Source organism: Amycolatopsis sp. NPDC004378 (assembly GCF_053602455.1).
Genome location: NZ_JBSGDR010000020.1, coordinates 109,441 through 163,971, shown reverse-complemented (window position 1 = coordinate 163,971; position 54,531 = coordinate 109,441). Strand labels below are relative to the sequence as shown.

Annotated in this window: 58 protein-coding genes and 1 pseudogene (2 of these 59 cut by a window edge); 29 read left to right on the top strand and 30 right to left on the bottom strand. The window is 72.7% G+C overall.

From position 1 onward, the window contains the following. Positions 1-615, bottom strand: the 5' portion of a protein-coding gene (locus tag ACWEN0_RS39670) for an MFS transporter (RefSeq protein WP_451985345.1). Its footprint begins 555 nt before the window's first position; only the first 615 of its 1,170 coding nucleotides appear in the window; the start codon lies at positions 613-615; its stop codon lies off the left edge, out of view. A 66-nt stretch (positions 616-681) separates the two neighbouring features. On the opposite strand from ACWEN0_RS39670, the gene ACWEN0_RS39665 reads away from it, so the two are divergent. Continuing rightward, positions 682-1,653, top strand: coding sequence for a DUF5937 family protein (locus ACWEN0_RS39665; RefSeq protein WP_451985343.1), 972 nt, complete (start codon positions 682-684; stop codon positions 1,651-1,653). Here ACWEN0_RS39665 and ACWEN0_RS39660 read toward each other — a convergent pair. From ACWEN0_RS39660 to ACWEN0_RS39610, 11 genes and pseudogenes are all read right to left on the bottom strand, one after another. Then, on the bottom strand, positions 1,650-2,876 hold the full coding sequence (locus ACWEN0_RS39660; protein WP_451985341.1) for a hypothetical protein: 1,227 nt from the start codon (positions 2,874-2,876) through the stop codon (positions 1,650-1,652). The two genes, ACWEN0_RS39665 and ACWEN0_RS39660, sit on opposite strands and share 4 nt — an antisense overlap. A 48-nt stretch (positions 2,877-2,924) precedes the next feature. Beyond that, a complete protein-coding gene (locus ACWEN0_RS39655) occupies positions 2,925-3,740 on the bottom strand; it encodes an HpcH/HpaI aldolase/citrate lyase family protein (protein ID WP_451985339.1) in 816 nt (271 codons plus the stop codon). Further along, the gene (locus tag ACWEN0_RS39650) at positions 3,737-4,945 is read right to left on the bottom strand and encodes a CaiB/BaiF CoA transferase family protein (protein WP_451985337.1); all 1,209 of its coding nucleotides are present in this window, start codon (positions 4,943-4,945) and stop codon (positions 3,737-3,739) included. The genes ACWEN0_RS39655 and ACWEN0_RS39650 overlap by 4 nt, the downstream gene beginning before the upstream one ends. Next, positions 4,942-6,789 carry a formylglycine-generating enzyme family protein gene (locus tag ACWEN0_RS39645; RefSeq protein ID WP_451985335.1) on the bottom strand — a complete coding sequence of 616 codons (1,848 nt, stop codon included), beginning with the start codon at positions 6,787-6,789 and terminating at the stop codon, positions 4,942-4,944. Before ACWEN0_RS39645 ends, ACWEN0_RS39650 begins: the two co-directional genes overlap by 4 nt. Next, complete coding sequence (locus ACWEN0_RS39640; RefSeq protein WP_451985333.1) at positions 6,786-7,655, bottom strand: ribokinase; 870 nt, start codon at positions 7,653-7,655, stop codon at positions 6,786-6,788. The genes ACWEN0_RS39645 and ACWEN0_RS39640 overlap by 4 nt, the downstream gene beginning before the upstream one ends. Before the next feature lie 166 nt (positions 7,656-7,821). Then, positions 7,822-8,985, bottom strand: a pseudogene (locus tag ACWEN0_RS39635) (ADP-ribosylglycohydrolase family protein). A 125-nt stretch (positions 8,986-9,110) separates the two neighbouring features. Then, positions 9,111-10,265 carry an ADP-ribosylglycohydrolase family protein gene (locus ACWEN0_RS39630; RefSeq protein WP_451985331.1) on the bottom strand — a complete coding sequence of 385 codons (1,155 nt, stop codon included), beginning with the start codon at positions 10,263-10,265 and terminating at the stop codon, positions 9,111-9,113. Positions 10,266-10,278: 13 nt separating this feature from the next. Continuing rightward, the gene (locus ACWEN0_RS39625) at positions 10,279-11,559 is read right to left on the bottom strand and encodes an ABC transporter substrate-binding protein (RefSeq protein WP_451985329.1); all 1,281 of its coding nucleotides are present in this window, start codon (positions 11,557-11,559) and stop codon (positions 10,279-10,281) included. Positions 11,560-11,591: 32 nt separating this feature from the next. Continuing rightward, positions 11,592-12,419: a carbohydrate ABC transporter permease gene (locus ACWEN0_RS39620; RefSeq protein WP_451985327.1), complete on the bottom strand. Its 828-nt coding sequence runs from the start codon at positions 12,417-12,419 to the stop codon at positions 11,592-11,594. Next, entirely contained in the window at positions 12,419-13,363 is a 945-nt protein-coding gene (locus ACWEN0_RS39615; RefSeq protein WP_451985325.1) for a carbohydrate ABC transporter permease, read from the bottom strand. Before ACWEN0_RS39615 ends, ACWEN0_RS39620 begins: the two co-directional genes overlap by 1 nt. After that, entirely contained in the window at positions 13,360-14,364 is a 1,005-nt protein-coding gene (locus ACWEN0_RS39610; RefSeq protein ID WP_451985323.1) for a LacI family DNA-binding transcriptional regulator, read from the bottom strand. The genes ACWEN0_RS39615 and ACWEN0_RS39610 overlap by 4 nt, the downstream gene beginning before the upstream one ends. 316 nt (positions 14,365-14,680) lie before the next feature. Here ACWEN0_RS39610 and ACWEN0_RS39605 point away from each other — a divergent pair, with 316 nt between their 5' ends. Then, a complete protein-coding gene (locus ACWEN0_RS39605; RefSeq protein WP_451985321.1) occupies positions 14,681-15,520 on the top strand; it encodes an alpha/beta hydrolase fold domain-containing protein in 840 nt (279 codons plus the stop codon). Between the two features lie 101 nt (positions 15,521-15,621). Beyond that, entirely contained in the window at positions 15,622-16,005 is a 384-nt protein-coding gene (locus ACWEN0_RS39600; protein WP_451985319.1) for a hypothetical protein, read from the top strand. Between the two features lie 7 nt (positions 16,006-16,012). On the opposite strand, the gene ACWEN0_RS39595 is transcribed toward ACWEN0_RS39600, so the two are convergent. The 6 genes from ACWEN0_RS39595 to ACWEN0_RS39570 form a co-directional block, all read right to left on the bottom strand. Then, positions 16,013-16,831 carry a hypothetical protein gene (locus ACWEN0_RS39595; RefSeq protein ID WP_451985317.1) on the bottom strand — a complete coding sequence of 273 codons (819 nt, stop codon included), beginning with the start codon at positions 16,829-16,831 and terminating at the stop codon, positions 16,013-16,015. 170 nt (positions 16,832-17,001) lie between these two features. After that, positions 17,002-19,236, bottom strand: coding sequence for an FtsX-like permease family protein (locus ACWEN0_RS39590; protein WP_451985315.1), 2,235 nt, complete (start codon positions 19,234-19,236; stop codon positions 17,002-17,004). After that, positions 19,233-19,922, bottom strand: coding sequence for an ABC transporter ATP-binding protein (locus ACWEN0_RS39585; RefSeq protein ID WP_451985313.1), 690 nt, complete (start codon positions 19,920-19,922; stop codon positions 19,233-19,235). Before ACWEN0_RS39585 ends, ACWEN0_RS39590 begins: the two co-directional genes overlap by 4 nt. Continuing rightward, a complete protein-coding gene (locus ACWEN0_RS39580; RefSeq protein ID WP_451985311.1) occupies positions 19,919-20,440 on the bottom strand; it encodes a PadR family transcriptional regulator in 522 nt (173 codons plus the stop codon). Before ACWEN0_RS39580 ends, ACWEN0_RS39585 begins: the two co-directional genes overlap by 4 nt. A gap of 34 nt (positions 20,441-20,474) precedes the next feature. Continuing rightward, positions 20,475-21,341, bottom strand: a complete 867-nt coding sequence (locus ACWEN0_RS39575) for an NmrA family NAD(P)-binding protein (protein WP_451985309.1) — start codon at positions 21,339-21,341, stop codon at positions 20,475-20,477. Positions 21,342-21,568: 227 nt separating this feature from the next. Beyond that, on the bottom strand, positions 21,569-22,831 hold the full coding sequence (locus ACWEN0_RS39570; protein WP_451985307.1) for a sigma-70 family RNA polymerase sigma factor: 1,263 nt from the start codon (positions 22,829-22,831) through the stop codon (positions 21,569-21,571). Positions 22,832-23,167: 336 nt separating this feature from the next. Here ACWEN0_RS39570 and fadD8 point away from each other — a divergent pair, with 336 nt between their 5' ends. Beyond that, entirely contained in the window at positions 23,168-24,763 is a 1,596-nt protein-coding gene (gene fadD8 / locus ACWEN0_RS39565) for a fatty-acid--CoA ligase FadD8 (RefSeq protein ID WP_451985305.1), read from the top strand. A 4-nt stretch (positions 24,764-24,767) separates the two neighbouring features. On the opposite strand, the gene ACWEN0_RS39560 is transcribed toward fadD8, so the two are convergent. Continuing rightward, positions 24,768-25,634: an RNA polymerase sigma-70 factor gene (locus ACWEN0_RS39560; protein ID WP_451985303.1), complete on the bottom strand. Its 867-nt coding sequence runs from the start codon at positions 25,632-25,634 to the stop codon at positions 24,768-24,770. 136 nt (positions 25,635-25,770) lie between these two features. Here ACWEN0_RS39560 and ACWEN0_RS39555 point away from each other — a divergent pair, with 136 nt between their 5' ends. The 3 genes from ACWEN0_RS39555 (at position 25,771) to ACWEN0_RS39545 (ending at position 27,551) form a co-directional block, all read left to right on the top strand. Beyond that, on the top strand, positions 25,771-26,514 hold the full coding sequence (locus ACWEN0_RS39555; protein ID WP_451985301.1) for an SDR family oxidoreductase: 744 nt from the start codon (positions 25,771-25,773) through the stop codon (positions 26,512-26,514). 83 nt (positions 26,515-26,597) lie between these two features. Then, a complete protein-coding gene (locus tag ACWEN0_RS39550) occupies positions 26,598-26,987 on the top strand; it encodes a nuclear transport factor 2 family protein (protein WP_451985299.1) in 390 nt (129 codons plus the stop codon). Between the two features lie 6 nt (positions 26,988-26,993). Beyond that, complete coding sequence (locus ACWEN0_RS39545) at positions 26,994-27,551, top strand: PadR family transcriptional regulator (protein ID WP_451985297.1); 558 nt, start codon at positions 26,994-26,996, stop codon at positions 27,549-27,551. Here ACWEN0_RS39545 and ACWEN0_RS39540 read toward each other — a convergent pair. From ACWEN0_RS39540 to ACWEN0_RS39520, 5 genes are read right to left on the bottom strand one after another with little or no spacing between them, the layout of a single operon-like run. After that, positions 27,548-28,192 carry a response regulator gene (locus ACWEN0_RS39540; RefSeq protein ID WP_451985295.1) on the bottom strand — a complete coding sequence of 215 codons (645 nt, stop codon included), beginning with the start codon at positions 28,190-28,192 and terminating at the stop codon, positions 27,548-27,550. The two genes, ACWEN0_RS39545 and ACWEN0_RS39540, sit on opposite strands and share 4 nt — an antisense overlap. Then, on the bottom strand, positions 28,189-29,310 hold the full coding sequence (locus tag ACWEN0_RS39535) for a sensor histidine kinase (protein WP_451985293.1): 1,122 nt from the start codon (positions 29,308-29,310) through the stop codon (positions 28,189-28,191). Before ACWEN0_RS39535 ends, ACWEN0_RS39540 begins: the two co-directional genes overlap by 4 nt. A 25-nt stretch (positions 29,311-29,335) precedes the next feature. Beyond that, positions 29,336-30,019: a hypothetical protein gene (locus tag ACWEN0_RS39530; RefSeq protein WP_451985291.1), complete on the bottom strand. Its 684-nt coding sequence runs from the start codon at positions 30,017-30,019 to the stop codon at positions 29,336-29,338. Continuing rightward, entirely contained in the window at positions 30,016-30,921 is a 906-nt protein-coding gene (locus tag ACWEN0_RS39525) for an ABC transporter ATP-binding protein (protein WP_451985289.1), read from the bottom strand. Before ACWEN0_RS39525 ends, ACWEN0_RS39530 begins: the two co-directional genes overlap by 4 nt. Beyond that, complete coding sequence (locus tag ACWEN0_RS39520; protein WP_451985287.1) at positions 30,918-31,166, bottom strand: PLD nuclease N-terminal domain-containing protein; 249 nt, start codon at positions 31,164-31,166, stop codon at positions 30,918-30,920. The genes ACWEN0_RS39525 and ACWEN0_RS39520 overlap by 4 nt, the downstream gene beginning before the upstream one ends. Positions 31,167-31,346: 180 nt before the next feature. On the opposite strand from ACWEN0_RS39520, the gene ACWEN0_RS39515 reads away from it, so the two are divergent. The 5 genes from ACWEN0_RS39515 to ACWEN0_RS39495 all read left to right on the top strand — a co-directional run bounded on the left by ACWEN0_RS39515 (position 31,347) and on the right by ACWEN0_RS39495 (position 34,395). Next, positions 31,347-31,544 (top strand): hypothetical protein, encoded by a 198-nt coding sequence (locus ACWEN0_RS39515; RefSeq protein ID WP_451985285.1) that lies wholly within the window; start codon positions 31,347-31,349, stop codon positions 31,542-31,544. An 88-nt stretch (positions 31,545-31,632) separates the two neighbouring features. Further along, complete coding sequence (locus tag ACWEN0_RS39510) at positions 31,633-32,829, top strand: hypothetical protein (protein ID WP_451985283.1); 1,197 nt, start codon at positions 31,633-31,635, stop codon at positions 32,827-32,829. Positions 32,830-32,894: 65 nt separating this feature from the next. Continuing rightward, on the top strand, positions 32,895-33,188 hold the full coding sequence (locus tag ACWEN0_RS39505) for a hypothetical protein (protein ID WP_451985281.1): 294 nt from the start codon (positions 32,895-32,897) through the stop codon (positions 33,186-33,188). A 58-nt stretch (positions 33,189-33,246) separates the two neighbouring features. After that, positions 33,247-33,414 carry a hypothetical protein gene (locus ACWEN0_RS39500; protein ID WP_451985279.1) on the top strand — a complete coding sequence of 56 codons (168 nt, stop codon included), beginning with the start codon at positions 33,247-33,249 and terminating at the stop codon, positions 33,412-33,414. 189 nt (positions 33,415-33,603) lie between these two features. Continuing rightward, positions 33,604-34,395 carry an IclR family transcriptional regulator gene (locus tag ACWEN0_RS39495; protein ID WP_451985277.1) on the top strand — a complete coding sequence of 264 codons (792 nt, stop codon included), beginning with the start codon at positions 33,604-33,606 and terminating at the stop codon, positions 34,393-34,395. On the opposite strand, the gene ACWEN0_RS39490 is transcribed toward ACWEN0_RS39495, so the two are convergent. Together ACWEN0_RS39490 and ACWEN0_RS39485 are read right to left on the bottom strand one after the other, a co-directional pair. Continuing rightward, positions 34,362-35,369, bottom strand: a complete 1,008-nt coding sequence (locus tag ACWEN0_RS39490) for a hypothetical protein (RefSeq protein ID WP_451985275.1) — start codon at positions 35,367-35,369, stop codon at positions 34,362-34,364. The genes ACWEN0_RS39495 and ACWEN0_RS39490 overlap by 34 nt on opposite strands. Next, positions 35,370-36,731, bottom strand: coding sequence for an MFS transporter (locus tag ACWEN0_RS39485; RefSeq protein WP_451985273.1), 1,362 nt, complete (start codon positions 36,729-36,731; stop codon positions 35,370-35,372). A 162-nt stretch (positions 36,732-36,893) separates the two neighbouring features. On the opposite strand from ACWEN0_RS39485, the gene ACWEN0_RS39480 reads away from it, so the two are divergent. Genes ACWEN0_RS39480 through ACWEN0_RS39455 form a run of 6 tightly spaced genes read left to right on the top strand, consistent with a single transcriptional unit; the run spans position 36,894 to position 41,985 of the window. Next, positions 36,894-37,784, top strand: a complete 891-nt coding sequence (locus ACWEN0_RS39480) for a DUF6282 family protein (protein ID WP_451985271.1) — start codon at positions 36,894-36,896, stop codon at positions 37,782-37,784. 14 nt (positions 37,785-37,798) lie between these two features. Beyond that, on the top strand, positions 37,799-38,725 hold the full coding sequence (locus ACWEN0_RS39475) for a hypothetical protein (protein WP_451985269.1): 927 nt from the start codon (positions 37,799-37,801) through the stop codon (positions 38,723-38,725). Further along, a complete protein-coding gene (locus ACWEN0_RS39470; RefSeq protein WP_451985267.1) occupies positions 38,722-39,492 on the top strand; it encodes an HpcH/HpaI aldolase family protein in 771 nt (256 codons plus the stop codon). Before ACWEN0_RS39475 ends, ACWEN0_RS39470 begins: the two co-directional genes overlap by 4 nt. Then, positions 39,489-40,328, top strand: coding sequence for an LLM class flavin-dependent oxidoreductase (locus ACWEN0_RS39465; RefSeq protein WP_451985265.1), 840 nt, complete (start codon positions 39,489-39,491; stop codon positions 40,326-40,328). The genes ACWEN0_RS39470 and ACWEN0_RS39465 overlap by 4 nt, the downstream gene beginning before the upstream one ends. After that, positions 40,328-41,248, top strand: a complete 921-nt coding sequence (locus ACWEN0_RS39460) for a 3-keto-5-aminohexanoate cleavage protein (RefSeq protein ID WP_451985263.1) — start codon at positions 40,328-40,330, stop codon at positions 41,246-41,248. The genes ACWEN0_RS39465 and ACWEN0_RS39460 overlap by 1 nt, the downstream gene beginning before the upstream one ends. Then, complete coding sequence (locus tag ACWEN0_RS39455; protein ID WP_451985261.1) at positions 41,245-41,985, top strand: SDR family NAD(P)-dependent oxidoreductase; 741 nt, start codon at positions 41,245-41,247, stop codon at positions 41,983-41,985. The genes ACWEN0_RS39460 and ACWEN0_RS39455 overlap by 4 nt, the downstream gene beginning before the upstream one ends. 11 nt (positions 41,986-41,996) lie before the next feature. Here ACWEN0_RS39455 and ACWEN0_RS39450 read toward each other — a convergent pair whose 3' ends face one another. Further along, complete coding sequence (locus ACWEN0_RS39450; RefSeq protein ID WP_451985259.1) at positions 41,997-43,157, bottom strand: LLM class flavin-dependent oxidoreductase; 1,161 nt, start codon at positions 43,155-43,157, stop codon at positions 41,997-41,999. Positions 43,158-43,250: 93 nt separating this feature from the next. On the opposite strand from ACWEN0_RS39450, the gene ACWEN0_RS39445 reads away from it, so the two are divergent. The 4 genes from ACWEN0_RS39445 to ACWEN0_RS39430 all read left to right on the top strand — a co-directional run bounded on the left by ACWEN0_RS39445 (position 43,251) and on the right by ACWEN0_RS39430 (position 46,005). Beyond that, a complete protein-coding gene (locus tag ACWEN0_RS39445; protein WP_451985257.1) occupies positions 43,251-44,840 on the top strand; it encodes an HD domain-containing phosphohydrolase in 1,590 nt (529 codons plus the stop codon). Positions 44,841-44,905: 65 nt separating this feature from the next. Then, positions 44,906-45,271 carry a DsrE family protein gene (locus tag ACWEN0_RS39440; RefSeq protein ID WP_451985255.1) on the top strand — a complete coding sequence of 122 codons (366 nt, stop codon included), beginning with the start codon at positions 44,906-44,908 and terminating at the stop codon, positions 45,269-45,271. A gap of 4 nt (positions 45,272-45,275) precedes the next feature. Continuing rightward, positions 45,276-45,647, top strand: coding sequence for a hypothetical protein (locus tag ACWEN0_RS39435; protein ID WP_451985253.1), 372 nt, complete (start codon positions 45,276-45,278; stop codon positions 45,645-45,647). 91 nt (positions 45,648-45,738) lie between these two features. Beyond that, entirely contained in the window at positions 45,739-46,005 is a 267-nt protein-coding gene (locus ACWEN0_RS39430) for a GlsB/YeaQ/YmgE family stress response membrane protein (protein ID WP_451985251.1), read from the top strand. Here the strand turns inward: ACWEN0_RS39430 and ACWEN0_RS39425 are convergent. From ACWEN0_RS39425 to ACWEN0_RS39415, 3 genes are all read right to left on the bottom strand, one after another. Continuing rightward, the gene (locus ACWEN0_RS39425) at positions 46,002-47,093 is read right to left on the bottom strand and encodes a S1 family peptidase (protein WP_451985249.1); all 1,092 of its coding nucleotides are present in this window, start codon (positions 47,091-47,093) and stop codon (positions 46,002-46,004) included. The two genes, ACWEN0_RS39430 and ACWEN0_RS39425, sit on opposite strands and share 4 nt — an antisense overlap. Positions 47,094-47,282: 189 nt before the next feature. Next, entirely contained in the window at positions 47,283-47,753 is a 471-nt protein-coding gene (locus ACWEN0_RS39420) for a molybdopterin-binding protein (protein WP_451985247.1), read from the bottom strand. A 106-nt stretch (positions 47,754-47,859) separates the two neighbouring features. Next, a complete protein-coding gene (locus ACWEN0_RS39415) occupies positions 47,860-48,279 on the bottom strand; it encodes a TOBE domain-containing protein (RefSeq protein WP_451985245.1) in 420 nt (139 codons plus the stop codon). Between the two features lie 302 nt (positions 48,280-48,581). Here ACWEN0_RS39415 and ACWEN0_RS39410 point away from each other — a divergent pair, with 302 nt between their 5' ends. The 7 genes from ACWEN0_RS39410 to ACWEN0_RS39380 form a co-directional block, all read left to right on the top strand. Next, on the top strand, positions 48,582-48,929 hold the full coding sequence (locus ACWEN0_RS39410; protein ID WP_451985243.1) for an STAS domain-containing protein: 348 nt from the start codon (positions 48,582-48,584) through the stop codon (positions 48,927-48,929). A 131-nt stretch (positions 48,930-49,060) separates the two neighbouring features. Further along, positions 49,061-49,660, top strand: coding sequence for a helix-turn-helix domain-containing protein (locus tag ACWEN0_RS39405; RefSeq protein WP_451985241.1), 600 nt, complete (start codon positions 49,061-49,063; stop codon positions 49,658-49,660). A 71-nt stretch (positions 49,661-49,731) separates the two neighbouring features. After that, positions 49,732-51,027 carry an MFS transporter gene (locus ACWEN0_RS39400; RefSeq protein ID WP_451985239.1) on the top strand — a complete coding sequence of 432 codons (1,296 nt, stop codon included), beginning with the start codon at positions 49,732-49,734 and terminating at the stop codon, positions 51,025-51,027. 10 nt (positions 51,028-51,037) lie between these two features. Beyond that, positions 51,038-52,393, top strand: a complete 1,356-nt coding sequence (locus tag ACWEN0_RS39395; protein WP_451985237.1) for an FAD-dependent oxidoreductase — start codon at positions 51,038-51,040, stop codon at positions 52,391-52,393. After that, a complete protein-coding gene (locus tag ACWEN0_RS39390; RefSeq protein ID WP_451985235.1) occupies positions 52,393-53,574 on the top strand; it encodes a CaiB/BaiF CoA transferase family protein in 1,182 nt (393 codons plus the stop codon). The genes ACWEN0_RS39395 and ACWEN0_RS39390 overlap by 1 nt, the downstream gene beginning before the upstream one ends. After that, entirely contained in the window at positions 53,571-54,356 is a 786-nt protein-coding gene (locus ACWEN0_RS39385) for an enoyl-CoA hydratase-related protein (RefSeq protein WP_451985233.1), read from the top strand. Before ACWEN0_RS39390 ends, ACWEN0_RS39385 begins: the two co-directional genes overlap by 4 nt. Then, positions 54,353-54,531: the 5' end (the start) of a dihydrodipicolinate synthase family protein gene (locus ACWEN0_RS39380; protein ID WP_451985231.1), read on the top strand. 700 nt of this gene lie beyond the right edge of the window; 179 of the gene's 879 nt are visible here — the first part of the coding sequence; the start codon lies at positions 54,353-54,355; its stop codon lies beyond the right edge, outside the window. Before ACWEN0_RS39385 ends, ACWEN0_RS39380 begins: the two co-directional genes overlap by 4 nt.

The following is a 54,531-nucleotide window of genomic DNA, read 5'->3' as shown; positions in this document are numbered from 1 at the left end:
CCGCAGCAGCCACGCCAGCCCTTCGCGCACGGCGGAGCGGGCCCGCACACCGGGCTCTCGCCGGGGCAGCTTCGCGACGAGCACCGAGGACAGGGCGAACGAGACGGCGTCGAGCCCGAACGGCAGCGCCGCCGCCACGCCGAACAGCAGGCTGCCCAGCGGTGGCCCGGCGAACTGGACACCGATCGTCGTGATCGCCTGCTGGCGGCCGTTGGCCCGCGCCAGCAACGGCTTCGCGACCAGGTCCGGCAGGATCGCCTGCGCCGCGGTGCCGAACACGACGTCCCCGGCGCCCAGCCCGAACGCCGTGACGACGAGGAGCGGGATACCCGCGCGGCCGCACGCCACCAGCAGCGCGGTCGTCGCGACCAGCACCGCCTGGAACGCCTGCGCCCGCCACATCAGGCCCGCGCGGTCGTGCCGGTCGGCCAGTGCGCCGGCCGGGAGGCTCAGCAGCAGCCACGGCAGGTACGCCGCCGTCGAAACGAGCGACACGAGCCGCGGGTCCCGGGTGATCGTGACGGCGAGCAGCGGCACCGCCGCCGTGAACGCGCCGGTGCCGACGTTGTCGATGCCGGTCGCCCACCAGAGCCGCCGGAAGTCCCCCGAGATCATGCTCCGATCCTTCGGCCCCCGCGCCGAGGCGGACAGCATTTAGCCCGGTGCTCCATACTCGGCGGCATGGCCCTGACGATCGAACTGGGCGCCGACGAGCTGGCGACGACCCGGATCGCGATCTCCCCGCTCTCGGAGACCGTCGCGTGCCTCCGGCAGCTGGGCGGCATCGAACGGCAGGCCGCCACGCTGCCGTGGCTGCGCTGGGCCCAGGACGAACTGGCCCGCGAGCCGCTCGACCTCCCGTGGACCTGGCCGCTGCTCGTGCACGACCGGCCCGGCTGGCCGCAGTTCCTCGTCCCCGCACCGAAGGACTCCGGTCCGTCCATTGAGGACGACCTGGCCGCGCTCCGGGGCACGACCGCGCGTCAGGTCCGGGCCAGTCTCGGCCGGGTGTTCGGCGACGCCCTGAGCGGAACGGTCGCGGAGCTCGCCGCGCGGCCGGCGGCCGGGCTGACGGCGATCGCCACCGAACTGCGCCGCGCCCACGACCGGCTGGTCGCCCCGCACTGGCCGCGGATCCGCGCCGTCCTCGACGCCGACGTCGCCCACCGCGCCCGGACGCTCGCCGCGGGCGGCGCCGAACGGCTGTTCGCCGGGCTGCACCCCGACCTGCGCTGGCGGGACGGCCGGCTCTGGCACACCGGCGACCGCCCGCCCGTGCACCGGGGTCCGGGCGGGCTGGTCCTCATCCCCGTCGTGCTCGGCTCACCGCACGTGCTGATCAAGCGGAACACGTCCACCCAGACGACGGTCCGCTACCCGGCCCGCGGCCGCGGCGCCCTCTGGACGGCGGGCACGCGGCCGCCCGCAGCCGGCACCGTCCGGCTGCTCGGCCGGGCCCGGGCCGGGCTCCTCGAGACCCTCCGCTCCCCCGCCACCACGACCGAGCTGGTCCGCGCGCTCGGCGTGACGCCGGGCGCGGTGTCGCAGCACCTGGCCGTCCTGCGCGAAAACGGCCTGGTGAGCCGGGAACGTTCCGGGCGCCGGGTCCTCTACGTGACCACGGCGCTCGGAACGTCCCTGCTCGGCGGCTAGCCCAGCGAGCTCAGCGGCACCGCGAACACGGCCCGCCCGCAGACCTGGTTCTGCGCCGCGCAGTCCGCGGTCGACCACTCCGACTGCGACCACACCAGCCCCGTCGACCAGTCGTACGTCAGCGCCTCCGGGTGGACGGCCCAGCAGGCCGTCGTGGAGCCGCAGGTGGCCGACGTGCCGGCCGTCGTCGTCTGGGCCCAGAGCTGGCCGTTGAGCGTCGCCGAGCTGTGCGCGACGTACCACTTGCCGTTGTGGGACAGCACGCCCTGCATGTTGCCGACGGAGCTGCGGAACGCCTCCGTCGCGGTGCCGGTCAGCAGGTAGTCCGTGCCCATCGGGAAGCGGTAGAGGCGGCCGTGCAGGCTCTGGTCGGAGAAGTACTCCGTCGTGACGATCGACGCCGGGGTGGTGCTGCGGTCCAGCGAGAGCGACGAGAAGCACGGCACGCCCGTGTCGGAGGCCATGCTGCAGGTGCCGCCCGCGTAGGTGTAGTAGCCGATCTGCATCATCGCGTACTTGTAGGTGTACGCCGCATACCCGCCCGAGGTCCTGCCGATCGCGTTGGCCGTCGTGTCGGTCATCTGCAGGATGTGCTTGGTGCTGAACACCCGGATCGCGGTCGAGGTGTTGCCCACCGCGGTGACGTAGATCTTGTCGCCGTACCAGGCCATCCCGCCCATGTGCGCCTGCGCGGCGGAGAAGCTGCTGCCGGTGCTGTTCGGCACGGCCAGGTACACCATCCGGTGCGCGGCCGCGGCGGGGTCGTCGTAGTTGACCGCCTGGATCCGGGCGTCGTCGTAGCGGCCGAGCGCGTCGGTGCCGTGCCAGCCGGACAGGATGATCTTGTCCGCGCCCCACATGCCGTCGTCGTCGGCGTCGCCGGACGTCGTGATGCCCTGCGGGACCCAGGTGGTGCTGCCCGCGCGGTCGGCGTCCCAGCACAGCGACTTCGTCGCCGTCGGCGCCTTGGGCAGCGCGGCCTTCTCGGCGGTGGTGCAGCCGGTCATCGCGTAGCTGGGGTCGTTGACGACGGTGTTGAGGCTGACGTTGGGCAGCGCGGTGTCGAGCGCGGTCAACGCGGCGGCCGGCGTCGCGTGCCACACCAGGTTCTGCTTGGCCGTCGTCGTCAGCGGATCGCTGTAGGCGGCACTGGCCGTGCCGGGCAGGGCCAGTGCGCCGGCCACCACGGCCAGCACGAGGAGGAGCGCTTTCGGAATTCGCATGGGCGCCAGTGCGCCACACGCGGGTCCAAAATCCGTACAAGCCGCGTACTAGTCGGCCAGCGCGAGCACCGTCCGCGCCTGTTCCACCATGGCGACGTCGAGGAACGTCCCGTCCGGCAACGCGATCGCGCCGACGCCCGCCGAGGTCGCGTCCGCGACCCGCGCGATCACCTCGCGGGCCCGCGAGACCTCCTGTGGCGTCGGCAGGAACGCGGCCCGGATCGTCCCGAGCTGGCTCGGGTGGATCGCGGTCCGGCCGCGGAAGCCGAGCGCGCGGCCCGCCCGGCACGAGGCCGCCAGCCCGTCGAGGTCGCGGACGTTCGCGTACGCGGACATCGCGGGCGGCGCGAGCCGGGCCGCCCGCGCCGCGACGACCACCCGGCTGCGGGCCCACGTCAGCCCGGCGTCGTCGGCGACGCCGAGGTCCGAGCGCAGGTCCGCCTCGCCGAGCCCGATCGACGCGATCGCCGGCGACGCCGTCGCGATCGCCAGCGCCCGTTCGACCCCCAGCGCGGACTCGATCAGCGGGTGCAGGGCCCGGCCCGGCAGCACGGCGGCGACGGCGAGGATCTCTTCCGGCGTCTCGACCTTCGGCAACCGCGCGCCCACCTCGGGTGGCAGGCTCGCGACCGCGGCGAGGTCGGCGTCGTGCCACGGCGTGCTCGGGTGGTTGACCCGCACCTGCACCGGCCGGGTGACCGACGCGAGCAGCCGCCCGAGGTGGTCCCGGGCTTCGGCCTTGCGCGCCGGCGCGACAGCGTCCTCGAGGTCGACGAGCACGACGTCGGCCGCCGAGGCCAGGGCCTTGCGGACCCGGTCGGGGCGGTCGGCGGGCGTGTAGAGGAACGTCAGCGGCGGGGTCACACCGCACCCCGCTCGCGCAGTTCGGCCACTCGCTCGGGCGCGAACCCCAGCTCCGCCAGCACGGCGTCGGTGTCCGCGCCGTGCGGACGGCCGGTGAAGCCGATGACGCCGTCGTGGCCGGAGAGGCGGAACAGCGGGCCCTGCATGAGCATCGGGCCGAGGTCGGCGTCCTCGATTTCGTGGATCGTGCCGAGCGCGCGGAACTGCGGGTCGGCGACGATGTCGGCGCCGTCGTAGACCGGCGCGACCGCCGCCTGCGCCGCCTCGAACGCCGCGACGACCTCGTCGCGCGTGCGCTGCCCGATCCACTTCCCGACGGCTTCGTCGAGTTCGTCGGCGTGGCGCGCGCGGCCGGCCCCGCCGGCGAACCACGGCTCGTCCACGAGGTCCGGCCGGCCGACGAGGTGGACGACGCGTTCGGCGACCGACTGGGCCGAAGTGGACACGGCGACCCACTGGCCGTCGGCGGTGCGGTAGGTGTTGCGCGGCGCGTTGTTGGTGGAGCGGTTGCCGGTGCGCGGCTGGACGGTGCGCAGCTGGTCCCAGCGCGTGATCTGCGGGCCGAGCATGGCCAGCATCGGCTCGATGATCGCGGTGTCGACGACCTGCCCGCGCCCGGTGGTCGCGCGCGCCGCGAGCGCGACCATGATCGCGTACGCCGTGGCCAGGGACGCGACGCCGTCGGCGAGCCCGAACGGCGGCAGCGTCGGCGGCCCGTCCGGCTCCCCGGTGGCCGCCGCGAACCCGCTCATAGCTTCGGCGAGCGTCCCGAAGCCGGGCCGGGACCGGTAGGGACCGACCTGCCCGAACCCGGTGACGCGGGCGAGCACGAGCTCCGGGTTCCAGCTCGCGAGCTCGTCGTAGCCGAGGCCCCAGCGTTCGAGGGTGCCCGGCCGGAAGTTCTCGATCACGACGTCGGCGGTGGTGACCAGGGCGAGGAAGACCTCACGTCCGCCTTCGCTGCCGAGGTCGGCGGTGATGGTGCGCTTGTTCCGGCCCAAGGTCTTCCACCACAGGTTGACGCCGTCCTTCGCGGCGCCGTGCGTGCGTGACGGGTCGGGCTTGCGCGGGTGCTCGATCTTGACGACGTCGGCACCCATGTCGCCCAGGTGCATCGCGGCCATCGGGCCGGCGAAGAGCGTGGACGCGTCGACGACGCGCAGCCCGGCCAGCGCGCCGTCCGAGGGATCACGGGAGACCGTCACGCGGTCACCTCCCAGGCGCACCGGAAGCCGACGGTCGCGCTCCGCGCCAGGCCCAGGCCGGGCAGGAGCAGCTTCACGGTGTAATCCGGTTTCTGCACGCCGCCTTCGACGTACCATTCGGAGCCTTCGGCGCGGTAGTCGCTGCCGCCCTTGAGCATCACGAACCGCGTGCGGCCGTCGGAATGTTCGCTTTCGGTCCAGTTCCAGACGGCCGGAGTCTCGCGCCGCAGCCGCTCCCCCGCCAGCTGCCACTCGTCCTCGGTCGGCAGGCGGCCGCCGCGCCAGGCGCAGTACGCGCGGGCGTCGTCGAGGTCGACGTGGGTGACGGGAGCGTCGGGAGGGCCCGGACGTCTCGGCTCCTGGCCGGTGGCGGCGAGGAACTCGGCGTACTGGGCGTTGGTCACTTCGGTCGCCGCTACCGCCACGGCCGTGGTCAGTTCACCTTCACGCTGCAGCGTGCGGGCGTCGTGCAGCCGCGGCGGGAGGGGTTTCCATTCGTCCACGTAGGGCGCTCCCTGGTACATGCCGGTTTCTCGGGCGCGGTAGCGCACGGTCAGCACGTACGGTCCGGCTGGGACGACGACGGCGTCCGCGTCGGGGGCGCCGGTGGTCCTCGGTGGACTTTTGCGGGTCGCGATCCGGTGCGGGAACCGGGCGTCCGGGTCGTGCGGCAGCGGCGGGAGGTCCGGCAGCCACCCCGCCACGGCGGCACCGATGCCCCGGGCCGGGACCCCGCCGAAGAGGTCCGTGCCGGGCAGCGGGCCGTGGTAGTCGGTGCCGCCGCGGTTGACGAACGTCCACAGTGTCCGGTCGGCTCGCTGCCATTTCGACGCGTAGACCCCCGCGGCCTCCGCCTCGGGCGGGAGTTCGGCCAGGGGCGTCCACTCGCCGTCGAGGAGCAGGTCCGCCGCCGCGCGTTGGACCGTGACCATGCGGCGGACGGTGGCGGCGTCGCGCGGCGACCAGCCGACCCACACGCCGAAGACGACCTCCCACACCATGACGCCGACGCCGTTGAGCCAGGCCGACTGCAGCTCTTCGCTGTGGTCGCGGTGCCAGCGCCGGACGTGGTGCTGCATGTGGCGCCGCTCGTACCAGTGGGCGCGCAGGACGCCGGGCACCGGCGAGTCGGCGAAGAACTGCGCCCACGACGCCGCGTGGTCCTCGATCCGCTCGACCGGCAGCTTCGACTCGCCCTCGAGGACGATGCCGGGTCGCGCGGCTTCCAGCCGCTCGACGAAGTCCGGTTCGGCCTTCTTGAGGGTGTCGAGGAAGACACCGTCGGCCTGCAGGTCCTGCACGAGGGCGGCCAGCTCGGTCAAGTCGTCCTCGCCGCGGCGAGTGCCGACGTCCCAGGGGTTGTAGTCGACGAAGACGTGCAACCCGTGGCCGTGCAGGGTCTCGATCAGTTCGCCGAGGCCGGGGACGTCGCGGTAGAAGTCCCACTGGTTGCGGTCGTCGAGACCGATCACCGGGTAGGCGTGCCAGAGCACGACGGCGTCGAGGCCGCCGAAGCGGTCGCGCGCGTCGGCGAGGAACCGCTCGGGCGTGAACCGGCGGTCCTCGAAGGAGTACAGCAGTTCGTCCCAGAGCCACACCTGCGCGACGGCGAAGCAGGACGCCGCCCAAGTCGCTTGTGGACGTTCATAGGCGGCGCCGGTGTAGCCGTGGCGCTTTCGGGCGTCCTCACGCCACGCACGGAGTTCGGCGCGCCACGCGGGGCGGGCGGCGGGGTCCGCGGGCGCGGCGAAGATCTTCGCGTCGTCCAATTCGGACAGTGGCCCGCGCACCTCGGTGGGCCGGTCGATCGGCCGCGGGACGAGCGGGTCGAACTGGTGGGTCATGACGTCATCCCTGCGACCTCGGCTTCGGTGGGAACGGCGGCCTGGGCACCGGGCCGGGTGACGGCGAGCGCCCCGGCGGCCGACGCCCTTCCGGCGGCAACGGGAAGGTCGTCGCCCTGGGCGAGCGCGGCCGCGAGCACGCCGCAGAAGGTGTCCCCGGCGCCGGTGGTGTCGACGACGCCGACGGGGATGCCGGGGATGCGCACGGGTTCGCGGTCTCGCTGCAGGACGACGCAGCCTTCGCCGCCCAGGGTGACCACCAGAGCTGGTACCCGCTTCAGCAGCTTCTCGGGCTCACCGGCGAGGTCGGCGGCCTCGTGCTCGTTGACGACGAGCAGGTCGACCACTTCCCAAAGCGAGCCGGGCAGTTCCCGCGACGGCGCGGCGTTGAGGACCATCCGCGCGCCCCGCCGGGCCGCGGCAGCCGCGGCGACCACGTCGAGGGGGATCTCGAGCTGCGCGAGCACCACGTCGGCTTGGGCGATCCGCTCGGCCTGGGCAGCCCCGATCCGGACGTGGTCGTTCGCCCCGGGCGCGACGACGATGGCGTTCTCCCCGTCCGGTGACACGGTGACGAAGGCGGTCCCGGTGGGCGCGTCGGCCCGTTCGACGAGATCGGTCCGGACGCCGGCGCCCCCGAGGGAGACGAGGACGAGGTCGGCGGCTTCGTCCTCACCGAGCGCGCCGAGGAAGCTGGTATCGGCACCCCCGGCCACGGCGGCGGCGACGGCCTGGTTCGCCCCCTTGCCCCCGGGACTGCGGCGAAGACGCCCGCCGAGCACGGTTTCCCCGGCCTTGGGCGGCCGGGCCACGTCGACGGCGAGATCGACATTGGCCGAGCCGACGACGACCACCCGCCCCTTCACGAGAACACCCCCATCCGACGGGCAAGGCTCGCCCGGCTGAGCGCACTCCGGCGAACCACCCGGCAGGCGCAGCCGATCGCCGCGCACCGGCCGCCCACCCCGACCAAGCCCGTAGCCGCCCGACCGCCGACCCGGCAGGCGCAGCCGATCGCCGCACGTTGTCCGCTCATCGGCCCGCCTCCGCCAACGCCGCCGTCCGTGCCGCGAGGTCCGCGATCCGGCGGTCGCCGCCCGGCAACGACGTCGCGATGCGGCCGTCGAGGGGCTTGCTCCAGTACTCGTCCACCCCGTGCAGGGCGCCCACCACTCCGCCCACCGTCGCGGCGGCCGAGTCGGTGTCCCAGCCCGCCGTCACCGCGATCGACACGCTCCACCCGAACTCGCCGCCTCCGGCCGCGAGCGCGTAGGCGATCACCGCCGCGTTGTTCAGCACGTGCACCCAGTGCAAATCGCCGTAGGCCGCGTGCAAGCGGTCGAGTCCACTTCGGACGTCGCCCGACGACGCCGCCGAACGGCCGAGTGAGACCGCCGACGCCAGTGCGCTGCCCGGCGGGATCACCGTGGCCGCCGCGTCGAGGACCTCCGCCACCGTGTCTCACACCATGGCCGCCGAGGCGAGGGCCGCGGCCCACATCGCGCCGTACACGCCGTTGCGCGTGTGGCTCAGGCGGGCGTCCGTCCACGCCAGCCGGGCCGCCGCGCGAATGTCGCCCGGAGAGACCCAGCCGAACACGTCCGCGCGGATCAGCGCCCCGATCCACTCCCGGAACGGGTTCCGGTACGTCGCGGTGTCCGGGCGCGCGTCCAGGAGGTTCCGGTACGCCGCCCGCTCCGCCGTGAACACCCGCCCGGCCGGGAGGTTGTCCAGCCACAGCTGCGCGACGTCGTCCGTCGTGAACGACCGGCCGTGCGTCTCCAGGAGCGACAGCGCCAGCATCGGGTAGTTGAGGTCGTCGTCCTCGGGCATCCCGTCGATGTTCTCCTCGAGCGACGTCGGCGCCGAACGGCGGTTCCACGGCCACCGAGCCGCGACGTCGTCAGGCAGTCCCACCGCGGTGAACCACCCGCTCAACGGCCAGCGGCCGGTCGCCCGCAGGATTTCTTCGATGCCTTCGCGCGGGATCTTCTCCACGGGCTTGCCCAGCAGGCACCCGGCAGCCCGACCGGTCCACGCGGCGAGTTCACGCCCCCGCGAGCCGCGCGGCAGCGAAGGCGCCGGCGGCAGGTCCAGCGAGTCCCACGAAGGTTCGGCACCCGGCGCGTCCAGCTCGTCCAGCAGTTCCCGGGCCAACGGCCGCAACGCGGGCAACGCGGGACCAGCGCCGCTCACGGCCGGCGTGGGCGAACCACCCGCCGCGACCCACCGCGCCCGCACCGAAGCGACGTCGCGCCCCTCCGCGAGGGACTGCACCAGCTCGTGCGGGAGCAGGTCCTCGGGCTGGGCCCAGGTCAGCCTCACGCCGTCTCCTCGAGAAAGGCGACCCGGGCGAGCGCCCGCTCGCGGTCGGCCTTCAGGATGTCCGCGGCCGCCGAGGCCAGCAGGTGCCCGGTCTCCCGCAGGTCCATCCGGCTGGCGTCGCCGATCTCGTCGACCCACTCGGCGGGCACCGCGGCCGTCCCGCCGAGGCCGGCGCACAGCGCGCCCGCCATGACGGCGATCGAGTCGGCGTCCCGGCCGTAGTTGACGGCCGCCAGCACCGCGCCCCGGAACTCGCCCCGGTGCGCCAGCACGAACGCCAGCGCGGCGGGCAGCTCCTCGATCGCCTTCGTCCGCGAGGGACGCCGTGCGTCGAGGGACATCTCCCGGTAGTGCGGCCCCACCGAGTCGAACGGCGCGACGGTCTCGCGGACGAGCGCCGCCAGCGCGCGTTCTTCCCCGTCGGTGGCCGGGGGAACGGACCGGCCACCGAACGTCTCCACGACCGCGCGCAGAGCCGCCGCGGTCCCGTCATGGGCGACGTCCAACGCCGCCGCCACCACGTCGTCGAGCGTCGCACCCGGCGCCACCGAAGCCGCCACCATCGCGGCCAGCACGCCCGCCGCCTCGCGGCCGTAGCTCGACTGGTGCGCACCGGTGAGGTCGATCGCTTCGGCGTAGGCGGCGCGCGGGTCACCCGCGTTGACCACCCCGACCGGGGCGACGTACATCGCCGCACCGCAGTTGACCACGTTGCCCACGCCCGCTTCCCGCGGGTCGACGTGTCCATAGTGGAGTCTCGCGACGATCCACTTCTCGGCCAGGAAGACCCGCTGCAGCAGCAACGCCGTCGACTCCAGCTCCGGCACCCAGCGCGGCTCGCCGATCATCAGCGGCACCAGGTCCTCGGCCATCGCGTACGCGTCGAGGTGCGCGCGGCGCTTCGCGTACACCTCGACGAGCGCCCGCGTCATGAGGGTGTCGTCGGTGACGTGCCCGTCGCCCTTGTGGTACGGCGCGATCGGGCGCGCGGTCCGCCAATCCGGGTACCACGGCCCGACGACGCCGGTCACCCGGCCGCCGTGCCGTTCTTCGATCTGTTCGGGTGTCCACCCTTCGGTGGCGCCGCCGAGGGCGTCCCCGACGGCCGCGCCGGTGATCACCGCGACGGCCCGGTCTTCCAGCCAGGTCAAGAATCCGCTCCTGTCATTTGCTGACGCTCCGCCAGCCGTCCTCGAGCTGCTTCGCGAGGCCGGCCGCGTCGATCTTCTGCCCGAGGAACTGCTGGTACGCCGGGGTCGCGACGGTGTCCTTCCACTGCGCGTACTTGCCGGCGAACAGGTAGGGCGCCGAGGTCAGGTGGTCCCCCGAAGCCAGGATCGCGTCCCAGCCGTTCTTCCCGGCGAGCTTGGCGGCCAGCGCCTTGCGCGCGGACGTCGTCGGCGGGATCAGCGCGTCGGCCTCGTTCATCGCGACGAGGTTTTCGGTGCTGGTGAAGAAGTCGACGAACTCGGCGGCCTCCTTGACGTGCTGGGAGTCCTTGTTCACCGACAACGTCTGCGGGTTGGCCGCCTGCGCGGGCCCGGCCGAGCCGGCCAGCGGCGGCAGCACCACCCAGTCGAAGCCCTTCGGCGCGTCCTTCGCGATGTTGGCCGCCTGGTAGGACCCCTGGACGGTCATCGCGATCTGGCCGGCGTAGAACGGCGCGAGCGCCTTGGTACCCGACTGCGTCAGCGTCACGGGCAGGATCGAGTGGTCCTGGTGCGCCATCGCGTCGACGAGCTGCGGCAGTGCCTGCTCGCCCTGGCCGACGGTGAGCTTCGCGTCCTTGCCGGTGCCGTCGAAGTACTTGCCGCCGAAGCCGGGGGCCAGGGCGACGAACGCCGCCGTCGGGCTCGACAGGCCCCAGCCGAGGCCGAACCTGCCGTCCTTGGTGGTCGCCTTCGCGAGGTCACGCAGCTGGTCCCACGTCATCGAGGCGCCCGCCGGGATCGTGACGCCCGCCTGCTGCAGCTGGGTCTTGTTCGCGAAGACCACATAGGACTGCAGCTCGGTCGGGACGGCGATCACCTTCCCGTCGACCGTCACGGAGTCCAGGACGCCCTTCGGGATGTCCGCGCGCTTGGCCTCCGGCAGGTACTGCGTCAGGTCCGCGAGGTAGCCGTCGGTGGCGAAGGGCGCGATTCCCGCCGCCTCGTAGTGCACGATGTCCGGCGCGCTGCCGGCGTTGAACTGGGTGATCAGCTTGTCGTAGACGCCGTCCCAGCCCGCCTGGACGATCTTGACCTGGACGTCCGGGTGGGCCTTGTTCCAGTCGCCGACGATCTGCTGCGTGGCGGCGATGGCGGCGGGCTGGTCGGACAGGGACTGGAAGGTGAGGGTGACGGGCCCGCCCCCGCCGTCGCCGCTGCTGCCGCTCCCGCACGCGGCGAGCAGCAGGCCGGCGGCCGTCAAGGCGGTGGCGGCGAGCATGCGTCGTGTCTTCATCGACCGACCTTTCGAGTGATACCGGGTGGGGTTCATCCCTTCACCGCCCCGGCCATCAGGCCGCTGGTGAGCTTTCTCCGCAGGATGCCGAAGAAGACGATGCTGGGGATGGCGGCGAGCACGGCGCCCGCGGCGAGCGGGCCGAGGGCGACCTTGCCCTCCCCGCCGACGAACATGGTGAGCGTGATGGGCAGGGTGTAGTTCTCCGGCGACTGCAGGAGGACCAGGGCGAAGAAGAACTCGTTCCACGACGAGACGAAGCTGAACATCGCCGTCGCGACGACGCCGGGAGCGAGCAGCGGGAAGAGGATCGTGCGCAGCACGGTGAGCCGGCTCGCGCCGTCCATCGCGCCCGCTTCTTCGAGTTCCACCGGGATCGCGGCGACGTAGCCCTGCAGCATCCAGAGCGCGAACGGCAGCATGTACGTCGTGTGCACGAGCGTCAGGCCGACGAGGCTGTCGGCCAGGCCGAGCGTCCGCAGGATGAGGAACAGCGGCAGGATGATCAGCACGACCGGGAACACCTGGCTGACCAGGATCCAGCCGACGCCGGCCGCGCGCACCTTGCCCTTGAGCCGCGCGAGCACGTAGGCGGCAGGCACGGCGATCACGACCGACAGGGCGGTCGAAGCGAGCGCGACGATCAGGCTGTTGGCCGCGGACCGGACCAGGCCCTGCTTGTTCAGCGCTTCGGCGTAGTTGTCCCAGTGCCATTCGCCGGGCAGCAGGCTCACCGTGAGCGAATTCAGTTCCCCCGATGACTTGACCGACGCGGAAATCAGCCACAGCAGGGGGAAACCGAGGAACAGGATGTAGAGCGCGAGGGCCGCGTACTGGGCCGGGCGCACGAGAACCCGCATCAACGCCCCTTCCCGGCGGTGCGGTCGTCGCGGAACTGCGACCGCAGGTAGACCGCGAGGATCAGCACGACCACGACGACGAGCACCAGGCCCATCGCGGCGGCGTAGCCGATCTCGCGGTTCTTGAAGGCTTCGAGGTAGACGAACAGCACCGGGACCATGGTCTTTCCGCCCGGCCCGCCCGCGGTGAGGACGTAGACCAGCGAGAACGAGTTGAAGTTCCAGATGAAGTTCAGCGACGTGATCGACGTGACGATCGGGCGCAGGCTCGGCCACGTCACCGCGGTGAACCGCCGCCACGCGCCGGCACCGTCGACCGCCGCGGCTTCGTGCAGCTCGGCCGGGATCTGCTGCAGGCCGGCCAGCAACGTCACCGTCGTCTGCGGCATGCCGACCCAGACGCCGACGACGATCACCGCGGGCAGCGCGACCGAGAAGTCGCCGAGCCAGTTGGTGTCGTCCGGGAGGCCGACGCTGCCGAGGAAGGCGTTGAGCGGGCCGCCGTTGGCCGAGTAGATCATCTGCCACATGATCGCCACGACGACCGGCGGCATCGCCCACGGCACGAGCGCGAGCACCCGCGTCAGGCCCTGCAGCCGCAGGCCGGAGTTGAGCAGCAGCGCGAGTCCCATCGCGGCGGCGAGCTGCAGCAGCGTGACGCCGACGGTCCAGATCAGGCCGATCCGCAGCGAGTCCCAGAACAGGTCGTTGCCGACGAGCTTCGTGAAGTTGTCGACGCCGGCGAAGGCGTAGTCCGGGTGCCGGACCAGGCGCGCGTCGGTGAAGGCGAGGAAGATCCCGACGGCCAGCGGCGCGACGCTGAGCACGAGGATCGGGATCAGCGACGGGAGCACGAGCGCGATCGCCTCGCGCCGCCGCGTGCGGGCGAGGGCGGGCTTCCGGTTCGGCGCCGCGGGTGCGGGCCGCGTCAGGGTCGCGGTCACGCCACACCGCCGGTCGACTCGCGGACCATCAGCTCCGGCCCGACGGCCACCTGCTGTGCTTCGTGGTCCGGCTCGTCGGCGAGCTGCAGCATGATCCGGGCGGCGGCGCGCCCGCGTTCGGTCGAGCCGAGCGACACGCTGGTCAGGCTGGGCTGGAAGACGCGGCCGAGCTCGGTGTCGTCCATGCCCGTGATCGCGACGTCTTCGGGCACCGAGAGGCCGGCTTCGCGGACCGCGCGGATCGCGCCGATGGCCAGGAGGTCGTTCGCCGAGACCAGGGCGTCGACCGGCCCGCGGGCGAGCAGCGCCCGGGCGGCTTCGAGCCCGGCGGTGACGGTGAAGTCGCCGGCAACCTCCTGGTCGACCCGGTCGAAGGCGGTCTCCCGGGTGGCGGCGTCGAACCCGCGCTGGCGGGACGCGCCGGGCGTCGTGTCGAGCGGGCCGTTGAGGAAGCCGACCCGGCGGCGGCCGATCGCGTGCAGGTGGCGGACGGCTTCGCCGATGCCGCCGGCCGAGTCCGTCGAGACGGAGCTGATCCCCCGGTCGTCCAGCGCCCGGCCGATCACCACGACGGGGACCGGGGCCTGCTGGATCTCTTCGATCAGCCGGTCGTCGGTGCGCAGCGGGCTGACGATCATGCCGTCGACGAAACCGCTGTTGAGGCTCCGGACCAGCTCGGTCGTCGACGTCGCGGTGTCGCCGGTGCTCATCACGACGACGCGGTAGCCGTGCGGCGCGAGGACTTCGTGGATGGCCCGCATCATCTCGACGTAGACCGGGTTGCCGATGTCGGCGACCGCGAAAGCGACCTGGAAGGTCTTCTTCAGCCGCAGCGACCGGCCGATGGCGTCCGCGCTGTAGCCGAGCTCGGCGGCCGCGGCGCGGACCCGCTCGACCATCGCCGGGCTCGCCCCGGTGCCGTGCAGCGCGCGGGAGGTCGAGGCCAGCGAAACCCCGGCGCGCTCGGCGACCTGGAGCAGCGTGGCGCGTGTTGACGTCATCGTCGTCCTCGGTGTGCAGTCTTGGAAACGTTTCCAACCTCGGAAGCTGGTGCTGGAAACGTTTCCAATCGGATTAATCCTGATACTGGCACCCGCTCGGCGCGCGTGTCAACACGGCACGGAGCGCACCCGGACGGTCACTTCTTCGCCCCCTCGCGGGCCGGGGGAGGCACAGCGCCGAGCCGACGGCGGTGACCAGTGAGGCGGCGCTCGCGGGTCGATCGGCCTTGCCTCCCGGTGACCCGGCACGGCGGCCGCCCCTCCCGCATCCTGATACGGCTGGCCCCCCTCGCGCGTGCCACCCGATAGTAGTCGCGTGATTGCTTCGCGTGCCCCGCTCGTCCTGCCCCGGGCCGAACGGACCGAGACACGAGTGTCCTATCAGGACGCTCTGGTGGCGACCCTGGCCGGCTACCGGCCGCTGCTGCTGGACCTCGTCGTCCCGGCCGGGGCCGGGAGTCACCCGGTGGTGGTGTACCTGTACGGCGGCGCACCGGCGGCCGGCTCGCACAAGCACAGCCGGTTCGGCGACCGCGTCACGGACCGGTTGGTGGCGGCGGGGTTCGCCGTCGCGCGGGCCCAGTACCGGCACGGGCGCGAGGCGCCGTTTCCCGCGCAGGTCCACGACGTCAAGGCCGCGGTCCGCTGGGTGCGCCACCACGCCGGAGAACTGACCCTCGACGCCGGGCGCGTCGCGGCCTGGGGCCACTCCGCGGGCGGCTACCTGGCCGCGATGCTCGCCGTGACGGCGGAGGACCCCGGCTTCGAGGGCGACCTCGGCATCACGGGGCCGTCGAGCGGCGTCGGCGCGGCGGTCGCGTGGAGCCCGCCCACGGACTTCACGCACATCCCACCGCCGCCGCCGGGTTCTCCCCTGCACAGCAGCGGTCACGACCCGCACGACTGGTGTCCCGGCGCGACCGCCAGCCCGCTGCTCCACGTGTCGGCGACCGCCGCTCCCCTGCTGCTGGCGCACGGCACCGACGACGCGGGCATCCCCATCGCCCACAGCGAAGCGCTGGTGGCGGCATACTGGCGGGCCGGCGCGGACGCGGACCTCATCCGCCTGCACGGCGCCGGCCACTTCTACGGCGAGCGGAACCTGCAGCACGTCACGGACGCGGGCATCGCCTTCCTCCGCAACCACCTCGGCTGAGCGCCACTGCGCCGACCGGGTGACGTCCCCGGCCCGGCCCCAACCGGTTCGGCACCTCCGGAGTGAGGGGATCACACACCCCGGAGCCACCAGGAGGAACCGTGCCGAACCGCACCCTGCCCACCGTTGCCGCCGCGGCGTTCGTCGCCCTCGCCGGAACGGTCGCCTTCGCGCCCACGGCGTCGGCGCACGACGCCGTCGGCGAGGTCTACGGCTGCCTCTACCAGGGCCAGTTCCGCTGCGGCTACGGCGGCGTGACCACCAGCCACACCCGCGTCTACTCGTGCGACACCGCGAGCGACGGCTACGGCTTCCGCACGGAGTACCGGCTCCGCAACGGGAAGTCCGGGTACGTGGACGACGCGAACGGCAGCAGCTCCGGCTGCAGCGCGGTCACGCCGGGCACGTCGGCCAACCCGGTCGGCACCTTCCGCGCGTGCCAGAAGCAGAACGCGTGGTGGTGCACGGACTGGCTGACCGCCTGAGCCGCCTTCAGCCGACGACGTCGATGTCGAACTCCTCCGCGGCGCTGTATTCGAGGTCGGCCCACAACGCGCCCGGCAGGTCGAACCGGCGGTGGGACGTCAGGCGGTCGTCGTAGTGCGGGTCGGCCTTCGGGTTGTGGCCGATGCCCGTCTTGTCCGAGCCCCACGCGAAGATGTTGCCGACCCACATGGGCCTCGACAGGCCGTCGCCGTTGATCCGCGGGCGGACGATGACGGCGGCGCCGGCACTGCCGGACAGGTTCAGGCGGACCGTGTTCTCGTCGGCGTTGGGCGGCGTGACGGTGATGCGTTCCATGATTTCCACTTCCGGTTGGACGGACTGGGGTGACGCGGAATCCACGCCGGGCCAGAAGTCGGCGACGACGGAGATGTCGATGCCGGGCGCGACGTCGAGCAGGTACTGCGCGGCGATCGCGCCGTCGGGGATTTCGGCTCGCCCGGTGGCCGTGGCGATCCAGTAGAGCGGTGGCGCGACACCCTGTTCGGCGAACGCGGCCCGCACCTTCGGCCAGGTCGACCGGTTGCAGTAGACGACCGGGTGCGCGAACCCCGACTGCCGCCGCATCCGGGCCCAGCCCGGTGCCTGCGCGGGCGTGGCGTCGCCCACCTCCACGTCGAGGACGTGCCCGTCGTTGGTGGACGGCTTCTTGACTATCCGCACCTTCAGCGCGTCCGGGAAGAGGGCCCAGTCCGCGGCGCTCCACGGCGCCAGCTTGATCCGGTCGACGTATCCCGCCACCAGGGCGGGCCGCCGGTCCTTCTTGAGGATGTTGCCCGCGGTGACCGCGTCGTACATGATACGCATCGGATCGCCTCGAAATCGTGGATCGGCGAATATCGGCGTATTCACGATCTCCGAGAACGGAATTCGACGCAACGTCGAAGAGGGTGCCTTTTCGGGCGGAGTGGTTGTCCCGAAAGAACTTCGCGCGCGGTGGCGGATCCGGAAAAATCCGGACCCGCCACCGTTCCGGTTCATTCTTCCCGCAGATTCTCCAGGCTCGTGGTCCGCCACAACGCGGGCAGCGTCAACGCCGTCACGACCAGTACCGCGGCGATCGCGGTCACCGCCAGGACCGCGATGGCCGGGAGGTCCACGACCATCGGCCGGTGCACCACCAGCGTCAGCACCAGCCAGTCGAGGACGAGCCCGGCGGGCACGGCGACGAGCACCGCGACCGCCACCGGGATCGCCAGCTGCCACACCAGTGACCGGGCGAGCACCCCGCGCCCGACGCCGTTCGCCGTCAAGGTGGCCAGGCTGCGCCGCCGTTCGCGCAGCTGCTCCCACGCGGCGATCAGCAGGCTGCCCGCGACGAACAGCAGCACCAGCACCGAACCCACCGACAGCACGCGGGTGATCAGCGCGTACGTGCCGTCCCGCCCGGTGCCGAGCGAGAACGCGGTCCCGTTCCACCCCACCGCGTTCCGGACCCGTTCGACGAGGTCCGCGTCGGCGGCCGGGATGCTGACCGACTGGCTCAGCCCGACCCCCGACGCCGTCGCCAGCGCGGCCGGGGTGACGAGCAGCGTCGCCGGGCCGGCGCCGGGCACCCGGTGCACCGCCGGGACCGTCCACTGTGGAGGCACGCTCGGGTCGGCGCGCCGGGCGCCGGAGAACCACACGCTCTCCCCCGGCGCCGGCTGGTAGCCGTCGGTTCCCGCCGCGTAGACCTCGCCTTCGCGGCAGTCCTCGATCCCGGCCTCGGCGCGCAGTTCGGGGCAGGTCGCGACGACGACCGAGCTCCACTCGCCGGCGGCGTTTTCGACCAGGCCGGCGGTCCGCACCGGCAGGTCGTGCTGCCCGGGCAACGCGTGGAGCGCGGCGGTGAACGCCCGGCCGTCCGCGAGGCTGGTGGCGAAGTGGTTCGCGAGCACCTGGACGTCCCGCGCCGCGGGCTGTTCGCGCTCGGCGCGGTCGTAGACGCTCTGCAGCGCGATGGATCCCGCCAGCACCACCGCGACCCCGCTCACCAGACGCGCGGCCGTGGCGCTGTCCAGCTGGAGGCGGCGCACGGCGAGCAGCCAGGCGGGCGACCCGCCGCGCAGCAGGCCCGCGACCCGCTCGACCAGCCACGGCAGCAGCAGAGGCACGGCCACCAGGACGAGCACGACACCGGCGATCACCGCCGGATCCTGGACGTCGTGCTCGCCGGGGCGGACGGCCAGCACCGCGGCCCCGGCGACGGCCGGCAGCACGCGCCACCCCAGCTTCCGCCGCGTCCGCGTCCCGCGCCGCACGACGCCCAGCGGCTCGATGACGACCTGCCGCAGCGCGAACACCGCCGCCGCGCAGGCCAGTACCGGCAGCGCCAGCAAAGCGGGCACGCCGAGCCGCCAGTCGGGCACGATGTCGGCGCCGAAGATGCCGCCGCGGAAGGCGGACACGGTGATCATCGGGACCAGCACACGCACGAGCAGGAACAGGCCGACGCCGAGCAGCAGCCCGGCGAGCGAGCCGAGCAGGGCCTCGCCGGCGGCGATCCGGCGCACCTGGCCGCGGTCGGCGCCCACCAGGCGCAGCGCGGCGAGCCGCCGGTCCCGGGTCGCCGCCGACAGCCGCGTGCTGGTCACGACGAAGACGAACACCGGGACCAGGCACGTCGTCGCGCCCACGACGACCAGCAGCAGCTCGAGCGAGGACAGGCTCCGCCGCGCGGGCGCGGCCGCGAACCGGCTCACCGGCGCGGCGTCCGGTTGCCGCGCCACGGAGTCCGAGCCGACGTAGAAGTACAGCTCGTTCGGCCCGGTCAGCCCGGCGTCCCCGATCGACCCGGCCACGCGCTGCGGGAAGCGTCCGCGCAGCAGCTCGCCCTCCGGCGACCGGAGAAGCTCGGCCAGCGCCGGGGACAGGACCGCCTCCCCCGGCCCCGGCAGCCGCTCGACGCCCGGCACGACGGGCTGCCGCGGTCCGGTCGGCTGGACGAGGTAGCCCTGGACCCCGACGCCGCGGAACTCGTCCTGCCGGGCGAGGGCGAACACCGGGTCGACGCCGTCGACCACGGCGCCGGCGTCGGCCAGCCGTGCCGACGCCCGGTCGTCGCGGGCGCCGAGGATGTGCGGCACCGACGTGGCCGTGAGCAGGACGACGACGCCGAGACCGACGCCGACGGCGGTCAGCGCGAGGCGCAGCAAGGCCGTGCGCGCTCCCCCGCCGCCGAGGGCCAGGCGCATCCCGAGCCCGAGATCCGCCGTCCAGCGCCGGATCACCGGATCACCTCCAGCTCCCGCGTCCGGCCGTCGCGCACCACGACCTCGCGGTCGGAGTACGCGGCGACGCGGGGTTCGTGCGTCACCAGGACGATCGCCGTCGACCGCTCGCGGGCCACGGTGGTCAGCAGCTGCATCACCTGCTCGCCGTTGAGCGAGTCGAGCGCACCCGTCGGCTCGTCGGCGAAGACGACGCGCGGCCCGGTCACGAGCGCGCGGGCCACCGCCACCCGCTGGCCCTGGCCGCCGGAGACCTCACCGGGCCGCTTGCCGGCGACGCCCTCGAGGCCGAACTCGGCGAGCAGCTCCTTCGCGCGCCGCGCGGCGACCCGGCCGCGCTCGCCGTTCAGCCGCAGCGGCAGGGCCACGTTCTCCAGGCAGGTGAGCTCGGGGACGAGCTGGCCGAACTGGAAGACGAACCCGAAGTCCGTGCGGCGCAGGGCCGAGCGCGCGCGGTCGGTCAGGGCGGCCAGGTCGCCACCCCGGTACCGGACCGTCCCGGCGTCCGGCCGGACGATCCCGGCCAGGCAGTGCAGCAGCGTCGACTTCCCGGCGCCGGACGGGCCCATCAGGGCCACGACCTCGCCCGGGCGCACGCTCAGGCTCGCCGATGTCAGCGCCTCCGTGGGCCCGTAGGCCTTCCGCACGCCGTCGGCCACCAGCAGGACGTCCCCCGGCGTGCTCACGCGACCGCCTCCGCCAGCTGGTCGAGCCGGGCCGCGGTCAGCTCCAGCCACCGGAGGTCGGCCTCGAGGTGGAACAGCGCGTGGTCGCAGACCAGCTGGTCGACCAGGTCGCCCCCGGTCTTGCGGCGGGTCAGCTCGCGCATCGCGTCGAGGTGCGCCGTGCGCTGGACGTCGAGGACGTCGGCGGCCGGGCGGCCGGACAGCAACGCCAGCACGACCTTGGTGTAGAGCGTGTTGTGCAGGTACGCGTCCGGCTTCTCCGGGGTCGCCAGCCAGCTGCCGACATCGGCGACCCCGGCCTCGGTGATCGCGTAGCGCTTCCGCTCGGGACCGCCGCCCGCCTCGATGCCGTCCGCTTCGACGAGCCCCTGCTTGAGCAGCCGGGCCAGGGTCGAATAGACCTGGCCGTAGTGGACGCGCCGGTCGTGCCCGAACCGGTCGTCGTAGGCGCGCTTGAGGTCGTAGCCGTGGCGGGGGCCGTTTTCCAGCAGCCCGAGCAGCGTGTGTCCGATCGACATGCCCGCAACTGTACACAGGGTGTATAGCCGGGGTTTATACACCCCGTTCATAGTGCTCGGCGAGGACCGCCCGCAGCGGCGTCGCGGGCCGTCCGAGCAGGTCTTCCAGGTCCGGGCCGGTGACGGCGAACTCGCCCCGGCGGGCGGCCCGGAACATGCCGAGCAGCAACTCGGCCCGCGCGGCCGGGACGCCGTGCCCGACCAGGCCGGCCACCCAGTCGTCGTCGTCCGCGACGACCCGGCGGACGGTCCGGCCGGTCAGCTCGGTGACGATGCCCGCGACGTCGGCCAGGTCGAGCGCGACCGGCGCGGTCAGCGGCGGGGTCGGCCCGTCGAACCGGCCCTCGTCGGCGAGGACGACGGCTGCCGCTTCGGCGAGATCGGCGTGCGCGGTCCACGACACGGGCCCGTCGGCGGGCGCGACGAGTTCGCCGGTTTCGAGCGCCGGCCCCAGCAGCAGCGGGACTGTGCTCGCGTAGAAACCGTTGCGCAGCACGGTGACCGCCGTGCCCGCCGCGACCAGGTGGCGCTCGGTCGCGGCGTGGTCGGGCATCGGCGCGAAGAGCGAGTCTTCGGCGGCCGCCTGGTGGCTCGTGTAGAGGATCCGCTTCGCCCCGGCGTCTCGCGCGGCCTCGATCGCCGCGACGTGGTGCGCGATGGCCGCCTCGCCGGTCGCGTCGGTCGAGACGACGAGGACCTGGGCCGCCCCTTCGAACGCGTCCGCGAGCGACGCCGGGTCGGTGAAGTCGCCGCGCCGCACGCGGATCCCCCGGCCGGCCAGGTCGCTCGCGCGCCCGGGATCGCGGACGCTCACCCCGATCCGCTCGGCCGGCACCCGTCGCAGCAGCCGGTCGGCGACCTGCGCGCCGAGTTTGCCCGTTCCCCCGGTGATGACGATCATGCACTGCCCTTCCCGCGGCGTGTTATCGATGATATTTCCAACGCTAGCAGAAATCTGTTACCGTCGGAACCATCGGGCCGCTCGCCCGTCCCCGAAGATCGCGACGCGACACCCACGCGCGCGTTCTCCAACTGGGTGCGGACGCAGAACAGCGTCGCCCCGGCGACCGAGGCGACCTACCAGGCCGAGTACCGGCTCTGCCGGCTGCCGCAACCCTGCCGACCGGGTTACCCGGTCGGCTGCTGCGTCTTCTCCGCCTTCTTCGACTCTTTCGCCGCCTGCCTCGACTCCTTGGCGGCTTCCTTCGACGACTCTTTCGCGGCCTTGCTCGACTCCTTGGCCGCTTGCTTGTCGTTCGTGGCCGTGGCGGCGTTCTCCCCGGTGGCCGTCGGCTGCGCCGCGGCGCCCGCCGCGTCCGACGACGGCGCGGGCGCGTCCGACGTGAGGCCGGCGGCCGAGCCGGACGGCTCTTCCTGGCCGGCCGCCGGGGCCCGTGTGCCGGGCCGGGACGAGACCGGCTGCACCGTCGTGCCTTCCGCGCCCGGCGCCGTGGGCGGGGCGATGTCGGACGAGCTCGCCCCGATGGTCACCGTCGTGACGATCGCCGCGCTCGCGGCGGCGACCTTCGCCGCCGTGGCCCACGACAGGACCGACGCGCCCGTGCTCGTGGCGGCCCCGGACGAGGCGAGCGAGCCGGTCAGCCAGTGCGTCACGACCGGGACGCCCAGGATGAGCGGCGCGAGGGTGGCGGGCAGCTCTTCGTTGAGCTCCTTGAGGCCGGTGGCCAGCTTCCGGCAGTCCGGGCAGCGGTCCAGGTGGGTCGTGATCCGGTGCGCCTTGTGGTCCCCGACGCCGTCGCGCACCCAGCGGGCGAGCTGGCCGGAGACGATCCGGCAGGTGCGCCGCCGGGCCGCGGGGACGTGCTGGTCGAGGTAGGCCTGGCGGAGCCCTTCCCGGGCGCGGTAGGCGAGCGCGGCGACGCCGTTCGGTGTCATCCCGAGGTCCTGCGCGATCCGCGCCGGCGACTCGCCCTCGATTTCGGTGCGCCACAGCACGGTCTTCCACCGCTCGGGCAGGCTCGCGAACGCGTCCGCCGCGACGGTGGCGTGCATCCGGCTGCCGACGGGCTCGTCGCTGCCCTCGCCCGGCAGGACGTCCGGCACCTCGGCGACCAGCGAGAGCGCCGAGTCGCGCCGGCGCCAGCTGATCATCGTGTTCCGGATCGTCGTCAGCAGGTAGGGCCGGAGTTCTTCGTTGGGGCCTTCGCCCGACCGCAGGATCCGCAGCACGCGGAAGAACCCTTCGGCGATGAGGTCGTCCCGCTCGGCCTCGTCCGACGCGATCGCGGCCGCCACCCGCTTCGCGGCGACCAGGTGCCGGTCGTAGAGCCGGCCGTACGCGGCGATGTCCCCACCGCGGACCGCTTGGATCAGGACCGCGTCGCTCGGGCCGTCCGCCGCCTCGGCCACCGCCGGTGCCACCTCGGTCACCCTCACCCCCTTTGCCCGTGCGCTTGCACGTGCAGAACGCCCAGCGATCCTGGTGCACCCACGGGCGTCGCGCAAGGTTTCGCGGGCGAAAGCCCGGTTTCTTCCGCGCCGGGCGCCCCCGGCCGCGGCTTGTCAGGCGGGCGAGCGCTCCGGCACGGGTTCCATCCGTGTCCGATGTGGACAGTATGGCGACCACCCCGGTGAACACTGTTCAACCAGCGCGACCGGCAGTGAAACCTGTTCCACTGATCGCCGAGGTCACCAGGCATTGCGCAGTGGCGGTATAGTGCCAAGAACGAGAACGTGTTCTAGTATCACGCCGTCGAAGGGACCGGGATGGACGAGCAGGCGATGCGGTATCCGAACCACCTCGGGCATCTGGTCGTCTCCGCCCTCAAGCGCCACCGGGACGCGCCCGTGATGACGCTGGGCGAGACCACGATGACCGGCGGCCGGACCGCCGAGCAGGTCAGCCAGTACGCCCAGGCCTTCGAAGTGCTCGGCGCCGGCACGGGCGCGGCCGTGGCACTGCTGTCGCTGAACCGGCCCGAGGTCCTGCTCATCATCGCCGCCGGGCAGATGCAGGGGTCGCGGCGGACCGCGCTGCACCCCCTGGGCTCGCTCGACGACCACGCCTACATCCTCGGCGACGCCGGCATCACGACGCTGATCATCGACCCGGTGCCCGCCTTCGTCGAGCGCGCGCTCGGCCTGCTCGACAAGGTCCCCGGCCTCACCCAGGTGCTCACCATCGGGCCGGTGCCGGACGAGCTCGCCCACGTCGGCAAGGACCTGACCGCGACGGCCGCGACCTTCGAGCCGCGGCCGCTGGCGCCCGCCGAGCTGCCGCCGGACCAGGTCGTCTCGATCACCTACACCGGCGGGACGACCGGGAAGCCGAAGGGCGTCATGGGCACCGCGCAGGCGATGGCGACGATGACGCAGATCCAGCTCGCCGAATGGGAGTGGCCCGAGGCGCCGAAGTTCCTCATCTGCACGCCGCTTTCCCACGCCGGCGCGGCGTTCTTCGCGCCGACGCTGCTGAAGGGCGGCTCGCTGGTCGTCGTGCCGAAGTTCGACCCCGCCGGGGTCCTGCGGATCATCGAAGAGCAGCGGATCACGGCCACGATGCTGGTGCCGACCATGCTCTACGCCCTGATGGACCACCCCGACTCGCGCACGCGCGACCTGTCGTCGCTGCAGACGGTCTACTACGGCGCCGCGTCGATCAACCCGGTGCGGCTGAAGGAGGCGATCGACCGGTTCGGGCCGATCTTCGCGCAGTACTACGGCCAGTCCGAGGCCCCGATGGCGATCAGCTACCTCGCCAAGGCCGACCACGACGACGCGCGGCTGTCCTCGTGCGGGCGGCCGTCGGCGTTCCTGCGCACGGCGTTGCTCGACCAGGAGGGCAACCCGGTCGCGCCCGGCGAGCCCGGCGAGATCTGCGTGGCCGGCCCGCTGCTCGCCGGCGGCTACTGGAACCTCCCCGAGGTGACGGCCGAGACGTTCCGCGACGGCTGGCTGCACACCGGCGACGTCGCCCGCGAGGACGAGGACGGCTTCTGGTTCATCGTCGACCGCGTCAAGGACATGATCGTCACCGGCGGCTTCAACGTGTTCCCCCGCGAGGTCGAGGACGTCGTGGCCGAACACCCGGCCGTCGCGCAGGTCGGCGTGATCGGGACCGCGGACGACAAATGGGGCGAAGCCGTGACGGCGGTCGTCGTGCTGCGCTCGGACGCCGGCACCGGCGAGGCCGCGATCGAGCGGCTGACCGCCGAGATCCAGGCGGAAGTGCGCGAGCGCAAGGGACCGGTGCACGTGCCCAAGCAGGTGATCGTCGCCGAGTCGCTGCCGATGACCGGGCTGGGCAAGCCGGACAAGAAGGCCCTGCGCGCCCGGTACGCGGCGCAGAACGCCGCCGTGTAGGGCGTTATACGGCGGCGAGCTTGCCCGGGTTCATCATCCACAGCACCTGGTCGATGCCCTCGGCCGACGCCGTGACGGTGAGCACGGCGAACACCTCGCCGTCGCGGGAAAGCAGCACGGCGTGGGCGCCGTTGACCATCGCCGGGGTCACCGTGACGCCCACCCAGAAGCGGTCGTGGAACGCGCGGACGTACTTCGCCACGGTCGTCGCGCCGCGCACCGGGATCCGGGACGCGCGGGCGACGCCGCCACCGTCGGAGTAGCTGACCACGTCGGCCGCGAACAGCTTCTCCAGTGTCGACAAGTCGCCGGCCTGGGCCGCCGCGACGAAGGCGGTCAGGAGGCGGCGCTGCTCGGCCGGCCCGGCCGGTGCCCGCCGCTGCGCCGCGAGGTGCTTGCGAGCGCGGCTGACCAGCTGGCGGGCCGCGGCCTCGGTCGTCCGCACGACTTCGGCGATTTCGCGGTACGGGTAGTCGAACGCCTCGCGCAGCACGTAGGCCGCGCGCTCGGTCGGCGTCAGCTTCTCCAGCAGGAGCAGCACCGCGAACTCCAGCGCGGCGCCCCGTTCGGCGCCGAGCTGCGGGTCGGCCGAGGTGTCCACGGGCTCCGGCAGCCACGGGCCGACGTAGGTCTCGTGCCGCGCGTAGGCGGTCTTGGTCGCGTTGATCGCCAGCCGGGTGGCGGTCGTGGCGAGGTAGGCCGCGGGGGTGCGCACCGCGGCGCGGTCGCAGGCCTGCCAGCGCAGCCACACCTCCTGGAGGAGGTCCTCGGCGTCGGCGGCGCTGCCCAGCATCCGGTAGGCGATGCCGAACAGCCGCGGCCGCACCTCGGCGAAGACCGCCGCCGCCTCGTCGAGGCCGGTGTCCTCCATGCGTGCGGATCCTTCCGGCTGCGGGGTTCGGGTGGCAGCGTAGCGACCGGTCGTCACGAACGAGCCCGCTGTCTTGTCCTGGTGGTGTGCAGTCGTTCCGGACCGGCCGGGACGGCTCCGGACGGAGGGTGCGGACATGAAGGTCGTCGTCATCGGCGGAACGGGCCTGATCGGCACGAAAGTGGTCGCACGGCTGGCCGAACACGGCCACGACGCTGTCGCCGCGGCGCCGAGCACGGGCGTGAACACCGTGACCGGCGAAGGGGTGAAGGAGGTGTTGCTGGGCGCGGACGTCCTGATCGACGTGTCGAACTCGCCGTCGTTCGCCGACGACGACGTCATGGCGTTCTTCCGCACCTCGACCGGGAACCTCGTCGCCGCGGCGAAGGAAGCCGGCGCCGGGCACTACGTCGCGCTGTCGGTGGTGGGCACGGACCGGCAGCCCGGCGTCGGGTACTTCCGCGCCAAACTCGCGCAGGAGCGGCTGATCACCGAGTCGGGCCTGCCGTTCTCGATCGTGCGCGCGACGCAGTTCTTCGAGTTCGCCGCCGGCATCGCGGACACCTCGACCGTCGACGGCGTCGTCCACCTGCCGGGCGCGGGCGTGCAGCCGATGGCGGCCGCCGAGGTGTCGGCCGCCGTCGCGCGGACCGCGGGCGGCAAGCCGGTCGGCGGCATCACGGAGATCGCGGGCCCGGAGGTGTTCGGCCTCGACGAGTGGGTGCGCACGGTGCTGGCCGCGCGGGAAGACCCGCGCGAGGTCGTCACGGACGCGCGGGCACCGTACTTCGGCGCGGTGCCGGGCGCGGAAGACCTCCTGCCCGGGCCGGGCGCCCGGCTGGGCGAGACCAAGCTCGCCGGCTGGCTGGCCCGGTCGTGACCCGAGGCCGTGCGGGTGGCCCGGCGCCACCCGCGCGGCCACGGGTAGTCTCTACTCAACTATTTGAGTAGGTGAGGTGACGCATGAGCAGCTTCCGCAAGGCCGTCGAGGCGCGCGACCCCGACGCCATGGCCGCCGCGCTGGCCGAGAACGTCGTGTTCCGCAGCCCGGTGGCGTTCAAGCCCTACCCGGGCAAGGCGATCACGGCCGCCATCCTGCGCGGCGTGCTGCGCGTGTTCGAGGACTTCCGGTACGTCCGCGAGCTGAGCGGCGGCGAAGGCCGGGACCACGCGCTGGTCTTCGAGGCCCGGATCGGTGACACGCGCGTCGAGGGCTGCGACTTCCTGCACTTCGACGCCGACGGGCTGATCGACGAGTTCACGGTGATGGTCCGGCCGCTGTCGGCCGCGCAGGCGCTGTCGGAAGCGATGGCCGCGCAGTTCGACCGGATCCAGCGCGAAGCACTCAACTAGTTGAGCATGGCCCTGCGTCACGCGCTGATGGCGGCGCTCCTGGAAGGCGAGGCCTCCGGCTACGACCTGGCGAAGGGGTTCGACGCGTCGGTGGCGAACTTCTGGCCGGCGACCCCCCAGCAGCTCTACCGCGAACTCGACCGCATGGCGGCGGACGGCCTCGTCCGGGCCCGGCTCGTCCACCAGGAGAAGCGCCCGGACAAACGGCTGTTCTCCCTGACCGAAGCGGGCCGGCGGGCCCTGCACGAGTTCACGGCGGGCCCGCCGCGGCCGGGCGTCGTCCGCGACGAGCTGCTGATCCAGGTCCAAGCGGTCGACGTCGGCGACGCGGAAGCCGTCCGCCGCGCACTCGAGGACCGGATGACCCGGGCGGAGACGAAGATCGCCCGCTACGAGCGGCTGCGCGCGGGCCTGCTGGACGGCCGGTTCGAGGACGACTACCTCGCCGGGGCCGAGCGCGTCGGCCCGTACCTGACGCTGATGCGCGGGCTGGCGTTCGAACGGGAGAACCTCCGCTGGTGCGAGCAGTCGCTGAAGATCCTCGACCGCCGGGCCGCGCGCTAGCTCAAGCCCGCGTCGTGGACGAGGATGGCCACCTGGGTCCGGTTCGCCGCCTCCAGCTTGGCCATGATGTGCCCGATGTGGACCTTCACGGTCGACTCGCTGACCACCAGCGCCTTCGCGATCTCGGCGTTGCTGAGCCCGCGTCCGATGTGGACGGCCACGTCGTGTTCCCGCGGCGTCAACGCCGACAGCCGCGCCCGCGCTCGCGAAGTCCCGCCACCGGACGCGAAATCCGTCAACAGCCGCTTGGTGATCTTCGGCGACAGCATCGCCTCGCCGCGGGCCGCGACCCGGACCGCCGTCACCAGCTCGCGCGGGGGCGTGTCCTTCAGCAGGAACCCCGTCGCGCCGTGGCGCAGGGCCGCGTACACGTACTCGTCGACGTCGAACGTCGTCAGCACCACCACCGCCGGGGCGGCCGGGTGGGCGGCCAGCCGCTTGACCACCTCGATGCCGTCGACCTTCGGCATCTGGACGTCGGTGAGCACGACGTCCGGCCGGAAGCGGTCGGTCAGCTCGACCGCCCGCGCGCCGTTCGTGTCCTCCGCGACCACCTCGACGTCGTCGGCCGACTCGAGGATCATCCGGATGCCGCTGCGGACCAGTTCCTCGTCCTCCAGCAGCACGACCTTGACCGTCACTCGCCCTCCCCCACCGAAAAGCCCGCCAGCACCCGGAACCGGCCGTCGCCGGTCGGGCCGGTGCGCAGGTCGCCGCCGGCCAGTTCGACGCGTTCCCGCATGCCCACCAGGCCGTAGCCGGCGCCCGGGACGGCGCTGCCGTGCGGGGTCAGCCGGTTGGTCACCTCGACCGCCAGCCGGTCGCCCGAGACGGCCAGCCGGACGTCGACCGCCGCGTGCGGCGCGTGCTTCCCCGCGTTGGTCAACGACTCCTGCACCACCCGGTACACGGCCCGGCCGACCTGGTCCGGCACGGCGGGCAGCGGGTCCGGGAGCGTGAGCTCCACCCGCGCGCCGGTCGCCGCGACCTCCGCCACCAGGTCCTCGAGCGACGCGAGCACCCCGGGGCCGACGTCGCCGGCCGGAACGTCGTCGCGCAGCACGCGCAGGATGCCGCGCAGCTCGTCGAGGGCGGTCGCGCTGGTGGCGCGGATGGTTTCGGCCGCCTGCTCGGTCTTCTCGTCCGGAGCCCGCAGCGAAAGCGCACCGGCCTGCAGCGCGACGGCGGTCACGCGGTGCGCGACGACGTCGTGCATCTCGCGCGCGATCCGCCGCCGTTCGGCGAACACCGCCTGGTCGGCCAGCAGGGTCCGGGTGCGCTCGGCCTCGTCCGCGCGCTCGCGCAGGACGGCCAGCAGGGCCGCGCGCTGGTGCATCCACAGCCCGCCGAGCACCGGGCCCAGGACGAACAGCCCGAGCACGATCGTGACCATCATCAGGTCCGCGGGCTGGCGCAGCAGGCCGAAGGCGTTGCCGGTCAGCCCGGCCACGACGGCCGCCGCGCCGGTGGTCCAGCTCACGCCGTGGCGGGCCGCGACCGAGTACGTCGCGATGGTCACCGGCAGCAGCGTCACGTCGGCCAGCAGGCACACCGCCGCGAGCAGCAGCACGAGGAACGGCCACCGCCGCCGCGCCAGCAGCGCGAGCCCGGAGCCGACCACCGCCGGGACGTAGAGCGCCGGGTGCGGGTCGCGCGGGTCGCCGCCGAGCAGGCTGAACGCGATGGTGCCCGCCGCCACCGCGACGTCGAGCGCCAGCAGGACGACGCGGCCGTCCCACCAGCTCAGCCACCGCTTCATCCCGCTCAGGTTAGGGTGCGGCCCCTCAGCCGTCACGGCGAGCCAGGGTGAACGTCGTCGCGCCCAGGGCCAGTGCGACCAGGCCCGCGAACACCGAGGTCCCCGGCCAGGCGGACAACGCCGTGCCGCTGAAGGGCAGCGCCGCGACCGGGACGTCGGTGAGGGTGGCCAACGCCGTCTCCGCGACGAACGTCCACACCGCGAACACGCCGACGGCGAGTCCGGGGTGGCGCAAAAGCCCGCCCAGCGCCACCCCGGCGAGTCCGGAAAGGACGGTCAGCAGCACCACGGCACCGGCCGCCCTGCCCGCCGCCCCCGCGTCGGCGGGCAGGGCACCCCCTCCGGTGCGCACCCCGGCCGCGGTCAGCGCCACCATCAGCAGCCCCCCGAGCAGCCCGAGCCCGGCGGTGACCAGCGAGCGCGCGGCGACGATCCGGGCCGGCGAGCGCAGCACCAGCCGGGTGGTCGCCAGGGTGCCGTGCTGGTGGTCCAGCCCGAACGCGGCGACGCCGATCGCGGCGACCAGCAGCGCCCCGAGCCGGTCGACGAGGCCGAACGCCGAGGTGAACGCGTCGAGCGTGCCCAGGTCGCGCTTGAGCCCCCAGTAGAGGCCCGACGCGAACTGCAGGACGCCCGCGCCGGCCAGCAGCAGCCACGTCGACCGCAGCGAGCGGACGCGGACCCATTCGTAGGCCAGTGCGTGCTTCACGGCAGCTCCCCCCGGTGCCGGACGGCGGCGGCGGTCGCGGCGAGGAAGGCGTCCTCCAGCCCGCTCTGCCGCACGAACAGCTCGCGCACGCCGACGCCCGCGTGCCCGGCGACGGCGGCCACCCGCTCGGTGTCGGCGGTGGCGATCACCAGCTCGTCCTTGCCCTCTTGCCGCACGCGCAGCCCGGCTCGCGCCAGCGCGACCATGAGCACGCTGGGCTGGTCGGCGCGGACCACGACGTCGGCGTGCGCGTGCTGCCGGACGAAGCCGTCGAGCGACCCGGCCGAGACGAGCCGCCCGGCGCCGATGACGATCAGGTCGTCGGCCAGCAGTGACATCTCGGCCAGCAGGTGCGACGACGCGAGGATCGTGCGCCCCTCCCCCGCCAGGCGCCGCAGCAGGTCGCGGATCCACCGCACGCCTTCCGGGTCGAGCCCGGTGGCCGGTTCGTCGAGGATCAGGTACTCCGGGTCGCCGAGCAGGGCCGTGGCCAGCCCGAGCCGTTGCTTCATGCCGAGGCTGAACCGGCCGGCGGGCCGGCGGGCGACGGACTCCAGGCCGACGGTGGCGAGGACCTCCCGCACCCGCCGCACGGGCAGGCCGCCGCCCGCGGCGACCATCCGCAGGTGCGCGGCGGCCGGCCGCGCCGGGTGCACCGCGGCGGCGTCGGTGAGCACGCCCACCGTGCGCAGCGGGCCCGGGACGTCCGGGTAGGCCCGGCCGCCGAACGTCGTGCGGCCGCGGCCGCGGGTCAGGCCGAGCATCAGCCGGATGGTCGTCGACTTGCCCGCGCCGTTGGGGCCCAGGAAGCCGGTCACGACGCCGGGCCGCACGGTGAACGACAGGTCCTCGACGCCGGCCCCGCCGGGGTAGGCCTTCGCGAGCCCTTCCGCGACGATCACCGGCGCACCGCCAGGTACGCGTCACGGCGGCCGACCACGAACCACAGCAGGCTGCCCAGGAACGGCGCGCAGAACGCGAAGATCACCCAGACGAGCTTCATGCCGCCGGTCAGCCGCGAGCCGAGGATGCTGACCAGCGCGGCCAGGAACAACCCGGCGAAGGCGAGCATGACGGCGGCGGTCAGGCCGAGCAGGAGCCACGACCAGGTCTCTTCGTGGCCTTGGATCAGGGCGGCCGGGTGCATCGGTGTTCTCCTCACGGCAGGGCGATCTCTTGCTGCCAAGATCGCCCACCGCCCCGGGCGCGCACATCCGATCATCGGGGACTCCGGGATAGGCGGAAAGTACTAGGCCGCCCGCCGGGTTGTACGGCTCTTGTACGGCCGCCACCGACGATCGCCGGACGAACTCGTTCTGGAGGACCCGTGAGAACCACACTCAAGGCGGCGATCGCCCCGGCCGGCGCCGCGGTGTTCTTCACCAGCACCACCAGCGCCGGGCACATCATGCTCGCCCTCGGCGGCGGGGTCGCGATCAGCACGGGCCCGTCGGTGTACCAGACGAGCACGTACGCACAGCGTTCCGACTACCTCGGCTGGGCCTACGTCCCGTCGAGCTGGTAGCCCGCCGGTCGTTCGCCGGGAAGGCGTTGCCCATCCACCCAGCCCGGTTCCAGCGTGAACCGGCATCATCGGACTCCTGGGGGGTCTCATGTCAGTGCGCCACCGATTGACCCAAGCCGCCGTCGCGGCGGGTGTCCTCGCGGGCCTGGTCGCCGCACCGACCGCGGCGTCGGCCGCGGCCGGGCCGACCACCCTGCCCACGAGCGAGTACACCCTGAGCGCCACCTACAACCAATTCGACACGGTCGACAACGCTCTCGTTTCGGCTCTGGGCACCGCGGCCGTCCACACCGTCATGGACAACGCGAACCACGACCGCACCGCGCTGCCGTCGTCGTTCGGCGTCGCCGGGTTGTCGACCGGGTTCCGGTTCGACAGCGGCGACAACTCCGACTGCGCGAACTACCCGCAGGGCATCACCACCAGCCGCGACGCGGTCGGGACCGCCAACAGCGGCAACTACGACGGGCACCAGCTCGTCGTGGTCAGCTGGTACACCAAGGACGGCTGCGGCGGCGCCCAGGCCCGCAGCCGGATCACCCTGGTCGACTGGGACGCCACCTACCCCAACAAGTACCGGAAGGTCCTGCTCGTCGAGCCGACCGGCACGGCGGCGGCCCCGGACTTCAAGGACATCCCGATCCACGCCGGCGGCGTCTCCTGGTACGGCGACTACCTGTACGTCGCCGACACCGGGAAGGGCATGCGCGTGTTCGACATGCGCAAGATCCTCAAGACCGACAGCGGCGGCACGGCCGACCAGATCGGGCACCAGAGCGGCAGCACGTACTACGCCCACAACTACGCCTACGTCCTGCCGCAGGTGGGCACGATCACGTCGAAGACCACCTCCGGCACGAACCTCGCGTGGTCGTCGATCTCCCTCGACCGGGTGAGCAAGTCGATCGTCATGACGGAGTACACCTGCTCCTCCGGCTGCACGGACTACCCGAACCGCGCGCCGCGGGCGATCCGCTACCCGTTCGCGTCGTCCGGCACGTTCGCCGCGACGACGACGGCGAGCCAGGCCCTGCAGCTGCCCTGGTACAAGCTGAACGGCGTGGCGTCCCACAACGGGCGCTGGTGGTTCAATTCGTCCGGCTCGAAGCAGCTCTACTACTGGACGCCGACCGCCGGCCCGTCCACGTTCGCTTGGGTGGGCAGCGGCGAGAGCCTGTCCTACTGGGAGGACGACACCGCCGCCGACCTGCTGTGGTCGCTGCAGGAAGGCGCGGGCAGCCGCAACGTCTTCGCGGTCACCCAGGCGACCTACGGCGGTGGCTGAGGTAGCCTGACCGCATCGGACGATTCGGACAGCACGGCAACCCGGAGCGGCGCCACCGCCTCGGGTTGCTGCTCGCTGTCCTGCTGTTCTTCGGCGGGACGGCCGCGGTTCCTTCGTGGACACCGGGTCCCGACGGCCCGGTCGTGGCCGCCCCGCAGACGCACGACCTCGTCACGGGCCGGCAGGCCGCACCGCGCGCGCCGTCGACCGCCCCGGTCCCCTGGGCGCTGACCCCGGCCTCGCCGCTCACCTCCACGACCTCGTGGCGGACGCGGGTCGAGCGCACCGGCGAGGCACCTCCGGACGTCGCGCCGTCGACGTCGCGCTCCACCCGCGCACCGCCCTCCTTCGCGAGCTGAGACCGTTCGCGGCGCCGTTGCCCGGCGTCGTGCTCACTGCTGCGCGAAGGACCGGGAAGTGCCTGTTGTCGTATTGCTCTTGCTGCTGGCCACCGTCGTGGTGGCCGTCGGGTTGCTGGTGAAGATGGTCCGGGACGACGAGCCGCTGTTCGGCGGGCTCGGCATCTGCGTGCTCGTCGGGCCCGGCGCCGTGCTGGCGTTCCTGCACGTCGGCCTGGCCGGCTGACTCCCTTGTGCCACAACGGCTTCGGGGCGTACGGGTGCGTTGCGAGCCCCGTACGCCCCGGTGCCGGAGAGCCGCGGTCCGGGGGTTCCCCGACGCGCCGGTGATCCGGCGGGTCTGCGGGCCCGGCCACGTCCGGTAGCCTGTGTTCACGAAGTGAACAGCCGTTCCAGACTCCCGGCGGAGGCCACCGTGACCAAACCGACGCGGTCCCCGGACGCCCGCGCCGACCAGGCCGACATCCAGGCGGTGAGCCGGGTCAGCCAGATCCTGTCGCTGTTCGACCCGGCCACGCCGGAGGTGACGGCGGCCGAGGTCGCCGAGCGGCTCGGGCTCAACCGCACCACCGCGTACCGGTACTGCACGTCCCTGGTCGCGGCCGGGCTCCTCGAACGCAGCGCGGACGGCGGGTACGTGCCCGGCGGGCTGCTGCTGCAGCTCGGCGCGTTCGCCATCGGCCACCGCCGCGTCGTCAACCTCGCGCCGCGGCACATGCAGGCGCTCTCGCGCGCCACGCAGACCAGCGTCGTGCTCAGCCTGTGGGGGCTCACCGGCCCGGTGGTGTCGCGGGTCGAGGAAAACCCCTCGACGATCGTCATCGTGTCCGTGCGGGTCGGCAGCCACCTGCCGCTGGACACCGCGCAGAGCAAGGTCTTCCTCGCCTACCACGCCGACCAGCTGTCGATGGAACGCCTGATCGGCACCCTGTCCGGCACCGCGCGCGACGAGCTGCGCGCGGACGTCGACCGGGTCCGCGCGCTCGGTCACTGCTCGGCGATGAGCACGCCCGGCATCGTCGCGGTCGCCGCGCCGGTCTTCGACGAGTACGGCATCTGCGCGTCGATGGCGATCGTGGGCCCGGACAACACGTTGTCGATGGGCGACGACTCGCCCGAGGTGCGGGTCGTGGTCGACACCGCACGCGAGCTCACCCACGAGCTGGGCGGGCACTACCGGCCCGACGACGTCCAGCGCGCGGTGTAGGGCAGCCACGCCGGCGACGGCGGCGGTGGGACGTCGGCGTACTCGCGCGCGCCGGCCAGCGCACTGCCGACGAAGTCTTCGCCGACCCCGGAAACGCCGTCGACCAGTTCGCGCAGGACCGCCGGGCCGCCGAGCCACAACGCCGTGACGACTTCGACGGCCCGCGCGCCGGAGGCGAGGAACCGCAGGACGTCGTGCACCGTGCGGGCGCCGTTGGTGCCGATCAGGGGCACGTCGAGCTGCCGGAAAGCCTTGCTCACCCAGTAAAGGCTCATCGGGAGGCAGCCCGGTGAGCTCCACGCGCCCCACGAGCCGAGCACGGCGCCGCCGTCGAGGTCGGGTAGGAAGCCCGGGTAGCGGCCGACCAGCCCGACCGCGTCCGCCCCCGCCGAGCGGGCCGCCCGGGCCAGCGCGACGACGTCCGACGCCTGGCCCGGCAGCTTCACGAAGAGGGGGACGTCAACGGCCTCCCGCACCGCTCGGACCGCGTCGCGCACACCGTCCACTTCGGTCAGTTGCCGCACCGCACGTGCCTCACGGCCGTGGGGCGCCCCGATGTTCAGCTCGACCGCCGGGACGACCGACGCCAGCGCCCGCCCGATCCGCGCCGCCGCGGCCGGGTCGCCGAGGGTGATGCTGCCGAGCACCGGGCAGCCCCGGTCGCGGCCGTGCGCGACCCCGGCGGCCAGCACGGAAAGCCAGTCGTCGAGGTCCACGGCCGCGAGCCCGGAGCGGTTGAGCAGGCCGTCGCCCGGCGCACCCGAGCCCGGCGGCCGCACCCGGCCGTCGGCCGCGACGAACGCGTAGTCCGCGATGTCGAGCTGACGCCGGGCCGCGGCGCTCTCGTTGACCGACTTCGCCACCACGGCCCCGGCCCCCGCGTCGACGCACGCGACGATCCCTTCCAGGGTCATGGTCAGCTCGGACGAGCCGACCCACACCGGGTTCGCGGCCGCCAGCCCGCCGACGTCCATTCAGGACAGCGCCGGGATCGTGCTGTCGTCGGCCATGTCGACGTCCTTCGTCTCCGGGCCGAGGTACCCGCCGAGGCTGATCAGCAGGCCGGCCAGGACGATCAGGACGGCCGGCGCCAGGTGCGCGGGCAGGACGCCGTCGAAGCGCTGCAGGTAGAACTGGTAGAACGCGGGCGCGATCAGCGCGAGGCTGTAGCCGACGCCGTACCCGGTCGACCGGATGCTCGCCGGGAACCGCTCGGTGAGGTACGCGGCGATCGGGCCGAAGGTGCCGACGGTGAACACGCCGATCAGCACGCCGAAGCCGAGTGCCGCGCCGAAACCGCCGTTCGAAGCCATCAGCAGCGTGTACGAGCCCGCGCCGATCACGACCATCGAGAAGCCGTAGCCGATGTAGAACCGGCGGCGCCCGATCCGCTGCGACAGCACCCCGAACACCGGGTAGGACAGCGCGGCGGCCGCGTTGATCACGAGCATGGTCAGCGTGACCTCTTTGCTCGAGAGGTCCAGGTGGGCCTTGAGCTGCGCCGGTGTCACGGCGGCTTCCATGTTGGTCGCGAGCCACGTGCCGGTCATCAGGACGAACACCTGGCCGAGCGCCCGAGGGTACTTCTTCAGCAGGCGGAGGAACGGCAGCTTGTGCTTCTCCCCGGTCAGCTCGGCCGGGGGCTCGTGGACCTGCTTGAGGTAGTAGCGGAACAGCACCGCGGCCAGCAGCGCGCCGACGAAGAACGGGATCCGCCAGCCCCACTGGACGTACGCGCTGTGCAGGCCGGCCGAAGGCAGCAGCTGCAGCATCAGCAGGGTGATCGCGGCGATCACCGCGTACGCGGCGGGCGAGGTCGACGTGATGATCGAGGCGTACAGACCGCGTTTGTGCTTCGGGCTCCACTCCATCGCTAGTGGCACCGCGGTCGTGTACTCGCCGCCGAGGAAGATCCCGTCGACGAACCGCAGGGCGATGAGGATGCCGACCGACCACGTCCCGATCGTCTCGTGCCCGGGCAGGCACGCGGTCAGCAGCGTGATGACCCCGAAGCCGCCGACCGCGACCAGCGTCGTGCGCTTGCGCCCGACGGTGTCGGCGAAGTGGCCGAAGACGATCGCGCCGAGCGGGCGGCCGATCAGCGTGGAGGCGAACACCAGGGACGCCAGCACCGCGGTCGTGCTCGCGCTGAGGTTCGCCGCCTGGAAGTACACCGTCGCCGGCGCCAGCACGACGATCGGCAGGTAGATGTCGAACTGGTCGACGAAGTAGGCGAGGGTCCCCCCGCGGACCGCGGCCCGGACCTTGGCCATGTCCGGGCCGTGCGGGGTGCCGGGACGAGCGGACGCCTCTGCGGCGCTGGGCGGTGTGGACATCGGCGTCCTCCGGAGTTGGCTCAGCCTCTTCGAACTGAATGTTCACCAAGTGAACAGACGCCACTCTAAATAGGGCTACCCGGATGCACAAGAGCGGTCACAGGGTTGACACGCGGTCCTATAGTGAACTTTGACTTCATAATGTGAACGGAAAGGCTGCTCATGAGCCCGCGCCCCGCGATCGCCACCGTCCTGGACGGCTTGGCCGACATGCACGTCCACTCCGGCCCGAGCCCGTTCCCCCGGCGCTTCGACCACGTCGAAGCCGCGCAGGACGGCGCCCGCATCGGGATGCGCGCCATGGTCGCGAAGTCCCACCACCACAACACCCAGATGGACATCCTCGCGATGAAGGGCCGTCTCGCGGACGTCAAGGCGCAGGCCTTCGGCGGCATCGCGCTGAACAGCACGGTCGGCGGGCTGAACGTGCACGCCGTGCGCATGTGCCTGCGCATGGGCGGCAAGGTCGTCTGGTTCCCGACCATCTCCTCCGGCCGGCACATCGACTGCCACCCCGAGGACGGCGCGTTCCCGACCACCACCGTGCCCCTGACCCTGGAGCGCATCGACATCGTCGACGAGAACGGGAACCTCAAGCCCGAGGTCGGCGAGATCCTCGACGAGATCAAGGAGCAGGGGGCCGTCGTCAACGGCGGGCACATGTACCCCGAGTACATCCGCACGCTGTTCCAGGCGGCCAAGGAGCGCGGCATCACGCGGATGGCCGTCAGCCACCCGGACTTCGTCATCGGCGCCGACCCGGCGCTGTGCCGCGAACTGATCGAGCTCGGCGCGTTCGTCGAGCACGAGGTCGGCATGTACGACCCCGAAGGCACGCAGAAGTGGGACCCGAAGCAGCTGCTGACCTGGATCGAGACCCTCGGGCCGGAGCACACCGTGCTGGCGTCTGACTTCGGTCAGAAGGCCAACCCCAAGCCGGTCGACGCGTGGCTGCGCGTCGGCGAAGCGCTGCTCGACCTCGGCCTGCCGGAGAAGGACCTGCGGCGGATGGTCCGCGACAACCCCGGCTACCTGCTGAACCTCGACGACTGAAAGGACGCCTCCCCGTGTACGAAAAGGACGACCCCCGCTCGTCGCTGGCCACCGCGGCGCGCCCCGACAGCGGCGACGGCATCGCCGCCGCCCAGTACCTGGACCTGCGCGAAAACCCGGTGGTCCGGGCGCAGAACGTCATCCTGATCCACACCGACGCCCGCGACGGCGACGACCTCGACGACGGCACCCTCGACGGCGAGCTGGCGATCATCGTCACCGACGCCTCCCCCGCCTTCACCGTGCTGACCGGCGACGGGGCGACCAAAGTGGACTCGCCGGGGCTCGTCGTCGTCCCGCCCGGCGCTTCGCGGATCAGCGTCCACGGCGACGGCCCGCTCGTGCGGCTCGTCGAGGCGACCGAAGCCGCGTGGCGGGACAAGGTGACGAACGCGGACGCCTACGCGCAGGACCACCCGCGCGTCGCGCTGCTGCAACGCTGGCCCGCGCCCGCCGAAGAACGTGTCCGGTGCTACCCGCTCGCCGACGTCCCGCAGGACCCGAAGCGGTTCGGGCGAATCTTCCGGACCCGGTCGTTCATGGTGAACTTCCTGCCCCTGCAGGACGGTCCGCGCGACCCGCGCAAGCTCTCGCCGCACCACCACGACGACTTCGAACAGCTTTCCCTTGCCGTGCGGGGAGAGTACGTCCACCACATCCGCACGCCGTGGCTGCCCGACAGCACCACCTGGCGCGAGGACGAGCACGTCCGGATCGGCAGCCCGTCGGTGACGGTCATCCCGCCGCCGACCGTGCACACGTCCGCGGCGAGCGATCCCGGCGTGAACCAGCTGATCGACATCTTCAGCCCGCCGCGGGTGGACTTCTCGGAGAAGCCCGGCTGGGTCCTGAACGCCGGCGACTACCCGATGCCGCCTTCCGGGGGCCCCGGGTGGCAGGGCCCCCGGCCCGGGGCGGAGCCACCGGTGGCACAGCCGTGAGCGGGCGGACCGGAGGCGGGCTGTTCACCCGCGAAGCCACGCCCGTGGGCACCTGGCTGAAGATCGCCTCGACCGAGCCCGCCGAGATCATGGCCTTCGCCGGGTTCGACTTCGTCGTCGTCGACCTCGAGCACGCGCCCCTCGACCTGGTGACGGCGTACCGGCTGATCACCACCGCCGCCGCGCTCGGCATGACGCCGATCGTGCGGGTGCCCGACAAGACGCCGTCGACGATCCAGAAGATCCTCGACGCCGGGGCCATGGGCATCCTCGTACCGCACGTCGACACCGTCGAGGAGGCGGCCGCGGTCGGGCGGGCGTGCCGGTTCCCGCCGCACGGCGTCCGCGGCGCCGGCGGCACCAGCCGCGCGGGTGCCTGGGGCCTGCGCCCGAACGCCGCCTACCTGGCGACGGGCAACGACGACGTCCTCTGCATCCCGCAGCTGGAAAGCGTCGAGGCGATCAAGGCGGCACCGGAGATGCTGGCCCTGGACACCGTGGACGCGGTGTTCGTCGGGGCGGCGGACCTGTCGATGTCGATGGGCAGCACGCCGGCGTCGCCCGAGGTGCTCGACCTGATCGCGTCGGCCGTGGCCGCGGCGCACGACGCCGGGAAGCGCTGCGGGCTCGCGTTCGGCGGCGTGCCGGACCGGGCTGCCCAGGCCGTGCGGGACGGCTGCGACTTCGTCCTGCTCAGCAACGACACGACGATGCTGGCCGAAGCCGCGCGCGGCCTGGTTCGGGCGTTCCGGGACGCGACGGCATGACGCTTTCCCTGCCCCGCACCGCGTTGTCGATCGGCGAGCTGGACCAGCTCGACCACGACCGCGCGGTGCGGTTCGTGCGCTCACTGGAGGAGTTCGGCCACCGCATGGTCTGGATCCCCGAGGTCAACGGCAGAGAGGCGTTCACCACCGCCGCGCTGGTCCTGGCGGCCACGGACCGGATCATCGTCGGGAACGGCGTCGCGCGGGCCCTCGAGCGTGTGCCGAAGTCGGCGGGGTCGGCGGCGCGGGACCTGGCCGCCGGCTACCCCGGCCGGTACGTGCTGGGGCTCGGGGTCAGCGGCGCGGTCCGCGAACGCGGGGTCGGGCCGCTGCCGTTCCTGCGCGACTACCTCGACGGCGTGGACAAGGTGGCACCCGGGGTGCCGCGGGTGCTCGGCGCGTACTCGGCCGGGATCACGAAGCTGGCGGCCGAGCGCGCCGACGGGCTGATCACGTTCCTCGTCACGCCGGAGCACACGCGCTGGGCCCGCGAAACGATCGGGGACCTGGTCCTCTCGGTCGTCCAGTGGGCGGTCGTGGGCCGGGACCGGGCGTCGGCACGCGACGTGGCCCGGGAGCGGCTCGCCTACTACCTGACCCTCCCCCACCAGATCGCGAAGCTGAAGCGGCTCGGGTTCACCGACGCCGACCTCGCGCCGCCGGGGTCCGACCGCCTGCTCGACGCACTCGTCGCGTGCGGCACGCCTTCGCAAGTCCGCGAAGCCGTGCAAGCGCAGTACGACGCCGGCGCCACGCAGGTGGCGTTGACGCTGGTCGGCCCGCTCGACGACGCGAAGCTCGACGCCTACCGGGCGCTCGCACCACAGGAGGATTGATGCGCACGGCCGAGAAAGTCATCATCACCACCGCCATCACGGGCTCGGTGAACATCCCGTCCCAGAGCCCGTACCTGCCGCTGTCCGCCGACGAAGTCGCCGACGCGGCGTTGGAGGCCATCGCAGCCGGGTCGGCCATCGTCCACCTCCACGCCCGCGAACCGGACGGGCGGCCGACACCCGACCCGGAGGTGTTCGAGAAGATCGTCGGGCGGATCACCGCCGAGGCCGACGCCGTCATCAACATCACCACCGGCGGCGCGTCGTCGATGACGATGGACGAACGGCTCGCCGCGGCGTACCGGCTGCGGCCCGAGCTCGCCTCGCTGAACATGGGCTCGATGAACTTCGTCTACTCCGGCATCGCGGACAAGGTGACGGAGTGGCGGCACGACTGGGAAAAGCCGTACGTGCTCAACACCTACTCGAAGCCGTTCGTGAACACCTTCGACAAGATCGAGCACACGCTGCGGACGCTCGGTGAGGCCGGGACGCGGTTCGAATACGAGTGCTACGACATCGGGCACCTGTACTCCCTGGCGTACTTCGCCGAGCTCGGGCTGGCGAAACCGCCGTTGCTGATCCAGGGCGTGTTCGGCGTCCTGGGCGGGATCGGCGCCGACCACGCGAACCTGGAGCACATGGTGCGGATCGCGGACAAGCTGTTCGGTGACGACTACGCGTTCTCGGCGTTCGCCGCCGGCCGCGACCAGATGAGCTTCGGCACGCACAGCGCGTGGCTCGGCGGGCACGTCCGGGTGGGCCTCGAGGACAGCCTGTGGCTCGGGAAGGGCCGTCTGGCGGAGACGAACGCGCAGCAGGTCCGGAAGATCCGGGCCGTGGTGGAGGATCTGGGCAAGCCGATCGCGACCCCGGCCGAGGCCCGGGCGATGCTGGGCCTGCGGGGAGGAAAGGCATGAGTCTGCTGACCGGCAAGGTGGTCCTGGTCGTCGGGGCCAGTTCGGGGATCGGGGCCGACGCGGCGCGGGTGTTCGCCGCGGACGGCGCGTCGGTGATGCTGGTGGCCCGGCACGAAGAGCCCTTGGCGAAGCTGGCCGCCGAGCTGTCCGGCCACGACGTCGCCTACACGACCGGCGACGTCGCCTCGGCGTCCGATGTGGACGCGTTCGTGGCGGCGACGGTCGCCCGCTTCGGCCGCCTGGACGGCGCGTTCAACAACGCGGCGATGGGTGGCAGCGGCCGGCTCGACTCGGTGTCCGAAGCGGACTTCGACCGGATCATGGCGGTGAACGTGAAGGGCACGTGGCTGTGCCTGCGCGCCGAGGTCCGCGCGATGACGGGCCCCGGGTCGATCGTGAACGTGAGCAGCATCGGCGGCGTGCGCGGCAGTTCGGGAATGGGCGCGTACCAGGCGACGAAGCACGCGGTGATCGGCTTGACGCGTACCGCCGCCCACGACTTCGGCCCGCAGGGGATCCGGGTGAACGTGATCGCCCCGGGCCCGACGGAGACACCGATGCTGGACGAGCTGCGCCGCACCATCCCGGGCGGCGTGGAAGCCCGGATCGCGGCAACGCCGTTGCGCAAAGCGGGCACGGGCGAGGAAGTCGGCTCGGCGGCGGCGTTCCTGCTGAGCGACCGGGCCGGCCACCTGACCGGAGTGGTCCTCCCCGTGGACGGCGGCTTCACCGCGTGACTCGAGCGGGATCACGCCAGGTCGGGGATCAGCTCCCCGATCAGGCGGATGCTCTTCAGCACCTTTTCGTGCGGGATGCCGCCGATCTGCTGGAGGCACATCATCCGGTCGATGCCCAGGTTCGCGTACGCGCGCAGCTTCTTGCGGCACGTCTCCGGGCTGCCCACGATCAGGGAGTCCTGCGCGCTCAGCACCTCGAACACCTCGTCGTCCGCGACCTGCTCGCCCTGCAGGACGCGGGCGATGAGGAGGTTCGCCTCCGACGGTGTGTTCGAGGCCTCGCCGCGCAGGAAGTCGCCCGTGAGGCCCGGCGCCCGCTTCAGCTCCTCGTTGCGGGCGTTGACGCGGACGAACTCCGTCGCCGCTTCGAAGAACGTCAGGGCCGTCACCGTGTACCAGGCCGCGGCCGCTGCGGCGCCGTTGCGCATCGCTTCCTCGTCGGTGTCCGCGCAGTGGACGAACGTGAAGAACCCCACCTGGTTGTTCACGAACGCCCCGACCGGTGACGTGCACTGCCCGGCCGCGGCCCGGTACAGCTCGACCAGCCGCCCGGCGCGCTCCAGCGACTCCCACATCGTCGTGCCCAGCACGCCGACCCCGCGGCGGCCGGCCTCTTCGAACGACGCCGGGCTCGCGGCCGCCTGCCACAGCGGCGGGTGCGGCTTCTGCAGCGGCTTCGGCCCGATCGGGACGCCGTCGACGCGGTAGGCGTCGCTCTCGTAGGAGAACGCCTCGGCCGTCCACATCTTCGGCACCATTTCGAACGCCTGCTGCGTCTGGGCCCTGGCCTCGTCGGGCTGGATGCCGAACAGCCGCCACTCGGGGATGGTCGACCGCGTCAGGCCCAGCTCCACCCGGCCACCACTGAGGTGGTCGAGCGTCGCGGCCCGCTCGGCGACGCGGATCGGGTGGTTGAACCGCCCCGGCGCGAGCACCGCGGCGTGCCCGAGCCGGATCCGGCTGGTCCGCTGGGAAAGCGCGGCCAGCATCAGCTCGGGCGCGGACGACAGGCTGAACTCCCCCGCGCCGTGGTGCTCGACCTGCCACCAGCACCCGTAGCCGAGCTCGTCGGCGAGGACGGCCTGTTCGATCGCCTGCCGGAACCGGACCTGCTCGTGCCCTTCGGGCCAGGGCCGCGGGTTCTGGATCTCGTTAAACAGGTCGACCTTCATCCACGGCCTCCGCTTCGTCGGGGTAACCGTGAAGTCAGTCCCCGAGAGCTACCGCGCCGTTACCGATGGTCGCCCGGAAGGAGCAGTCGTAGAGTGACGCGCAGGGGCGCGCGAGAGGCGGTGACCATGGCCGTCGAGCCGGGTGGGCCGCGGCGGGCCGAGGTGCTGGCCGCGCTGTCGCTCGCCATCGATCTCGGACTCGGGCAGCCGATGGAGCACATGCTGCGCTCCGCGGTGATCGCGACGCGGCTCGCCGGGCGGCTCGGCCTCGACGAACGGCAGCGCGGGACGACCTACTACGCCACCCTCGTCGCCTGGATCGGCTGCCACGCCGACTCCCACGAGCTGGCCGCGTGGTTCGGGGACGACCTCGCGTTCCGCGCCGCCACCTACCGCGTCGACTGGACCGGCCTGCCCTTCCTGCGCCTGCTCGCCTCGCACGCCGGGCGTGACCGGGGGCCCGTCGCCCGTGGGGTGGTGGCCGCCGCGTTCCTCGCCAGGGCCCGTGGCCGCATGGCCGAGCTGATCCACTCCCACTGCGCCTCGGCCGGGCAGCTCGCCCACCGGCTGGGGCTGGACGCGGCCGTCGGCACCGCGCTCGCCGGCACCTTCGAACGCTGGGACGGCAGCGGCCTGCCCGCCGGAGTCCGCGGCGACCGGCTGCCGATCGAGGTGCGCGTGGTGCACCTCGCCGAAGTCGCCGAGGTGTACCTGCGGCGCGGCGGGAGCGGCGCCGCCGTCGCGATGGCCGAAGCCCGCAGTGGCAGCCGGTTCGACCCCGCCGTCGTGGCCGCTTTCGCCGGTGCCGCACCGGAAATCCTCGACGGCCTGCTCGAGGCCGACGTCTGGACGGCCGCCCTCGAGCAGGCCCCCGACCGCGACCGGACGCTCACCGGGTCCGAACTGGACGACCTGCTCACCGCGATCGGCGACTTCGCCGACCTCAAGTGCCCGTTCGCCCTCGGGCACTCGCGCGGGGTCGCGGACCTCGCCGCCGAGGCAGCGCGTCACGCCGGGCTGCCCGAGCCGGACGTCCGGCTCGTCCGGCGGGCCGGGCTGGTGCACGACCTCGGCCGGATGGGCGTGCCCAACACCATCTGGGAAAAGCCCGGCCCGCTGTCCGAAGCCGAATGGGAACGCGTGCGCCTGCACCCCTACCTGACCGGCCGGATCCTGCGCCGGGTAAGCGGTCTGGAGCAGGTCGCCGTCGTCGCGGCGGCGCACCACGAGCGGCTCGACGGCTCCGGCTACCCGCTCGGCGCGGCAGGCGCGGCGCTGGCCCCGCACGCCCGGCTGCTCGCCGCCGCCGACGTCTACCACGCGCTGCGCGAACCACGGCCGCACCGCCCGGCCCGCGACGCCGTCGACGCCGCCGAGATCCTCCGGCAGCAGGCGCGGGAGTCCCGGTTGGACGCCGAGGCCGTCGACGCCGTCCTGCTCGCCGCCGGGCACGCGCGCCGCCGCACCGCCTACCCCGCCGGGCTGACCGGCCGCGAGGTCGAGGTCCTGCGCCTGCTGGCGGGCGGCGGTTCGAACCGGGAGATCGCGCGGTCGCTGTCGATCAGCGAGAAGACCGTCCGCAACCACGTCGAGCACATCTACGCCAAGGCCGGGGTGTCCAACCGGACCGGTGCCGGGCTGTTCGCCCTCGAGCACGGCATCACCGGCCTGCCCGGAAGATGAGGCATCCGCCCCATGCGCGGGCGGCCGGGCCGGGCGAGGCTGACTCCGGCCGAAAGGAGCCCGCCATGCCCACCCGCGCCGTCGTCAGCCTCACCACCGGACTCGAAGACCCGGAAAAGGTCACCGTCGCGTTCCTCGTCGCGGTCGGTGCCGCCGAACAGCACCGCGCGACCCTGATGTTCCTCACCAAGGAGGCCGTCCGGCTCGCGCTCGACGGCTTCGCCCAGGCCACGGCGTGCGAAGGCTGCCCGCCCCTGGCCGAACTGGTCAAGCGCTACGAAGCCGCGGGCGGGCGCTTCCTCGTCTGCCCGATCTGCTTCACCGCCCGCCACCTCGCCGACGACGGCCTGGTCGCGAACGCCTCCCTCGGCGGCACGGTGCCGATGTGGGAGTGGATCGGCGACGAGCCCGTCACGACGTTCAGCTACTGAAGCCATGACCACCGAAGGCGAACGGTTCGCCCGCGCGCTCGCCGTCCGGGACGCCGCCGCGCTGAAGGCGGTGCTGGCCGGCGACGTCGACTTCGCCGCCCTCACCCCGGGCCGGCACTGGACGGCCTCGGACCCCGCGGAGATCGTCGACGACATCGTCCTCGGCCAGTGGTTCGGCCCAGGCCGCCGGATCGTCGAGCTGTGCTCGGTGCGCACCGGCCGGGTGGCGGGCTGCCGGCACGTCGCCTACCGGCTGCGGGTCCGCCGCGACGACGTGGACCACCTGGTCGAGCAGCAGGCCTACTACACCGCGCGGGACGGCGAGATCGTCTGGCTGCGCGTCCTCTGCTCGGGCTACCGGTCGCTCCGCGGCTGAGAATCCGGTCACGTCGGCGTGGCTCGGCGCGCCGAGCGGCCGTCCGCCTGCCATCCTCTTGCGGTCGGGAAGACAGGCGGACGGAGGCACCGTGGGCGTCATCAGCTGGATCGTGCTCGGGCTCATCGCGGGCTTGATCGCGAAGGCCCTCATGCCGGGCAAGGACCCGGGTGGCTGCATCATCACGATCCTGCTCGGGATCGGCGGCGCCTTTGTCGGCGGCTGGGTCGGCAAGACCCTGTTCCACACCGACCTCGGCACCTTCTTCGACCTGCGCACCTGGGGTCTGGCGGTCCTCGGCGCACTGATCATCCTGGTGATCTACCGGATGGCGTTCGGCCGCGGCCGCCGCGACTAGGTCAAGCTGACGCCGTACGCGCTCAGCGCCTCGCCGACCGGCTGGAAGAACGACGTCCCGCTGCCCTTGCCGGACGTGATGCCCAGCCCGACGCTGCCCGCGAACAGGCAGCCGCCCGAGTCGCCGGGGTTGACCAGCGCGTCGGTCTGGATCAGCTGGGACACCGAGCCTTCGGCGTAGTTCACGGTCACGTTCGTCCGCGTGACCGAGCCCGAGGTGAGGTGCGTGGTGCTGCCGCTCTTGCTGATCCGCTGGCCGACCGTCGCGGTGCCGGCGGAGCTGATCCGCTGCGTCGAGCCGTTCCACAGGGTGACCGCCCCGGGCGCGCTGCCGGTGGTGTTGCGGATCAGCCCGTAGTCGTTGCCCGGGAAGCTCGAACCCTGCGACGGCCCGACGTTCCACGTCGACACCGCGCGGGTGCAGTGGCCGGCGTCGACGATGTAGTTCTGGCCGCCGCGCTGGGTGTTGAAGCCGACCGAGCAGCGGACCCCGCCGCCGGTGATGGCCTCGCCGTTGTAGATCGCCGTGTGCATCTCGCCGGCGACGCGTTCCACCCGGACGCGGTCGCCGAGCGACGCGGCGGCCGTCAGCAGGGCATCGGTGCCCTTGGCCGCGTCGGCCACGGTCAGCACGACCTGGTTGGTCTTCGGGTCGAGGCCGATCGCCGTGTGCGCCACGGCGGGCAGCGCCTGCAGGGCGTGCTGCGCGCCGGCGAGGGCCGCGCTGGAGTTCTTCACGAGCCGGGCCTGTCCGCCGGCGGCGGTCACCTGGTCGGCGGCGGCCTGGTCGAGCACGTTGACGACCGGCTTCGCGGCCGCGTCGAGGTAGCCGTCGACGGCCCGGGTGCCGAGGGCGCCGGTGACCCGGTGCAGGGTCTCGACGCCGGCGGCCTGGGTCCGCAGCAGGGCGACCGCGGCGGACTCGCCGATCCCGGCGTCGGCCATCAGGGAGGCGACGGCGTCGGCCTGCACCTCGGGCGAGTAGCCCTCGACGGTCGCGGCGCCGGCGGGGACGGACAGGAATCCGGCGGCCGCCGCGGCGACGGCCAGTGTGGTGGCGAAACGGGCGAGCGGGTGTGGTGTGCGCATGCCGTTGACTCGCTTTCACGGGGACGGCCGGCGCGAGGGATGGCCGCACCGGGGTGCGCCCGAGGGTGAGCCGCGGCCCGGACCCCGCGGTACCGACTTTCGTCGGACAGGACAAAAGATGGGTACCGGGCAATTCGCCCACCATCGTGCCGCGCAGAGCACCCGGACAGGAACCCGGTCCGCCCCGGGTTATCCGCCGGGCCGCGGGGCGACGGTCAGCAGGCTCAGCTCGGCCAGCCCGCGCACGTAGCGGCTGGCCCGCAGGTCGCTCGGCATCACGAGCGTCGGGCGCGGCAGGACCTCGCCGTTGTACCGGGTGGCGAGCAGGGCCGCGCAGTGGCCGAACTCGGGATCGATCTCCGCCAGCGAGAGCACCACCCGGAACCCGTCCTCGGCCACCGCCACCACGACGACGGTCAGCCCGGACATCTTGTGCCGCGGGTCCAGCGGCAGCGGCCCTTCGGCGAGCACGTCGTAGAGGTGCACGCCGTGCACCTCGTGCCGTTCCCGCTTGCGGCGGGTCACGTACTCGACGTCGAGCCGGATCTGCGGGCGGGCCCGCAGGTCACCGACGTCGATCAGCCGCGACGCACACCCCGTCCCGGTGACGAGCAGCGCCCCGGCCGGCGGCAGGACGTGCTGGTCGCGGGCGGGCTCCATGCGTCCACGCTAAGTCGGCCCCACGGCCGCGCACATCCACCGATCAGGCACAGCTCGGACGCAACTGCGGCACGATTCGCGCCAAAGCACCGCAGGCGCGGCTGTTTCAGCCGGTCGCCAGCGAGATCTCCGTGGACTTGACCAGGGCGACGACCGGCGAGCCCGCTTCGAGGCCCAGCTCGGTGACGGCTTCCCGGGTGATCGAGGCGGTGAGCTCACCGCCGTCCACGGCGACCTTCACCGTCGCCATCGCACCGCCGGTCGCGACGGCCGTGACCCGGCCCGGCAGCTGGTTGCGGATGCTGATCCCCTCGACCGGCCCGGTGGCCAGCGACACCTCGGTCGACTTGATCAGCGCGCGCACGGCGGCGCCTTCGGCGAGGCCGAGGTCCTCGACGGCTTCCCGGGTGACGGCGGCGGTGATCTCCTGCCCGCCGGACAGGCGCGCCTTGACGGTCGCCATCACCTCGCCCGGTGTGACGGCCGCGACCGTCCCCGCGAGCTGGTTGCGGATGCTCAGTCCCATGGCCGGACTCTAGCCGGGCGCCGCGAGCTGCGCATTTCACGCCTGGCGCCGGATTCGCCGGACCGCTGCATCGCCCTGGACCGCCCATAACGTGGCTTCCGACAACAATTGCAGCACGTAACACTACGGACGGGACCCGACCTCCCCTGCCCGCCGCGCCTCGTCGGCAAGGGCGCCGTAGCGACGGTCACCCGACGCCGCCGCGGCGCGAGTGGCAGGATGTGGCGGTGAGCATGCACGGCGTGCTCGTCACCGGCCGGGAAGAGAGGCTGGCGGTCCCCACTGCGCGGAGGCGATCAACTGTGACGAGCCCGTTTTCCACTTCGACCGCTTCGGCGGGCAGCGGCCCGGTCCTGACCGTCCGCGGGGAGCTCGACGTGGCCACCGCGCCCCAGCTCCGCACCCGGATCGGCGAGCTCACCCTGGACGCGGGCCAGCTGCTGGTGGTCGACCTGGCCGGGGTGACCTTCTGCGACTCCAGCGGGATTTCGGCGCTCATCGCGGCCCGGAACGCGGCCCAGGCGGCGAACGCGGAGGTCGCCCTGGTGGCGGTCCCCGCCCGGATCACGCGGACGTTCGAGCTGACCGGGCTGGCGGAATTCTTCGTCACCTACCCGACGGCCGAGGCCGCGATCACCGCCCACGGCTGAGCCGGCTCTCGTTCCGCGGGCGAGTCCGCAGTACGGCCGCTCATTCGTCTTCAACAAGTTGAACGAAACCCTTGACTCAGTGAAGACCGTCATTATGCTGACATTCACATCACGAAACTGAAGGGTCGGCGATGGTGTCAGCGGAAGAAGGCAACGGGCTCCCCACCGCCTCCATGCTGACCGCCATCGGGGCGAAGATCCGCACCATGCGCAAGGAACGCGGGCTCACCGTCGAACGCCTCAGTGAACTCTCCGGCGTCTCGACCGGCATCGTCAGCCAGGTGGAGCGCGGGAAGGCGAACCCGTCCTTCTCGACCATGGTGCAGCTCGCCCACGGGCTCGGCATCTCCGTGGGCCGCCTGTTCGACGGCGACGACCACCGCTCGCCCGTGGTCCGGAAGTTCGAACGCCGCCGGATCGACGGGCACGGGCTCGCCGAGGGCGACGGCGGGCTGTACGAACTGCTCACCCCCGACCTCAACGGGGCGCTCGAGGCCACCTGGGTGGAGACCCCGCCCGGCTACGACAGCAGCGAAACCCCCTACCGGCACAACGGCGAGGAGTTCGGGCTCATCCTCTCCGGCGCCAAGGACGTGTACCTCGACGGCGTCCGGCACCACCTCGAGGCCGGCGACTCGATCCGCTACGCGTCCACCATCCCCCACTGGTACGTCAACTCCGGCGACGAAACCTGCGTCGCCGTCTGGGTGATCACGCCCCCCACCTGGTGATCACCGGTCGCTCCTCGTAGCGGCGTCTCCTCCCTCCCCTTTATCAGCCACTTTCCCGCGAGGCGGAAACCATGGCTTCTTTGTCGACCCGTCAATCCGACGACGTCAGAACCTTCGCCGCGCGACGGCCGCTCGTCGCCCTCGGCCTGGGCGGCACCCTCGAGTGGTACGACTGGCAGATCTTCGGCCTGCTGTCGGCCTTCCTCGGCCCCGAGTTCTTCCCCAACTCCGACCCCGTCGCCGCGACGCTGAGCGCGCTGGCCGTGTTCGCCGTCGGGTTCGTCTTCCGGCCGCTCGGCGGCGTGCTGCTCGGGATGGTCGCCGACCGGTTCGGCCGGCGCCGCGTGATGCTCGGGTCCGTCGCCGCGATGGCGGCGGCCACCGCGGTCATCGCCATCCTGCCCGGCTACCGCACCCTCGGCGTGTGGGCCGGGGTGATCCTGCTTCTTTGCCGCGTGGTGCAAGGGATTTCGACCGGTGTCGAAGGTCCGCTTGCGACCGCGTACGCGGTCGAGCTCACCGCCGAAGGGCGCGAAGGCCGCGCCGCCGGCGTCATGAGCGTGTTCGTCAACACCGGCATCCTCGCCGCGTCCCTGATCAGTTTCGCGACGAGCGCGGCAATCGGCGGCCCGGCCATGCAGGACTGGGGCTGGCGGATCCCGATGGCGGCCGGGGCCGTGCTCGGCGTCGTGATCGTCTACATGCGACGGAACCTGCCGGAAAGCCTGAACACCGAGCAGGAAACCCGGCCGGCCGCGGACAACCGTGCTGTCTGGCGCGGCATCGGCAAGCACTGGCTTGCGCTGCTGGCGATGGTCTTCGTGGTCGGCGCCGCGCAGGCGTACAACTACGCGTGGAACGTCGGCCTGCCGAGCCTGGCGCGCAGCACGTACAAGGAGAACGCGACGAGCGTCTTCGCCGTCACCTCGGCGCTGGGCGTGATCCTCGTCGTCGGCTCGATCTTCACCGGGATGCTGGCCGACCGCAAGAAGCTCTCCCGCACGTTCGTCGTCACGCGGCTGCTGGCCGTGCCGTCGGTGTTCCTGATGCTGCTCTACGCCGGCCCCGGGCTCGGCGGGTTCAGCGCGGTGCTGCTCGGCGGCGGGCTCGTGCTGGTGCTCAACATGACGCTCTACAACGTGGTCAGCACGACGCTGCTGCCCGTCCCCTGCCGCGCCACCGGCGTCGGCCTCGGCTACGGCATCGGGGTCGCGCTGTTCGGCGGCACGGCGTCCTACCTGCTGGTGTGGCTGGGCCAGTACGGCGCCCCCTGGATGTTCCCGGCCTACACCGCCGTGCTGTGCCTGATCAGCGTGGTGCTCTACCTCGCGGCCCTGCGCCGCACCGGAACCTACCGTGGCGAATGAGGAGTATCGGATGAACCTGGCGGACCTCGCGGTGTCCACAGAGGACCTGACGGCCCCGGTGGTGCGGCGCAGCGACGTCGTCGTGGTCGGCGGCGGGCCGGCGGGCGTCAGCGCCGCCGTCGCCGCCGCCCGGACCGGCGCCTCGGTGACCCTGCTCGAGCGCTACGCCGCGCTCGGCGGGCTCGCCTCGGGCGGCATGGTGCTGGTGCTCGACGACATGGTCAACGGCCCCGAGGTGTCGGTGCGCGGCATCGTCGCCGAGTACGTCGAGCGGATGCACCGGATGGGCCTGGCGGTGTTCCCGCCGGAGGCCGACCGGATCTCCTCGCCGGAGATGTGGCGGCGCTGGAGCCGCTGGGGCGCCTTCGACTTCCACTCGCACGCCTCCCCCAAGCCGATCTGCTACGCCGTCGCCTTCGACCCCGACGGCTGGAAGCGGGTGTCGAACGACCTCGTCCGCGAGGCCGGCGTGCACCTGCGGCTGCACAGCTGGTTCTCGCGGCCGGTCGTCGACGACGGCGTCCTGCGCGGGGTCGTCTGCGAAACGAAGTCCGGGCCGCAGGCCGTCCTCGGCGACGTCGTCATCGACACCACCGGCGACATCGACGTCGCCTCCCGCGCCGGCGCCGCCTACTCCCACGACAGCTACCTCGTGACGCTCGTCTTCCGGCTCGGCGGCATCGACACGGCCGCCGCGGAACGCTTCGAGCAGGAGCACCCGCGCGAGGCCCGGGCGATCAACCGCAAGGTCAAGCGGATGCTCGGCGGCGCCTGGGAACTGTGGTGGCTCAAGACGCCGGTGCCGGGCGTGGTGTGGTGCAACTGCCCGCACCTCACCGGCTACGACGGCGCCGACCCGGAGTCCCTGACCGCGGCCGAGTTCGACGCCCGGGCCCGCATCTCCGCGGTCCTCGACCACGTCCGGGCCGAACTGCCCGGCTTCGAGAACTGCTACCTGCTGGACGTCGCCGAGCAGATCGGCGTGCGCCAGACCCGGCTGCTGCAGGGGGAATACGTCGTCACCAAGGACGACATCCAGCAGCGGCGGCACTTCCCGGACTCGGTGGCGCGCGGCCGCGACTACTACACGCCCTACCGCGCGCTGCTCCCCCGGGACGTCGACCAGCTGCTCGTCGCCGGCCGGCACTACTCGGCGACGCCGGAAGCGCAGAAGATCTCGCGGGAGATCCCGCCGTGCATGGCGATGGGCCAGGCGGCCGGAGTCGCCGCCGGGATCGCCGTCGACCGCGGGAGCACCGTCCGGGACGTCGACCCCGAGCTGGTCCAAGCCGGGATGCACGCCCAGGGCGCCGACCCCGGCGACGTGCCCGCCCCGAACGCCACCGTGGAACTGGAGGTTGCCTGATGTCCCTGCCGCTGGACGGCGTCACCGTCGTCGACTTCACGCAGGTCTACATGGGACCGAGCTGCACGCAGCTGCTCGGTGACTACGGCGCGGACGTGATCAAGGTCGAACGCCCCGGCGTCGGCGACCTGTCCCGGTCGTCCATTCCGGACCCGGACGGCGCGGACAACCCGATCTTCCTGTCCATCAACCGGAACAAGCGCAGCGTCTCGGTCGACACCCGGACCGAGGACGGCAAGAAGGTGATCGCCGACCTGATCGCCACCGCGGACGTCGTCGTCAGCAACTTCCGTTCCGGCGTGATGGAGCGGATCGGGTTCGGCTACGACGACTGCCGGGCCCGCAACCCGCGGATCGTCTGGGCGTCCGGCACCGGGTTCGGCGAGGAGGGCCCGTACCGGCACAAGGGCGGCCAGGACGTCATCGCGCAGGCCTACTCGGGCGTGATGTGGCGGCGGGCGTCCGGCGACGTCCCGCTCTCGGTGTACCCGACGACGTTGTGCGACTACACCACCGGCATGCACCTGCTGCAGGGCGTCCTGTTCGCGCTGCTGGCCCGCGAGCGCACCGGCGAGGGGCAGAAGGTCGAGGTGAACATGTACGACTCGATGCTCCACATGCAGATGCAGGAGGCGTGCATGCAGCTCAACCGCGGCCGCGAGGTGAACTGGGCGGCGATGCCGCTGTCCGGGGTGTTCACCACCGCCGACGGCGCCGTCTGCATGGTCGGTGCGTTCAAGGAGAACCCGCTGCGCGACATCTGCACGGCCCTGGAGCTGGCCGAGGACCTCTCGGCGCGGCCCGAGTACGCCACGCTGGAAGAGCAGTTCGCGCACAAGCCTCGGCTGCAGGAGATCTTCCGCGAACGGTTCGCCACCAACACCACCGAGTACTGGGTGAAACGCCTCGAAGGCGTCGACATCCTGTGCGCGCCGGTGCACAGCCTGGCCGAGGCCCTCGAAGACGAGCAGACCGCGGTCAACCGGATGGTCCTGGAGATGGAGCACCCGACCGCCGGGACGGTCCGGACCCTGGCCGCGCCGATCCGGCTGTCGGAGACGCCGGCGTCGGTCCGCCGGGTGCCGCCGCGGCTCGGCGAGCACAACGCCGAAGTCCTGGCCGAACACGGCTACGACGCCGGGCGCATCGCCGCGCTGACCGAGGCAGGAGTCCTGCGATGACCGACGAGGTCCGCTTCGAGGTCGACAAGCACGTCGCCCGCGTGACGATCGACCGGCCCGGCGTCCTCAACGCCGTCGCGCCGGACACCCAGCGCCGGCTCGGCGAGATCTGGGACGCCATCGAGCACGACCCCGACGTCCGGGTGGTCGTCCTGACCGGGGCCGGCGAGCGCGCGTTCTGCGTCGGGGCGGACATGTCGGCGAACGCGATCGGGAAGACCGGCCTGCAGTTCTGGGCCGACGAGCCGGAGACCGGGTTCGGCGGGCTGTGCCTGCGCACCACGCTCGACGTCCCGGTGATCGCCCGCGTCAACGGCTACGCCCTCGGCGGCGGCATGGAGATGGTGCTGGGCTGCGACATCGTCGTCGCCGCCGAACACGCGCAGTTCGGCCTGACCGAGCCGCGTGTGGGCCGCCTCCCGCTCGGTGGCGGCGTCGCGCAGCTGGTCCGGCGGCTTCCCCACACCCAGGCCATGGGGCTGCTGCTGACCGGCCGCCGGGCGCCCGCCGCGGAGATGCGGGCGATGGGCCTGGTCAACGAGGTCGCGCCGGCCGGTGAGCTGGACGCCGTCGTGGACCGCTGGGTCGCCGACGTGCTGGCCTGCGCGCCGACGTCGCTGCGGGCGATCAAGCAGATCGTGCAGCGGACGTCCGAGCTGACCGCCCGTGAAGCGTGGGCCGCGCGGCTGCCCGCGCTGATGGCCGCGCTCGACAGCGAGGACAGCGCCGAAGGCGTCCGGGCGTTCCAGGAGAAGCGGCCGCCGGTTTGGCCGGGCCGATGAGCCTGGCACCCGGAGTCTGGGGCGTCGTCGCGACGCCGTTCAGCGGGTCCACCGGCGAACTCGACGAGCCGAGCCTGGCGCGGCTGGTCGAGCACTACGAGAGTCTCGGGGTCAGTGGGCTGACGGTTCTCGGCGTCTTCGGCGAGGCCGCGGCCCTGGCTTTTGACGAGCGCCG

What these genes read in the sequence shown, in the direction of transcription:
- ACWEN0_RS39665 (WP_451985343.1), top strand. Translation starts at nt 682, where the DNA reads ATGGCCCTGACGATCGAACTGGGCGCCGACGAGCTGGCGACGACCCGG.
- ACWEN0_RS39660 (WP_451985341.1), bottom strand. Translation starts at nt 2,876, where the DNA reads ATGCGAATTCCGAAAGCGCTCCTCCTCGTGCTGGCCGTGGTGGCCGGC.
- ACWEN0_RS39645 (WP_451985335.1), bottom strand. Translation starts at nt 6,789, where the DNA reads ATGACCCACCAGTTCGACCCGCTCGTCCCGCGGCCGATCGACCGGCCC.
- ACWEN0_RS39625 (WP_451985329.1), bottom strand. Translation starts at nt 11,559, where the DNA reads ATGAAGACACGACGCATGCTCGCCGCCACCGCCTTGACGGCCGCCGGC.
- ACWEN0_RS39620 (WP_451985327.1), bottom strand. Translation starts at nt 12,419, where the DNA reads ATGCGGGTTCTCGTGCGCCCGGCCCAGTACGCGGCCCTCGCGCTCTAC.
- ACWEN0_RS39610 (WP_451985323.1), bottom strand. Translation starts at nt 14,364, where the DNA reads ATGACGTCAACACGCGCCACGCTGCTCCAGGTCGCCGAGCGCGCCGGG.
- ACWEN0_RS39595 (WP_451985317.1), bottom strand. Translation starts at nt 16,831, where the DNA reads ATGCGTATCATGTACGACGCGGTCACCGCGGGCAACATCCTCAAGAAG.
- ACWEN0_RS39580 (WP_451985311.1), bottom strand. Translation starts at nt 20,440, where the DNA reads ATGTCGATCGGACACACGCTGCTCGGGCTGCTGGAAAACGGCCCCCGC.
- ACWEN0_RS39575 (WP_451985309.1), bottom strand. Translation starts at nt 21,341, where the DNA reads ATGATCGTCATCACCGGGGGAACGGGCAAACTCGGCGCGCAGGTCGCC.
- fadD8 (WP_451985305.1), top strand. Translation starts at nt 23,168, where the DNA reads ATGGACGAGCAGGCGATGCGGTATCCGAACCACCTCGGGCATCTGGTC.
- ACWEN0_RS39560 (WP_451985303.1), bottom strand. Translation starts at nt 25,634, where the DNA reads ATGGAGGACACCGGCCTCGACGAGGCGGCGGCGGTCTTCGCCGAGGTG.
- ACWEN0_RS39555 (WP_451985301.1), top strand. Translation starts at nt 25,771, where the DNA reads ATGAAGGTCGTCGTCATCGGCGGAACGGGCCTGATCGGCACGAAAGTG.
- ACWEN0_RS39550 (WP_451985299.1), top strand. Translation starts at nt 26,598, where the DNA reads ATGAGCAGCTTCCGCAAGGCCGTCGAGGCGCGCGACCCCGACGCCATG.
- ACWEN0_RS39545 (WP_451985297.1), top strand. Translation starts at nt 26,994, where the DNA reads ATGGCCCTGCGTCACGCGCTGATGGCGGCGCTCCTGGAAGGCGAGGCC.
- ACWEN0_RS39535 (WP_451985293.1), bottom strand. Translation starts at nt 29,310, where the DNA reads ATGAAGCGGTGGCTGAGCTGGTGGGACGGCCGCGTCGTCCTGCTGGCG.
- ACWEN0_RS39520 (WP_451985287.1), bottom strand. Translation starts at nt 31,166, where the DNA reads ATGCACCCGGCCGCCCTGATCCAAGGCCACGAAGAGACCTGGTCGTGG.
- ACWEN0_RS39510 (WP_451985283.1), top strand. Translation starts at nt 31,633, where the DNA reads ATGTCAGTGCGCCACCGATTGACCCAAGCCGCCGTCGCGGCGGGTGTC.
- ACWEN0_RS39490 (WP_451985275.1), bottom strand. Translation starts at nt 35,369, where the DNA reads ATGGACGTCGGCGGGCTGGCGGCCGCGAACCCGGTGTGGGTCGGCTCG.
- ACWEN0_RS39485 (WP_451985273.1), bottom strand. Translation starts at nt 36,731, where the DNA reads ATGTCCACACCGCCCAGCGCCGCAGAGGCGTCCGCTCGTCCCGGCACC.
- ACWEN0_RS39480 (WP_451985271.1), top strand. Translation starts at nt 36,894, where the DNA reads ATGAGCCCGCGCCCCGCGATCGCCACCGTCCTGGACGGCTTGGCCGAC.
- ACWEN0_RS39465 (WP_451985265.1), top strand. Translation starts at nt 39,489, where the DNA reads ATGACGCTTTCCCTGCCCCGCACCGCGTTGTCGATCGGCGAGCTGGAC.
- ACWEN0_RS39460 (WP_451985263.1), top strand. Translation starts at nt 40,328, where the DNA reads ATGCGCACGGCCGAGAAAGTCATCATCACCACCGCCATCACGGGCTCG.
- ACWEN0_RS39455 (WP_451985261.1), top strand. Translation starts at nt 41,245, where the DNA reads ATGAGTCTGCTGACCGGCAAGGTGGTCCTGGTCGTCGGGGCCAGTTCG.
- ACWEN0_RS39450 (WP_451985259.1), bottom strand. Translation starts at nt 43,157, where the DNA reads ATGAAGGTCGACCTGTTTAACGAGATCCAGAACCCGCGGCCCTGGCCC.
- ACWEN0_RS39440 (WP_451985255.1), top strand. Translation starts at nt 44,906, where the DNA reads ATGCCCACCCGCGCCGTCGTCAGCCTCACCACCGGACTCGAAGACCCG.
- ACWEN0_RS39435 (WP_451985253.1), top strand. Translation starts at nt 45,276, where the DNA reads ATGACCACCGAAGGCGAACGGTTCGCCCGCGCGCTCGCCGTCCGGGAC.
- ACWEN0_RS39425 (WP_451985249.1), bottom strand. Translation starts at nt 47,093, where the DNA reads ATGCGCACACCACACCCGCTCGCCCGTTTCGCCACCACACTGGCCGTC.
- ACWEN0_RS39420 (WP_451985247.1), bottom strand. Translation starts at nt 47,753, where the DNA reads ATGGAGCCCGCCCGCGACCAGCACGTCCTGCCGCCGGCCGGGGCGCTG.
- ACWEN0_RS39415 (WP_451985245.1), bottom strand. Translation starts at nt 48,279, where the DNA reads ATGGGACTGAGCATCCGCAACCAGCTCGCGGGGACGGTCGCGGCCGTC.
- ACWEN0_RS39405 (WP_451985241.1), top strand. Translation starts at nt 49,061, where the DNA reads ATGGTGTCAGCGGAAGAAGGCAACGGGCTCCCCACCGCCTCCATGCTG.
- ACWEN0_RS39400 (WP_451985239.1), top strand. Translation starts at nt 49,732, where the DNA reads ATGGCTTCTTTGTCGACCCGTCAATCCGACGACGTCAGAACCTTCGCC.
- ACWEN0_RS39395 (WP_451985237.1), top strand. Translation starts at nt 51,038, where the DNA reads ATGAACCTGGCGGACCTCGCGGTGTCCACAGAGGACCTGACGGCCCCG.
- ACWEN0_RS39390 (WP_451985235.1), top strand. Translation starts at nt 52,393, where the DNA reads ATGTCCCTGCCGCTGGACGGCGTCACCGTCGTCGACTTCACGCAGGTC.
- ACWEN0_RS39385 (WP_451985233.1), top strand. Translation starts at nt 53,571, where the DNA reads ATGACCGACGAGGTCCGCTTCGAGGTCGACAAGCACGTCGCCCGCGTG.